The sequence below is a fragment of the Enterococcus termitis genome (assembly GCF_001730305.1).
GTDB lineage: Bacteria > Bacillota > Bacilli > Lactobacillales > Enterococcaceae > Enterococcus_L > Enterococcus_L termitis.
Map to the genome: position 1 here is coordinate 1 of NZ_MIJY01000043.1, position 57,671 is coordinate 57,671.

General features: G+C 35.0%; 62 protein-coding genes, 1 tRNA gene and 3 pseudogenes (1 of these 66 running past the window's edge). 50 read left to right on the plus strand and 16 right to left on the minus strand.

What is annotated here, in order from left to right; genetic code table 11:
* Positions 1–269: 269 nt before the first annotated feature.
* The 10 genes from BCR25_RS14125 (at position 270) to BCR25_RS14165 (ending at position 7,074) form a co-directional block, all read left to right on the plus strand.
* Positions 270–2,429, plus strand: coding sequence for an RHS repeat domain-containing protein (locus tag BCR25_RS14125; RefSeq protein WP_069664241.1), 2,160 nt, complete (start codon positions 270–272; stop codon positions 2,427–2,429).
* A 39-nt stretch (positions 2,430–2,468) separates the two neighbouring features.
* On the plus strand, positions 2,469–3,161 hold the full coding sequence (locus BCR25_RS14130; protein WP_069664242.1) for a hypothetical protein: 693 nt from the start codon (positions 2,469–2,471) through the stop codon (positions 3,159–3,161).
* Between the two features lie 220 nt (positions 3,162–3,381).
* Positions 3,382–3,816 (plus strand): ribonuclease domain-containing protein, encoded by a 435-nt coding sequence (locus BCR25_RS14135; RefSeq protein WP_069664243.1) that lies wholly within the window; start codon positions 3,382–3,384, stop codon positions 3,814–3,816.
* A gap of 9 nt (positions 3,817–3,825) precedes the next feature.
* A complete protein-coding gene (locus BCR25_RS14140) occupies positions 3,826–4,359 on the plus strand; it encodes a DUF2716 domain-containing protein (protein ID WP_069664479.1) in 534 nt (177 codons plus the stop codon).
* A 196-nt stretch (positions 4,360–4,555) separates the two neighbouring features.
* On the plus strand, positions 4,556–4,936 hold the full coding sequence (locus BCR25_RS14145; protein WP_069664244.1) for a DUF805 domain-containing protein: 381 nt from the start codon (positions 4,556–4,558) through the stop codon (positions 4,934–4,936).
* A 21-nt stretch (positions 4,937–4,957) separates the two neighbouring features.
* Positions 4,958–5,362, plus strand: coding sequence for a hypothetical protein (locus BCR25_RS14150; protein WP_069664245.1), 405 nt, complete (start codon positions 4,958–4,960; stop codon positions 5,360–5,362).
* Between the two features lie 55 nt (positions 5,363–5,417).
* A complete protein-coding gene (locus tag BCR25_RS14155; protein WP_069664246.1) occupies positions 5,418–5,729 on the plus strand; it encodes a hypothetical protein in 312 nt (103 codons plus the stop codon).
* Entirely contained in the window at positions 5,726–5,896 is a 171-nt protein-coding gene (locus BCR25_RS20995; RefSeq protein ID WP_379974965.1) for a ribonuclease domain-containing protein, read from the plus strand. The genes BCR25_RS14155 and BCR25_RS20995 overlap by 4 nt, the downstream gene beginning before the upstream one ends.
* Positions 5,897–5,906: 10 nt before the next feature.
* Positions 5,907–6,347, plus strand: coding sequence for a barstar family protein (locus BCR25_RS14160; RefSeq protein ID WP_069664247.1), 441 nt, complete (start codon positions 5,907–5,909; stop codon positions 6,345–6,347).
* A 331-nt stretch (positions 6,348–6,678) separates the two neighbouring features.
* Complete coding sequence (locus BCR25_RS14165; RefSeq protein ID WP_069664248.1) at positions 6,679–7,074, plus strand: hypothetical protein; 396 nt, start codon at positions 6,679–6,681, stop codon at positions 7,072–7,074.
* A 333-nt stretch (positions 7,075–7,407) separates the two neighbouring features.
* Here BCR25_RS14165 and BCR25_RS14170 read toward each other — a convergent pair whose 3' ends face one another.
* Positions 7,408–7,938 carry a DUF4411 family protein gene (locus BCR25_RS14170; RefSeq protein ID WP_069664249.1) on the minus strand — a complete coding sequence of 177 codons (531 nt, stop codon included), beginning with the start codon at positions 7,936–7,938 and terminating at the stop codon, positions 7,408–7,410.
* 9 nt (positions 7,939–7,947) lie between these two features.
* The gene (locus BCR25_RS14175; RefSeq protein WP_069664250.1) at positions 7,948–9,123 is read right to left on the minus strand and encodes an ImmA/IrrE family metallo-endopeptidase; all 1,176 of its coding nucleotides are present in this window, start codon (positions 9,121–9,123) and stop codon (positions 7,948–7,950) included.
* A 562-nt stretch (positions 9,124–9,685) separates the two neighbouring features.
* On the opposite strand from BCR25_RS14175, the gene BCR25_RS14180 reads away from it, so the two are divergent.
* Entirely contained in the window at positions 9,686–10,141 is a 456-nt protein-coding gene (locus BCR25_RS14180; RefSeq protein ID WP_069664251.1) for a hypothetical protein, read from the plus strand.
* A 220-nt stretch (positions 10,142–10,361) separates the two neighbouring features.
* A complete protein-coding gene (locus BCR25_RS14185) occupies positions 10,362–10,640 on the plus strand; it encodes a hypothetical protein (RefSeq protein ID WP_069664252.1) in 279 nt (92 codons plus the stop codon).
* A 352-nt stretch (positions 10,641–10,992) separates the two neighbouring features.
* Here the strand turns inward: BCR25_RS14185 and BCR25_RS14190 are convergent, their stop codons facing one another.
* Together BCR25_RS14190 and BCR25_RS14195 are read right to left on the minus strand one after the other, a co-directional pair.
* Positions 10,993–11,562, minus strand: coding sequence for a hypothetical protein (locus tag BCR25_RS14190; RefSeq protein ID WP_069664253.1), 570 nt, complete (start codon positions 11,560–11,562; stop codon positions 10,993–10,995).
* 20 nt (positions 11,563–11,582) lie between these two features.
* Positions 11,583–12,023: a zinc metalloprotease gene (locus BCR25_RS14195; RefSeq protein ID WP_069664254.1), complete on the minus strand. Its 441-nt coding sequence runs from the start codon at positions 12,021–12,023 to the stop codon at positions 11,583–11,585.
* Positions 12,024–12,400: 377 nt separating this feature from the next.
* On the opposite strand from BCR25_RS14195, the pseudogene BCR25_RS19980 reads away from it, so the two are divergent.
* The 5 genes and pseudogenes from BCR25_RS19980 to yedF (BCR25_RS14215) all read left to right on the plus strand — a co-directional run.
* Positions 12,401–12,627, plus strand: a pseudogene (locus tag BCR25_RS19980) (hypothetical protein); the annotation flags it as partial.
* A 264-nt stretch (positions 12,628–12,891) separates the two neighbouring features.
* Positions 12,892–13,227 carry a DUF3139 domain-containing protein gene (locus BCR25_RS14200; RefSeq protein WP_069664255.1) on the plus strand — a complete coding sequence of 112 codons (336 nt, stop codon included), beginning with the start codon at positions 12,892–12,894 and terminating at the stop codon, positions 13,225–13,227.
* Between the two features lie 266 nt (positions 13,228–13,493).
* Positions 13,494–13,892 (plus strand): DUF4064 domain-containing protein, encoded by a 399-nt coding sequence (locus BCR25_RS14205; RefSeq protein WP_069664256.1) that lies wholly within the window; start codon positions 13,494–13,496, stop codon positions 13,890–13,892.
* Between the two features lie 780 nt (positions 13,893–14,672).
* A complete protein-coding gene (yedE, locus tag BCR25_RS14210; RefSeq protein ID WP_069664257.1) occupies positions 14,673–15,848 on the plus strand; it encodes a selenium metabolism membrane protein YedE/FdhT in 1,176 nt (391 codons plus the stop codon).
* A 4-nt stretch (positions 15,849–15,852) separates the two neighbouring features.
* Positions 15,853–16,098: a sulfurtransferase-like selenium metabolism protein YedF gene (yedF, locus tag BCR25_RS14215; protein WP_069664258.1), complete on the plus strand. Its 246-nt coding sequence runs from the start codon at positions 15,853–15,855 to the stop codon at positions 16,096–16,098.
* A 972-nt stretch (positions 16,099–17,070) separates the two neighbouring features.
* Here yedF (BCR25_RS14215) and BCR25_RS20445 read toward each other — a convergent pair.
* Positions 17,071–17,167, minus strand: a tRNA-Sec gene (locus BCR25_RS20445).
* Between the two features lie 1,051 nt (positions 17,168–18,218).
* Between BCR25_RS20445 and prdC the strand changes: the two genes are divergently transcribed.
* From prdC to BCR25_RS21005, 27 genes and pseudogenes are all read left to right on the plus strand, one after another.
* Positions 18,219–19,505, plus strand: coding sequence for a proline reductase-associated electron transfer protein PrdC (gene prdC / locus BCR25_RS14225; RefSeq protein ID WP_379974964.1), 1,287 nt, complete (start codon positions 18,219–18,221; stop codon positions 19,503–19,505).
* Between the two features lie 20 nt (positions 19,506–19,525).
* Positions 19,526–21,415, plus strand: coding sequence for a D-proline reductase (dithiol) proprotein PrdA (prdA, locus tag BCR25_RS14230; protein WP_069664261.1), 1,890 nt, complete (start codon positions 19,526–19,528; stop codon positions 21,413–21,415).
* Positions 21,416–21,450: 35 nt separating this feature from the next.
* Positions 21,451–21,753 (plus strand): CBO2463/CBO2479 domain-containing protein, encoded by a 303-nt coding sequence (locus BCR25_RS14235; RefSeq protein ID WP_069664262.1) that lies wholly within the window; start codon positions 21,451–21,453, stop codon positions 21,751–21,753.
* Between the two features lie 19 nt (positions 21,754–21,772).
* On the plus strand, positions 21,773–22,225 hold the full coding sequence (locus BCR25_RS21030; RefSeq protein WP_069664263.1) for a glycine/sarcosine/betaine reductase selenoprotein B family protein: 453 nt from the start codon (positions 21,773–21,775) through the stop codon (positions 22,223–22,225).
* A gap of 27 nt (positions 22,226–22,252) precedes the next feature.
* Positions 22,253–22,498, plus strand: a complete 246-nt coding sequence (locus BCR25_RS21035; protein ID WP_200830385.1) for a hypothetical protein — start codon at positions 22,253–22,255, stop codon at positions 22,496–22,498.
* A 61-nt stretch (positions 22,499–22,559) separates the two neighbouring features.
* Positions 22,560–23,099 (plus strand): proline reductase cluster protein PrdD, encoded by a 540-nt coding sequence (locus BCR25_RS14250; RefSeq protein ID WP_245792219.1) that lies wholly within the window; start codon positions 22,560–22,562, stop codon positions 23,097–23,099.
* Between the two features lie 33 nt (positions 23,100–23,132).
* Positions 23,133–23,297, plus strand: a complete 165-nt coding sequence (locus BCR25_RS20750; RefSeq protein ID WP_245792221.1) for a hypothetical protein — start codon at positions 23,133–23,135, stop codon at positions 23,295–23,297.
* Between the two features lie 30 nt (positions 23,298–23,327).
* A complete protein-coding gene (locus tag BCR25_RS14255; protein WP_069664265.1) occupies positions 23,328–23,798 on the plus strand; it encodes a glycine/sarcosine/betaine reductase component B subunit in 471 nt (156 codons plus the stop codon).
* Between the two features lie 16 nt (positions 23,799–23,814).
* Complete coding sequence (locus BCR25_RS14260; RefSeq protein ID WP_069664266.1) at positions 23,815–24,831, plus strand: proline racemase family protein; 1,017 nt, start codon at positions 23,815–23,817, stop codon at positions 24,829–24,831.
* 15 nt (positions 24,832–24,846) lie between these two features.
* Complete coding sequence (locus tag BCR25_RS14265) at positions 24,847–25,734, plus strand: sulfite exporter TauE/SafE family protein (protein ID WP_069664267.1); 888 nt, start codon at positions 24,847–24,849, stop codon at positions 25,732–25,734.
* A 64-nt stretch (positions 25,735–25,798) separates the two neighbouring features.
* A complete protein-coding gene (selD, locus tag BCR25_RS14270) occupies positions 25,799–26,842 on the plus strand; it encodes a selenide, water dikinase SelD (RefSeq protein WP_069664268.1) in 1,044 nt (347 codons plus the stop codon).
* Between the two features lie 12 nt (positions 26,843–26,854).
* Positions 26,855–27,451: a sulfurtransferase-like selenium metabolism protein YedF gene (yedF, locus tag BCR25_RS14275; RefSeq protein WP_069664269.1), complete on the plus strand. Its 597-nt coding sequence runs from the start codon at positions 26,855–26,857 to the stop codon at positions 27,449–27,451.
* 17 nt (positions 27,452–27,468) lie between these two features.
* Positions 27,469–27,735, plus strand: a complete 267-nt coding sequence (locus tag BCR25_RS14280; RefSeq protein WP_069664270.1) for a putative Se/S carrier protein — start codon at positions 27,469–27,471, stop codon at positions 27,733–27,735.
* Positions 27,736–27,745: 10 nt separating this feature from the next.
* On the plus strand, positions 27,746–29,629 hold the full coding sequence (selB, locus tag BCR25_RS14285; RefSeq protein WP_069664271.1) for a selenocysteine-specific translation elongation factor: 1,884 nt from the start codon (positions 27,746–27,748) through the stop codon (positions 29,627–29,629).
* A 15-nt stretch (positions 29,630–29,644) separates the two neighbouring features.
* Positions 29,645–30,781 carry an aminotransferase class V-fold PLP-dependent enzyme gene (locus BCR25_RS20215; RefSeq protein ID WP_069664272.1) on the plus strand — a complete coding sequence of 379 codons (1,137 nt, stop codon included), beginning with the start codon at positions 29,645–29,647 and terminating at the stop codon, positions 30,779–30,781.
* A 15-nt stretch (positions 30,782–30,796) separates the two neighbouring features.
* On the plus strand, positions 30,797–32,170 hold the full coding sequence (gene selA / locus BCR25_RS20220; protein ID WP_069664273.1) for an L-seryl-tRNA(Sec) selenium transferase: 1,374 nt from the start codon (positions 30,797–30,799) through the stop codon (positions 32,168–32,170).
* A 110-nt stretch (positions 32,171–32,280) separates the two neighbouring features.
* Entirely contained in the window at positions 32,281–32,418 is a 138-nt protein-coding gene (locus tag BCR25_RS20450; protein WP_169819025.1) for a hypothetical protein, read from the plus strand.
* An 11-nt stretch (positions 32,419–32,429) separates the two neighbouring features.
* Positions 32,430–32,516, plus strand: a pseudogene (locus tag BCR25_RS21000) (hypothetical protein); the annotation flags it as partial.
* A 674-nt stretch (positions 32,517–33,190) separates the two neighbouring features.
* Positions 33,191–33,616 (plus strand): DUF2712 domain-containing protein, encoded by a 426-nt coding sequence (locus tag BCR25_RS14300; protein WP_069664274.1) that lies wholly within the window; start codon positions 33,191–33,193, stop codon positions 33,614–33,616.
* 57 nt (positions 33,617–33,673) lie between these two features.
* Complete coding sequence (locus tag BCR25_RS14305; protein WP_069664275.1) at positions 33,674–34,438, plus strand: hypothetical protein; 765 nt, start codon at positions 33,674–33,676, stop codon at positions 34,436–34,438.
* A complete protein-coding gene (locus BCR25_RS14310) occupies positions 34,428–35,135 on the plus strand; it encodes a hypothetical protein (RefSeq protein ID WP_069664276.1) in 708 nt (235 codons plus the stop codon). Before BCR25_RS14305 ends, BCR25_RS14310 begins: the two co-directional genes overlap by 11 nt.
* A complete protein-coding gene (locus BCR25_RS14315) occupies positions 35,132–35,797 on the plus strand; it encodes a DUF2705 family protein (RefSeq protein ID WP_069664277.1) in 666 nt (221 codons plus the stop codon). The genes BCR25_RS14310 and BCR25_RS14315 overlap by 4 nt, the downstream gene beginning before the upstream one ends.
* 10 nt (positions 35,798–35,807) lie before the next feature.
* Positions 35,808–36,437 (plus strand): ABC transporter ATP-binding protein, encoded by a 630-nt coding sequence (locus BCR25_RS14320; protein ID WP_069664278.1) that lies wholly within the window; start codon positions 35,808–35,810, stop codon positions 36,435–36,437.
* Positions 36,430–37,068, plus strand: coding sequence for a hypothetical protein (locus BCR25_RS14325; RefSeq protein ID WP_069664279.1), 639 nt, complete (start codon positions 36,430–36,432; stop codon positions 37,066–37,068). The genes BCR25_RS14320 and BCR25_RS14325 overlap by 8 nt, the downstream gene beginning before the upstream one ends.
* 546 nt (positions 37,069–37,614) lie before the next feature.
* Complete coding sequence (locus BCR25_RS14330) at positions 37,615–38,181, plus strand: YdeI/OmpD-associated family protein (RefSeq protein WP_069664280.1); 567 nt, start codon at positions 37,615–37,617, stop codon at positions 38,179–38,181.
* 128 nt (positions 38,182–38,309) lie between these two features.
* Positions 38,310–39,188 (plus strand): aldo/keto reductase, encoded by an 879-nt coding sequence (locus BCR25_RS14335; protein ID WP_069664281.1) that lies wholly within the window; start codon positions 38,310–38,312, stop codon positions 39,186–39,188.
* A gap of 48 nt (positions 39,189–39,236) precedes the next feature.
* Positions 39,237–39,434, plus strand: a complete 198-nt coding sequence (locus BCR25_RS21005) for a hypothetical protein (protein ID WP_425429364.1) — start codon at positions 39,237–39,239, stop codon at positions 39,432–39,434.
* A 381-nt stretch (positions 39,435–39,815) separates the two neighbouring features.
* Here the strand turns inward: BCR25_RS21005 and BCR25_RS20455 are convergent, their stop codons facing one another.
* The gene (locus tag BCR25_RS20455; RefSeq protein ID WP_169819026.1) at positions 39,816–39,980 is read right to left on the minus strand and encodes a hypothetical protein; all 165 of its coding nucleotides are present in this window, start codon (positions 39,978–39,980) and stop codon (positions 39,816–39,818) included.
* A 500-nt stretch (positions 39,981–40,480) separates the two neighbouring features.
* On the opposite strand from BCR25_RS20455, the gene BCR25_RS14340 reads away from it, so the two are divergent.
* The 5 genes and pseudogenes from BCR25_RS14340 to BCR25_RS14355 all read left to right on the plus strand — a co-directional run bounded on the left by BCR25_RS14340 (position 40,481) and on the right by BCR25_RS14355 (position 44,800).
* Positions 40,481–43,063 carry a BspA family leucine-rich repeat surface protein gene (locus tag BCR25_RS14340; RefSeq protein WP_083242702.1) on the plus strand — a complete coding sequence of 861 codons (2,583 nt, stop codon included), beginning with the start codon at positions 40,481–40,483 and terminating at the stop codon, positions 43,061–43,063.
* A 149-nt stretch (positions 43,064–43,212) separates the two neighbouring features.
* Positions 43,213–43,378 (plus strand): annotated as a pseudogene (locus tag BCR25_RS20000) (tyrosine-type recombinase/integrase); the annotation flags it as partial.
* A gap of 306 nt (positions 43,379–43,684) precedes the next feature.
* Complete coding sequence (locus BCR25_RS14345) at positions 43,685–43,894, plus strand: hypothetical protein (protein WP_069664283.1); 210 nt, start codon at positions 43,685–43,687, stop codon at positions 43,892–43,894.
* A gap of 25 nt (positions 43,895–43,919) precedes the next feature.
* Positions 43,920–44,075, plus strand: a complete 156-nt coding sequence (locus BCR25_RS20595; RefSeq protein ID WP_211272514.1) for a hypothetical protein — start codon at positions 43,920–43,922, stop codon at positions 44,073–44,075.
* 386 nt (positions 44,076–44,461) lie between these two features.
* Positions 44,462–44,800, plus strand: coding sequence for an arsenic metallochaperone ArsD family protein (locus tag BCR25_RS14355; RefSeq protein ID WP_069664284.1), 339 nt, complete (start codon positions 44,462–44,464; stop codon positions 44,798–44,800).
* A gap of 440 nt (positions 44,801–45,240) precedes the next feature.
* On the opposite strand, the gene BCR25_RS14360 is transcribed toward BCR25_RS14355, so the two are convergent.
* From BCR25_RS14360 to BCR25_RS14370, 3 genes are read right to left on the minus strand one after another with little or no spacing between them, the layout of a single operon-like run.
* Complete coding sequence (locus tag BCR25_RS14360; RefSeq protein WP_069664285.1) at positions 45,241–46,260, minus strand: lysozyme family protein; 1,020 nt, start codon at positions 46,258–46,260, stop codon at positions 45,241–45,243.
* Positions 46,247–48,034: a CD3337/EF1877 family mobilome membrane protein gene (locus BCR25_RS14365; protein ID WP_069664286.1), complete on the minus strand. Its 1,788-nt coding sequence runs from the start codon at positions 48,032–48,034 to the stop codon at positions 46,247–46,249. The genes BCR25_RS14360 and BCR25_RS14365 overlap by 14 nt, the downstream gene beginning before the upstream one ends.
* Before the next feature lie 18 nt (positions 48,035–48,052).
* Positions 48,053–50,575, minus strand: coding sequence for an ATP-binding protein (locus tag BCR25_RS14370; protein ID WP_069664287.1), 2,523 nt, complete (start codon positions 50,573–50,575; stop codon positions 48,053–48,055).
* A gap of 286 nt (positions 50,576–50,861) precedes the next feature.
* On the opposite strand from BCR25_RS14370, the gene BCR25_RS14375 reads away from it, so the two are divergent.
* Positions 50,862–52,058 carry an IS110 family RNA-guided transposase gene (locus tag BCR25_RS14375; protein ID WP_069664288.1) on the plus strand — a complete coding sequence of 399 codons (1,197 nt, stop codon included), beginning with the start codon at positions 50,862–50,864 and terminating at the stop codon, positions 52,056–52,058.
* Positions 52,059–52,232: 174 nt separating this feature from the next.
* Here the strand turns inward: BCR25_RS14375 and BCR25_RS14380 are convergent, their stop codons facing one another.
* The 7 genes from BCR25_RS14380 to BCR25_RS14410 all read right to left on the minus strand — a co-directional run.
* Positions 52,233–52,649 (minus strand): TcpE family conjugal transfer membrane protein, encoded by a 417-nt coding sequence (locus tag BCR25_RS14380; protein ID WP_069664289.1) that lies wholly within the window; start codon positions 52,647–52,649, stop codon positions 52,233–52,235.
* A gap of 11 nt (positions 52,650–52,660) precedes the next feature.
* Positions 52,661–53,014 (minus strand): TcpD family membrane protein, encoded by a 354-nt coding sequence (locus BCR25_RS20755; RefSeq protein ID WP_245792225.1) that lies wholly within the window; start codon positions 53,012–53,014, stop codon positions 52,661–52,663.
* On the minus strand, positions 53,011–54,039 hold the full coding sequence (locus BCR25_RS14390) for a conjugal transfer protein (protein ID WP_069664290.1): 1,029 nt from the start codon (positions 54,037–54,039) through the stop codon (positions 53,011–53,013). The genes BCR25_RS20755 and BCR25_RS14390 overlap by 4 nt, the downstream gene beginning before the upstream one ends.
* Positions 54,040–54,054: 15 nt before the next feature.
* A complete protein-coding gene (locus BCR25_RS14395; protein ID WP_245792227.1) occupies positions 54,055–54,426 on the minus strand; it encodes a hypothetical protein in 372 nt (123 codons plus the stop codon).
* Positions 54,426–54,911 carry an antirestriction protein ArdA gene (locus tag BCR25_RS14400; protein ID WP_069664291.1) on the minus strand — a complete coding sequence of 162 codons (486 nt, stop codon included), beginning with the start codon at positions 54,909–54,911 and terminating at the stop codon, positions 54,426–54,428. The genes BCR25_RS14395 and BCR25_RS14400 overlap by 1 nt, the downstream gene beginning before the upstream one ends.
* Positions 54,912–54,988: 77 nt before the next feature.
* Positions 54,989–56,293, minus strand: a complete 1,305-nt coding sequence (locus BCR25_RS14405; protein ID WP_069664292.1) for an XRE family transcriptional regulator — start codon at positions 56,291–56,293, stop codon at positions 54,989–54,991.
* A gap of 359 nt (positions 56,294–56,652) precedes the next feature.
* Positions 56,653–57,671, minus strand: partial view of an FtsK/SpoIIIE domain-containing protein gene (locus BCR25_RS14410; protein WP_069664293.1) — the 3' portion only. The gene runs 430 nt beyond the window's last position; 1,019 of the gene's 1,449 nt are visible here — the last part of the coding sequence; its start codon lies off the right edge, out of view; it ends in the stop codon at positions 56,653–56,655.

The window sequence follows — 57,671 nt, forward strand, 5'->3', positions numbered from 1 at the left end:
GTGATGAGCAAGTGAGCTTAGTTGTACCAGGGAACCAAAACTGGCAAAATACGGGAACACAATCAGAGTATCAAGCGGAGTTAACCTATACGTTCTCAGTGATACCATAAAGAGAGATAGATAAGTAAGGCTGATCAACTAAGTTCTTTGAGAGAGGAGTTTGGTTGGTCAGCTTTACTTTAAATTAATTTGATAAAATTTAAATATCTGAAAATTCGCGCAGTTATAGTCCTGAATATGTCGTTGAAAAAGAGAAGAATACCTCTCGTGTGACTACTTATCTTTATGATAATGTGGGCAATCGAATTGCCAGTGAGTTGAAAGTTAACGGAAAATCTAAGGGATATACGGAATGGAAGCAAAACGCAGATAATGAGCTGTTGTCTATTACTGGGGAACTTGGGGCAACCTATGAGTATGATGCGAATGGGCACGTCAGCAAGAAAATACGTGTCACAGGGGAAGTCATTACCTATATCTATGATGCCGAAGGTCGTGTGATTCAGGAAAGTTCTAATTTTGGAACGCAGATTGGGTATTATTATGATGCGTTAGGTAATCGTGTGACAAAAGCAATCGGAAAAGAAACAAATCGTAAACTAAAGACAGATTTAATGGAATGGATGAAGGGAACGGCTCGTGAAGCACAATTGCGTTTAGCACCAGAGGATATTATACTGGAAGAGGCACTGAATGCAAAAAAAGATTTGAAATGTTTGCCTCTTAAAAATCGGACCTGGATTATTGACCATACGAAAAACCGTCGAAAAGAAGTGGAAGAAAAACAAAAGAAATCTCTTCCAGCAGATACGGCATTGGAAATGATTCACTATGTGAATGATTATACGCAGGAATATGTGAGTCCATTACAGCAAACCATGTCTACCTATCAAGGGTATAAGAAGAAAACTACAGAAGCAACGCTGTTTTATGATCAACGAGAAACAGCTATTGGAGATGATTTGGATACCTATCATCAAGATGGGTTAGGTAGTCTGATTACACAAACCAGTAATGAAGAAGGCACACTATATTCTAGTAATCTTTATCAAGAGTATGGGCGAAGTGAACGACCGATTGGTGAACAGGTCGGTTATCGCAGTCAGTATCATGAAAATTGGAAACAACAGCATTTACGTGCCAGAGAATATGATACAACGACTGGACGTTTCCAACAATTAGATACAGTGGTAGGTGAAACAGGAAATACAGTAACCCAGCATAAATATATTTATGCGAACAACAATCCATTGAAATATCGAGATGATGCAGGACGTGCGGGCTGGTTATCCAATTTATGGAACGGGATCAAGAACACCGGAAAAAAAGTAGTAAATGCGGTGAATAAGTATATTGTTAAGCCTATCGTAAACACAGTGAAAAAAGTAGTGAATACTGTAGCGAAAGTAGTAAAACCAATCATTAACGCAGTGGCTAGTTGGTTTACTGGTTCAAGTGGAGGGGGCAACCGAGCAGTTTATCCAAGTAACTTTATTGGGCCGCTTCCAGTAGGTGCTGTACGAGCCAGCAGTTCCGGTGGAAGTAGCTATTATGGCAGTTCGGGGAGTTCTTACAGTACGTCTTCTTCTACTTCGATGGCAAGTACAAGAATTGTATGGTATGGCAATCAAGCTTATAATTTAAATGATTCTACCCAATATGCGCAATATGTGAAAAAGGTTAACATAGATTATACGAAAAAACGTGCGGCTGCTAGAATAAAAAAACAATGTGAATCTGCAACTAAATTGTCAACGAGTGAAAAACAGCAACGAAAGAATTTAGAAAAGGCTTTTGGTAAGCCAAATAGTAGAGGACAATATTATATACCATCACTGACTGGAACAGGTGGTGGAATGTGGATCAGTCTAGAGGAAGCAAAAGCGAAAGCTAATACGCAGATAGACTGGAAAAATATTGTGGGTGTGGTCGGGTTAGCAGGCTTAACAATATTAGCACCTGAGATTACTATTCCATCGTTTGCGCTCGCGGCGACACCTGGTGGAGCGACGGCATGGGTAGTGGCTGGAACCTCAACTGTTTCGTTGGCACCAGCCACGTCGATTGCAGGAACGATTAGTATTGCAGGCATAGTTGGTAATGGTGAATCTAATAACGATTCTGACTCTGATCTTGATGATTGGGGTGGAAATAACAAACAATCGGATGCTGAATATCATTATAAACAACACGGGGATGAAGTAGGGGCTAAAGATTTTAATGATTATTTAAGAAAAGCAAATGCTTTCAAAGATACAGTTCTTAGTAAAGGAAAAGCACCAATTAAAGAAGTCTTTGGTAAAACTCCTAATGTGTTTAGATATAATTTTAATGGGAAGTATATTGACTTACAGCATATTATGGGTACAGATTCATTTGGATTACCTAAAATTATTGACTATAAAGTTATTTCGTATGGAACAATATAGATATAGCAAATATTATTAAAAGATGTGAGGTGATAATGAGTGTTAAATCATAAATTTTATTTTTATGACGAGTCGTTTAATATCCAGACAATTAAAGAAGATGGTTACGTTAGGATATCCAACAAGCTAATCAGTAGTATAAGTCCTTATTTAGATGAACACACCTTTACTGATTATTATTCAGATAATAAAATTTTGGGGCTTAGTAAAGATGGAACTATTCTAAAATTGGATGATATTAGCTTTTTGAAAGAATGTTTAATTTTGCATGCTAATACAGAAAAAGAATACAGTAAATTTGTGAACTTTCTTGATAAATCATTAATCAATGGTCACAAGATACTTCATGTTGATGGTAGTCCTGTCACAGGAGGTTTAATCCACAATTTTGTTTTGACAAGTGAAGTTCCTTCAAAAATTTTTCATGAGGATTTCGAAAAAGACGATGCAAAATTGCAGGATCAATTCATTAATGAATACTACAATGTTTTTAAAGATGTAAAAATGTATTGGAATGAAGTAGGAAATCTTGAAGACGGATTTAATTATTACGGCATAACAATTTTAACTCCTGAAATGGCACAACAGTTACTTATTAGAATGGCAGAATATCTAGACGGCAATGATAGTGAGGCAGCTGAGTATTTCATTGGTGATGATTATAATATGTTAAAAGTACTGTTAAATAGATGTATAGAGGAAAAAAAATACCTTATTCATTTTGGAATTTAATTTGTATTAGAGTAGATGAATATATCGACTATGCTCAAGAAATATATAACAAAAAAGTTCAGTATCTACAGAAATGAATATATATGATACGTTATATGAATATGAAGTTGGTCTAGGAGGATGATAGAAAGTAATAAAAGAATGTACGTGGCAAGTGAAATTTTTATTTTATTGAACTCACACAAATAGACATTGTATCCAAACAGGTAATTGGAAGGAAGTGGGAGCATCTGGTCTAGGCTTTATCCCAATTGTTGGTGGCGTAGCAAAAAAATCAGTGCAAGCAGGGATTAAAGAAACTGCACAGAGTTCCGCTAAAGAAGTAACCCAAACAATCGCTAAAAAATCTATAAATGATTTGCCAGATAATGTTCAAGATATCTATAAAAAATATGAAAAAAATGGATGGCAAGGAAATGTTTCAGGGCAAACTCAAGGTACAAAAGCTGGAGCAGCATGGAAAAATGATGGAAGTGATGGGGCGGTTGTGCTTCCTAAAAAAGATGCCAGTGGAAAAGGTATTTCATATAAAGAGTTTGATATAAATAATAAGATAGCAGGGCAATCCCGTGATGCTGAGAGATTTCTAAAAGGAAGTGATGGAACCATTTATTACACCAATGATCATTATAGAACGGTTACGAAAGTGGAATAGGTGATAGTCGTGAAAAATAAAAAATGGAAAATTCTTTCTAAAATAGAGTCACAAAATATTTGGAGTAAGGTATATAAAGAATTTGATTTTCAACCCCGTTTTGAAACAGAAGGGGATGTATATTTTATAAATCAATCATACGATTTATATGATTGTAGCGAAGCTGCTTACATTGCAGATACAAATATAAACTGGTCAGTTACTATACAGAATATTTTTTTAAAATCTTTAAATAAGGGACAAAAAAAAATTTATGCACTGACTTGGAAACATAATGATTTTATTTATGATCCTAGCATAAAGATAGAGTCACAGAATCCTTTGAGCGAAGATAATACAGTTCTAAAAAATAATGGAGATATTTACTATCTTCCAAGATTTTATCCAGATGGAGAATATTATATTTTTATAGCTAAAGATTTTAGTTGGGGATATTTAACTGATCCATGGAGAAAACATATTTTTGTTTTTGGAGATCCGTTGAAGAGAATTTTTCGAAAAGAATCTTCAATTTTAAAATTTAACCTTATTTCATCGAATTAGCTGAGTAGTAAAGATGATGAGAAGAGTATTATAGTGAAACTGGACTGGTGACTATTATTCAATCTTTAAATAATGGTCACCAGCTTCTTAATGGAAATCATAGTAGGCAGTATCCCATCAATATCAAATGATGTGCCTTAGATTATAGGTGTAATAAGGAGATTTTTAGATTACAGAAGATTGAGAGGAGATTTTTATGGAAGAAATGAGTGAGAAACAAGAGAAAGTATCTTTTCTTCAAGCAATAAAAAACTTTTGGGTTGGCTATATTGATTTTAAAGGTCGAACCACTCGTACAGAATTTTGGGTGAATATGTTACTGTTTCTTGTTGCGATAATAGGATTTTTCATTATAGTATGGATGAAAATAGAAAAAGCAGGTTATTTAACATTTGAAGATTATTATTCCTCCATGGGAACCTTTTTCTTTTTGGGGATATTCTTAGTCATTCCATATTTAGCGATGTTTGCTAGAAGAATGAGAGATGCTGGATTTAATGGTAAAGGAACTAAAATAACAGTTCGAGGAAATATTGTGGAGGGGAAAGTAAAAATTGGAACGGCATTTATTCCTTGATTTTAGAGAAGGAGGATAAGTTTGAAAACAAAAGAAGAACTAGTAAAATCAGCAATAGCAAAGTTGTTAACTGGAGATAATAAAAAGTTACAATTGCTTAAAAAACAGTGGGAAAAAGCAGAGTTTATTATTGAAGACGAAACAGATGTTGTTTTTTTTGCTAATATTCACTTAGGAAATGGCTCTGCTATAGCAATTGAAGGGAATATGAATTTTGAATTAGGAGATGTATATGGAAGAACTAAGGAAAGCCTCTTTGCAGTTGGATTTATATTGTATGTAAGAAATGGAAGGATATCTTTTTTTGAAACGTATACTTTTGGTGATGATAAGTATCCTGAATTGGATGAACTAAATTTAGTTTATTCTACTGGCAAAAAAGAAATTAGAGATTTAAAAAAATTAGATAAAATTCTATGTTGTTAAATAAGAGTCTATGTTGGCGGCATTCCAATTGTGGGAGATATTGGAGATTTTCGTGATGCAGTTCATCATGGTATCCAAACAGGTAATTGGAAGGAAGTGGGGGGCATCTGATCTAGGGTTTATCCCAATTGTTGGTGGCGTAGCAAAAGAATCAGTGCAAGCAGGGATTAAAGAAACTGTACAGAATTCCGCTAAAGAAGCAACTCAAACAATCGCTAAAAAATCTATAAATGATTTGCCTAGTAATGTACAAGATATCTATAAAAAATATGAAAAAATGGATGGAGGGGAAAAGTTTCAGGACAACATCCGAAAAGTAGTGCGGGTAAAGGGTATGATAATTTGCCTCAAAATTCAGGGGATATGAAACTACCTGAAAAAAGTTCATCTGGAGCTAAAATTGAGTATAAAGAATTCGATGTAAGTTATGACCTTGCGGCTGGCAATAGAGGTACAGAAAGGTTTGTACATGGAAGTGACGGTTCTGTATACTACACTAATGATCGCTATAAAACTTTTGTGAAAGTTAAGTAGAGGTGAGGAAATGAAAAATCAACTTTTTAGGATAGCAAAATCTGAAAAAGAGGTAATAAAGAATGATATGTATAATCGAGGATATTTTGTTGTAGAAATTGATAGTGTAATTCTAAAAAACTATAAGATACTTATGAAAACGATGGCTGGAAAATTTAAATTTCCACATGTTGTTACTAATTTTAATTCACTAAATGATTATATGACAGATTTAGACTGGCTAGATAATAAGGTTGGATATACTATATTTATTAACAAATTCCATGAAATTTCATGTGTTTCTTATGATGAAAGTATTAGGATTGCAGAGTCAAGTTTTTGTGGAATGATGAGGTGGTTATATTATTGGGAGGAAGAGATAACAAAAGTTACTGGATATTGGGATGAAGAAAGTCGAACTTTCAGTGGCGGATTATCTCCCAAAAGATTCAATATTTATTTAGTCGATTAACGATGCTGAATTGAATAGTAATTAACAAGGATCAAATTAAATGTGGAAAATTCTTTCTAAAATAGAGTCACAAAATATTTGGAGTAAGATATATTGAGAATTTGATTTTCAGCCCCGTTTTGAAAAAGAGGGGAATGTGTATTCTATAAATCCTTTGAGCGAAGATAATACACTTCTAAAAAAAATGGAAATATTTATTATCTTCCAAGATGTTATCCAGGTAGAGGTTCTCGAGATGCAGAGCGCTTTGTTAGAGGGTCAGATGGCTCTCTATACTAAGGATCATTATAAGAGTGTTGTTAAAGTAGAGTGAAGATTAGTGAGGTGTATAATGAAAAATCAAATTTTTCGGATTTCGAAAGAAGAAAAAAAAGAAATAGCTTCTGAATTGCAGTCAAAAGGATATTTTACTACAGAAATAGATGCTAGCTCATTATTAACTAGTAAGAAATTTTTGGCTGAAATGGGGAAAATCTTTGAGTATAGCGAAGAGATAGAGAACTATAATTGGTTGGATGATGTTATGAGGGATTTAGAATGGTTGAATAACGATTTAGGATACGTACTATTTATAAATAATTCTTTTACAATTATTTATCCGTATCCCGAGGAAGCACCATATAATTTTGCGAGATTCCTATTTTGGATGGAATTTTGGGAAGATGAAGTAGAAAGAGTTGTAGTTGGTGGAAAGAAAAAGAAGTTTGATGTTTATTTAGTCGATTAATATAAATAATCCTATTTTAAACAAGCTTCTTGTAGTTGATCTAGGGATGGTTATAGAAAGGGATAGAAGAAGTCATTTAGCAAGTGAAATTTTTAAATTACTGAAATCACACAAATAGATATTAAGTGAGAGGTAAAATTTTAAAATCTATTTTTGTATCACATTAATATAACTAGGGCATATCATCAGTATCAATGATGTGCCCTAGATTATAGATATATTGAGAGAATTTTTAGATTACAGAAGATTAAGAGGAGATTTTTATGAAAGAAATGACTGAGAAACAAGAAAAGATGTCTTTTTTTCAAGCAATAAAGAACTTGTCTACGCTTATTAAAATCTAAATTGAAAAGTTTTTTGAAAATCAAATAGAGAAATTGTATGAACACCAAATTCTTTTGCTACATCTGGAATTTTTACAGCTCCGGTAGGGCTTCCAGCATGTAATTTACCATTTGCGACCTCATTTGTTACAATAACAATCCCTTCACAACAGGCAGTCGCGATTAACCAAGGATCAGCTATGTTAGGATTTGACCAGTTCCTCAAAGCTTTTTCATTGTAGAAGGGTGAACTTGCAACATACTGAATAATTTCGGCATATTTTTGTAAAATATCTTGACGTTGACTCTCTTTGAGATGGTTCCCTAAATACTCATCTCGTAACCAAAAATCTAAATCATCCATTTCATCTTCTTTTTTTCTCGATTGGCTCAATTCACTAAAAATGCAATCTAATAAAATAACTGAATTTTTGGTGACTTGTGACAGCTTTTTCCAATAGCTAGGAAACGTTTCGAATTGATAAAATTGTTTATAAGAGGCAATAAACGTATTGCTGTCTAAAATGTATTTGTTATCCATAATATACGATTATCCCTCCAGAATTTTCTTTTCGATTTTATCATATGTTTTTCGATTTGTATTTAATAATCGAAATGCTTCGGTGTACTGGGTATGACCATGTTTAATATCATTGGAAAGAAAATGGAAAAAACGTTTATCGATTTTAGAAATTGCTGTATTTAATCCGTTACCTCCGCCAATACTACGATTTGTTTTGTCTTTTTCCTGCTTGTAATATTTTAAGCATTCTTTTCGGATTTCGTAATACATAGACTCATCGATATAATTATTTTTCAATGCTTTCACAGCGATAACCAGTATACTCACACGACATTTTTGTGCTATTTCTTGCATTTTTTCAGAATGATTAAGTGTATTTATGTTACTCCACATTGTTTTAAAATTTTTAGTTGAAATACAAAGTTCAGAAGCAACTGCATTACAGAATATTTCTGTTTCATTTCTGTACATAGGAGATGGTATATGGTTATCATTAAATAAGTCATTTTCGCCTAAAAAAATATGAACAACTTCATGGAAAAGAGAAAAAATTTTTCCATTAAAGCTATCTGTACTATTAATGAAAATTAATGGGGCATACGCATTAACTAGAGCAAACGCTCTAAACTCATCTATATTCAGAGGACGATGTGTATTGGCTTTGACAACACCATTTTGCATGACAAGAATACCCATCTTTTCAAATTTTTTTCGCAGATAATTAAATGCAGTTCCAAAAGAACAGTGTAAGTACCATGTTTCTTCTATATCTAATGTTTTTCGAATAGTTGCCGCAACTTTTTCTACGTCTTGATTCGCAGAAGTTGAGCCTATAAAAGAAAGCTCTTGATACCCATTTCTTATTAAGTAATCAACCATCCAATTTTGCTTTTCTTCCATATCACTAATGGTATCGAGTAAATCTCTGCTGGGTTTAGAGACATCATTATTTAAGATAGTGCGGTAATTGATGAGTTTATTATCTTCCGACTGGACTTCATTAAGTAGTAAATATCCAAACGGAACTTTTATTTTTTTGCTTAGTTGATTCAATTGATTAAAAGTAGGCTTAATAGTCAGATTCAACCACTCTGTAATATTCTTCAGTTGGTTATCTTGTACAAGATCGTCAATAAGGATATCACTAGTTTGAATATAGTAACTGACAACATCTGGATTGATTGCTATTCGTGCAACAGCCATTTTAATCACCGCCTTTGTTATTATTATAACATGATTATTACTGGACTCGTCAATTGTTAACTAAATAGCATACTAAATGACTTCTGATCATAGAATCCATAGCCATATAATGTAAAGAATTAAAATGAATACACAGGCAAACAGTGAATTACTTTTAAGAAGAAAATACAGATAAAATGCCTGTTTTTTGCAGAAAACGATTCTTTAGATTTCGATAATGTAGATTAATAATTCACACTTCTAATCTTTTTTAGTATAGATTGTACCATATTCATTATGTTAGAATGAGTTGAATATTATTTTATTGGGAGATTGTATATGTGTATGGATTTCTTAAATCAATTGAATAAATCGATGAAAAAAATTCAAATCTGCTATTGCAATATCTAACATTTTGTCATTTAACAATACTGTGCAATATTAAGCAAACTTCCAATGTAAAACTATAAAATGAATAAGGATAATTGAATGTCGATTCTATTTTAATTATTATATATTCTCAATAAAATAGAACTGTTTATTTCGAAGTAACAATAATATAATAAAAAATGGAGGGCGTATAATGAGTGAATACATTTACATCGCTGGAGATAGTCCATTGCAAACGGGGGCAGTAGGTGAGAAGCCCCGATTAACTAAAGATAGTATAGTTGTCTATAATACTGTGACAGATATGGAATCATTTTATTTTGAAGAAAATCATGACGAGGAAGGAGAGCATTTTTCTTTTAGCCCTCATTTCTCTTTAAAGAAACATCAAGTTTCTTCACTAGATATGAATTTACCACGGGTTGGAGACAAAATGATAACAGATTCACAAAAAAAAGCTGTTGACCAGTTATATTTCTACATAAAAGATTATTTCAAACGTTCTGTTGCTACTAAATTAGAAATTCTATTTTGTTTGAATGGAGATGAAGAAAATACAATATCTTTTCGGAAAGATGTTGCTTTTTCGAAATTAAAGTTAACGGATTTATATTATTTAGAGAGAAAATTGTTGACTATTAAAAAATAAAAGGCTAGGTATTTCTAAGAACTGACTCAAATTCACGATTAAGAGTCAAATTAGTTACTTGCAGTAATGTTTTGGGAGCTATTGGACTTTTTCATACAGGTTCTTATTCAGCCGCTGCTTATCTTTTAGGAATCACAGATCCAGCGAGCATTTTAAATCCGGGTATTGTTTCTACCGCATATTATTTAGGAAGGTTACAGTGTTAACAGGAGGCATTAAAATGGCGAATAAACTAGCACGACATTTTTTTATTGTTTTCTCTATTTTAAGTTTTATGTTTGTTTTTACGGTATTTAGAGACAGTCAAACTATGTTAATTCCCTTTGTGTTTTTACTGATTGTTGTTTGTACGATATCTGTTAATTTATTTTTTGCTGTTTCGGCTTTAAGGAAAGGTTTTTTTCAGCATGAGAACAAGGTGTTTAGTCTGCTATCTTTGTTACAAGTTGCTTTCATATTAGCATTATATGCAGTTTTTGTAGGTCTGGGTTTAGCATAAATTTTTTCTCTATAATTATTGCATAACAAAAAGGGGCAGGGGATTTTCGGAACTGACCCACGAGAGTGGAACAGATGATCCTTATTAAAGAATTGCACCCAAAATAAACAAAAAAAATGACTTTGCGACATCTTTGGAAGCCATATCTTATTGTTTTTATCACGGAAAATAGATTTGCCTGTACTTCTTGGATATTCTAATCATGTGTTGAGATTACAGTTTTAATTTTTTGCGATACGTCAAGTAGCATGGGATTATAATGGGTTTTGGATAAATATGCGTACTTATACATGGCTTGTTTTTTTGGGGAAATGTTTTAATGTTGAGAAAAAGACTATAAAAAAGCCTTTTTTTATTCTGAAAACTCTTGCTGCGTTTCATTAATAACTTCATTTACTTGTTCATTTACGTCTGATTCTTCCAACTCAGTTTTATCACCATTGATAGGTATTTTCCCAAAAGTAACGCCTGCAGTAGTATATAGGCCTTCATCTGCCTGTTTCAAATATAGTACATAATCCTTACCCTGTTTCATATTTTCATAATCATTTATTGTATAAGTAGTTTTACTATTTTTATCATAAAATTCAGCTTCCGAAATATTAATAGTATTACCAACTGAAATAGCTCCATCATCTTCACTATTTTTTATCACTTCAGATATTTTAAAAGAAGATTTGGTATAACCTCCAGCAGGATCATTAGTTACTTCTGAATCGAAAACGATAGTCTCATCTTCACTTAATTTTTCTCCTTTTACAATAATATTAACATTTTTCTCCATCTCATCTGCAGATTCATATCCGTCTGTTTTGCCCTCCCAGCTAACTTTTTTATCCTCTGCAAACGGATTTCCAAATATTAAAAATAGCGCAAATACAACTACTCCTAGTAAAGCTAACCCAATAATTCCTTTTTTCATTCTGTCATCTCCCATTATTTTCAATGTTTTTTAGCTATTTCTGCTTTGTCATCACTTAGAGCCCAATCCTTATTATTAAAACCAAATTGCCTCATTAAAGAATTTTGATTGTTTTTTGATTGTGTATGCTTGAGTCCTAAAGCATGACCTACTACATGAGCAGAAGTTTCTTTTTGTTGCATATTCGTCAGCTCAACTCTCCATTTTTTGTAAAACGTTATATTTCCGTTACCTTTATGTATTGCATAAGTATCACCACTATATTTATCAATATATTCCATTTTTACATCTGCTCCACCAATAACTGAAACTTCTTTAGTAAATTGAATTTCGGATGTGGGATTCCAAGTTAACGAGCCACGTAAAATATGTGAACTAGAATTAGCATATTTTTTGAAATTTGGGTCAACCCAATAATGTACCTTTTTGGGATGGCTTAATTTTATTACTCGATAATACATAAGCTTGTACACCTGTCGTGCTTATGAGAAATATTGAGCGAATTAGTAAGAAAACGGTAAATATTTTTAATCTTTGCATATTCCCCCTTCTTTCTCTAAAATTCGTAGTGGCATAGAATATATCACAAAATATCCAGAAATACTATCATGAAAATATAATTGTGAACAAAGATTCACAATATATAAATTGACTGAAATATGCTATAAATGTTAATATTATTTTGTGAACAGTAGTTTGTTCAGCATCCCAAATGTTCTCTTTTTTGTATTATTTTGAAAGGTTTCTCCTAATTTACCTTTCATCCCCGCAAACCCCCTAAACATTTTTTGTTTAGGGGGGTTTTTAATATTAATTTGATAAAACTATTGACTAATATGACGATCTTGCAGGATTTAAACATTTGTTAGATACGCATAAACGCTCATTTCCTGCACAAGAATTTGAGTTGTATTGCTTAATCAAACAGTTTGAGTCCGCTAATATAGAAGTACTTCCGTTTACATTCAACAGATTTGAAAATGAAGCGCATATAGATATAGAAAAAGATGCTCAAAACCACTAGAAAATGCTATTACAGTGCTGAAAGAAAAACGAATTAATTTAACAAGTACGCTAAGCTTATGTTTAGTGAGTTTTTTCAAAAAAAAACTCACGCAAAACGCGAGGGCAATTGTTCTATTTAAGATATATTCCCTAAATATGGATTGACAGAAAGTAAATCAGTGGGACAAGTATTTTCATCATTAGTTACCGTGTATGATTTGCCTAATTATTTTTCCAAAGCCTATAAGCTGCAACAAGTAAAATATTTTCAATAAATCTAACTTAGTGGGAAGTGTTCGGGATGAAAAAATATAAAAATGGTGGATAACGTTAGGTGTGTTGTTGCTTCTTTGTTTAAGCGGATATCTATTTTTATCTGTGATCCCTAGACATAGGGCGAATGAAGCTGTCGATGATTATTTAGCAGCGCAGAAAGTGGAATCCAATCAAATTAAGACGAGGATTAGCCAGAAGGATTGGACGCAGGGAGGATACTATATTACGATAGAATTCAAAGATGATACTGATTTAGTGTATGAGTATAATTATCTGAACAAAAGAGATACCCCTTACCATATCTATCTAACGGCATTTAAGGATGGTTCGAGCCAAGGGGATAACATGGAGCATCCCACATTACCAGGACAATATGAAGAATAAAAGAGGGTTTTTAATCAGGTAAAGTTGTCATTAGATAGTTAAAAATGACCAATGAGATGGATATTTTAGGACACATCCTTTAGTTACTAGAGGGTGTGTTTTTGTGATATAGGGAATATCCAGAGTCTTATGTTAACTTTAGTTAGGAAGTTAACATTATTAAAAGGATAATACTTGTAATGTAGTACACAAAATTGGCACATTTTATTGAAAAAAAGTATGTTATATTGATGTTTGAAGAATATGTAGAAAGGAGGTTCTATAAAATGAATCAAAGAAAAACAGAATTTATTTTAACCTTAATTGCTGGAATTACTGGTGTTATTGCAGGTATTACAGGGATCGCTAGTGGAGGTATTCTTGCAGCTTTTTCTGGAAGCGAAGAACTATCCAACACAACTTCAATGACTACTGCTGATTCTGAAGCACTTGTTTTTGCAGGTGGTTTCATATTGATTTTATCTATCGTTACTTTAGTACTTGGTATTGCTTTGATTGTTTTCGCTGTATTAATCAAACGTAATGCAAAACTATTTGGTATTTTAACGCTGGTAGCAGGTGCAGTAGGTTTCTTCTTAGTAGGATTACTTTTTTGGATTGTTCCAGGAGTACTGGCGATTATTGCTGGTATTATGTGTTTAGCGAGAAAAGCAGAAACAGCCTAAGTGCTGCGTCATTTGTGGGCGTCAATAGAAGAACAACAGAAGAGAGTGAGACTGATTTTTGGCTCATTAAACTTTTTTGAACAAATGAAAAGGAGGAGGTATATTATTGCGGAAAAAGGGGGCTTTGTATCTTTAGTGATTAAAAAATAAGGTAAAAGGCTTATTTTTGGTACCCGATTTATGAAATTACAACAAATTTAGTTATCTGAATTCATCTAGACATACCACCGATAAGCCTTTACTTTTATAATCTAATGGGATATCTAGTGTTCTCCTTATATATCAACCCTAAAGATAAAGTGCTAGATTTAATATTGATATAAATACCAATTTATAGAATGTGTGGGAAGGGCAATGATACTAATACTATTTATTAGTGAGCAAAGAAATAAGTAAATTTACATATAATCCTACTGCTTTCACAGGAAAGAAAGGGTTAAAAAATGTTTGGCAAATCGACTTTGTTCAAAATAGAAGAAACACTTAATAGTCAGAAAAAAAGATAGTTAATTTATTGTATAGTTTAAGAAAGATCTGCAATTTGAATTGAAGGTGTTTTCTATATATTTATTTAACTTTACCATCCAAAAAATGTCGAGTCTTAGCTGCTTCCCCTAAAAATATTTGACTGTTTTTCAATACTGTACTTTTTTGTTTCTATGTTTAATGTACCCCGTTTTAAATCAACTAGCACTACGAGTATACAAAATACCATTAGTGAGATATTGAGCAATCAATGTCAGAATGTCGATATGAATTTTTTGAAGGGAGATTTTTATTATGGAGAAATTAATGAGAAAACTTAAGGTTTCATGGAATCCTTTTATAGTAGTGTCGCTTTTGGGTATTTTCTCTACCTATTACTTTGGCTTTACAGGAACTTTTTGGGCGGTTACCGGAGAGTTTACCAGATGGGGGGGGCATATCATGCAATTTATTGGTATGGACACTTCGCATTATTCCTATTTAAAGATGATTCATTTCGAGGGTACTCCCTTAGAGCGAATTGATGGAATAATGATTATTGGTATGTTTTTGGGCGCCATTATTGCTGCTTTGCTTTCTAATAATGTAAAGTTTAGGCTTCCTACATCGAAAGCTCGAGTATTTCAAGCACTTCTGGGGGGCATTATGGCAGGATTTGGTGCGAGATTAGCAATGGGGTGTAACTTAGCTGCTTTTTTCACTGGGATTCCGCAGTTTACTTTGCATGCTTGGTTCTTTACGATCTTCACAATTATCGGCACTTATGTTGGAACTAAAATTATAAAACTATCATTTTTTAGTACGAAAATAAAAATGGAACGAAAGACAAGCAATAAACTATTTGTTTTAAACAAACAGGATAACACAAAGAAAAATAGAATCGGAATTTTTCTTTGTGTGTTGGTAATTATATCGCTTCTTATGTATGTTTATAATAAACAACACGATTTTCCGTTAGTAATGGTATTTGGACTAACATTTGGATTTTTACTAGAAAAAGGTCAAGTGTGTTTTACATCTGCATTTCGTGACCTTTGGATAGCAGGACGTACGAATATGCTTTTTGCAATTGTTTTAGGATTGATGATTAGTACGATTGGAACATATATTTTTATAAAAACAGGACTTCCACCAAAAACTTTTTGGGCTGGTCCCAATGCAATGATTGGTGGCTTTGTTTTTGGCCTTGGAATCGTAATTGCTGGAGGATGTGAGACTGGCTGGATGTATCGCGCGGTAGAAGGTCAAGTTCACTATATTTTAGTTGGGATTGGTAATATTATTGGCTCTATCTTATTGGTATTAAGTTGGGATTCACTAGCTCCAAAAATAGCTTTAAGTTTTCCTAAAGTAAGTTTAATAAGCTATTTTGGAGATTATGGTGGTCTGATACTTACCTATAGCTTATTGCTTATATCGATGCTGTTAATAATGTTTTATGAGAAAAGATACTTTAAAGAGAGAAGGTGAGACTATGAAAAATATTGAACGAATTGATTATTTATTAAATTTAGAAGGAGAACCTTGTCCGTTTCCGGCAACAGCAAGTATTGATGCCTACAATAATATGGCTAACGGTGAAGTGATAGAAATAATAAGTGATTGTCCGCAGTCTGTAAATAATATTCCGGTAGATGCCGAAAATAGAGGACATGAGGTGCTGTTAATAGAGCAAGAAGGGCCTGCTTTTCGGTACGTTATCAAGGTTATTAAGAATTAATAATTTTAGTATCTATGTAGTTATAAATAGATTATATTATTGGTTTTTATTAAGAAAATACTAGTAATTAATTTGTAGTGAAAATCAAAAGGTTAGACCTAATACCGATCAGAATTATCTGATCGGTATTTTTTATACAGCCCTTCTTTTGCGATAGTAAGAATTGTATCTACGAAAATTCCGAATAAACTTGGAATCATTTACTCCAAGTTTACACATAATTCGCCGTATTTTTTTCTGAGTTACTTTTATTCCTTGTTCCTTGAATGCCAGTTGAATTTGATGATATCAAGAGTTTGCAGTACATATATGTTGCTTTAGGAAACTTGGGCACTTGAAGAAAAATCTTTAATTGAAATTCGCTTCGGAGTTCATGAATGATTCTGGCATCCAGTTCTTGAGTCGATGTGGGTAGCCATTCCTAAAGCTGCTCAGATAATAATTCATTCTCATGTCCAAGGTTTCTTGGAATAGATTCTGTTCTTTTCCTTAGATGTAGGAGGTCTTCCTCTTTGTTTTGGTGATAGAAGGCAATCCATACTGTAAAGTAACATGAAGGTAAGGAGCAAAGTTGTCTAAGTATTAGTGGATACCATCTTGTTTGAAGTAGGAAGAGTAGTGTTGTTTTTTCGCCAATGTAAGGTGCTCAAACCACATTTTTCTGCTATTATTCTCCATTTTCTAACTATTGAAAAACCAGGTTTCTTAAATCAGTGAGCAAGTGTGTTATAACCGCCTTCGCATTTTTGATACGCTCTCAGCACTTGTTTTTTTATTCATCATCTCTTTTTTTGCGGATTAAAATCTACCTCTAGAGTTAGAATATTTGTCTGGCTCTAGAGGTGGACTATGAAGCTGGTCTCTTTTAATATAAAAAGCCGAAGAGAAAGTATCTCATCGGCGATGTCATAATCGAATAAAATCAATAAGACTATTCGATTTATATTTAGAAGGGATGAATTTAAAATATATTGGCGGGAATGTGTGGGAATCGAACCCACCTAAGAAGCTCTTAACTCCTCATGCTGGTTTTGAAGACCAGAGGGAACACCAGAACCCAGCCACTCCCAATAACTACAAAAACAACTTTAACATTGAACGAGATAAAAATCAATTGTTAAATTTTATAGAACTTCAATTTTCGGGTACTAAAATATTCGGTTTTTATCAAAAATGACATACTTTCCTAGTTTTAAAGGCGATTACTTCTTTATATTTTAATTTTTCAAGAAATTTTATTCTATTAATATGATATATCTAAAGATTATGAATCATCTATTACGCTTTCCAATACCTTTTTACCCGTCAAGACAAATGGAACAGTAGGTTAAAGAATAGTTTCAAATGTATTAAAACTGGCACTAAATGTACTGGGAATAAGAAGGGACATGAAATAATTAAGTGCTAACTATTTGAAAAGATAGCTTTGGGCTCACACTTGGATTAATCTAACACTTGATCTTTATCCCTAAATTATTCGTATTTTAGAATAATAATGAAATATATTAATTTGCTTCTTGATTCTTTCTTAGCTAATGCTAACAATAATATTTTTTGTGAAAAGACGAACAAGGACATAAAAAGGGCTGTGATTTTCTTAACGAACTTATAAATAGTATTAATGCACAGGATGTTGAATTTGTTCAGGGGCTATTAGCAAAAAATACTACATTTATTTTCATTGATAAAAATTTGTGCAACTACGGAAAGGATTAGTACAGGTTTTAACTCCATTTGGAAAGATTTTTGTATTGGTAATACGAATTGTTTTTTCAACATTAATTCTTTTTTTATCAATTAAAGTAACTTCGCTATTCCGTTTACCAACATCAATACCAATAAAGAACATTAAATCAAATTCTTTTGAGAATTTGTCAGATAGTGGTTATCATCCTCTCTACTCTTGAATGATGTAGCCTTGTTAGATATTCAAAAATATGATTTTATCTAGCTCATTCATACTACTAGCTTCAAGAGAAAAAATATCAGTCTTTCGAAGGAAGACTAAGGTGATGTATGACCTTTGCCTGCTTACTACAATTCTAAACCACATAGTGGTTTGAATATATAGAATCATTTTAATAAATGTTCTAAATACTAATATACGAGGAGGTGATAAAATGACAAATTTTCAAATACCATTAAAACAACATGTTGGTGCGCCGTGCAACCCAGTTATTGCCATTGGTGATTATGTGGAAAAAGGGCAGTTGATTGCTAATCCGGCAGGGCTTGGAGCTAATATTCATGCAAGCGTTTCTGGTGAAATCATTGCCATTACAGAAACGGCAATCGAAATTCAATTAGCTGAAGTTCAACCTGATACTTTTGTACCGATTGCCGAGCAAACTGATCATTTAGCCATGATTGAGGAAGCGGGGGTTGTTGGTGCTGGTGGAGCAGGTTTTCCTACCTATGTGAAATTATCAACAAAAATTATTGGTGGCTATCTAATTGCTAATGCAGCTGAGTGTGAACCGTTACTAGCACACAATATTAAGCAAATTGAAGAAAATGCTGAGCAACTTGTTCGGGGACTTAAGTATATGATTGAGCTTACTGAAGCCAAGAAAGCTTATTTTGCGATTAAGACTAAATATCGAACAGCAATGTTTGCTTTAGGGAAAGCTGTGAAAAATGAACCGTTGATTGAAGTTAAATACTTACCAGATATGTACCCAGCAGGAGACGAGCGTGTGATTATTCGAGAACTTTTGGGGATTACACTTAAGCCAGGTCAATTACCGATTGAAGCGAATGCAATTGTCTCCAACGTTGAGACAATTAAGCATGTAGCAGAAGCAATTGAGTTGCGTAAGCCGTGTATTGAAAAGGATGTAACTGTTTCAGGTCGGGTACAGCAAGGCTCGCACGTTTTTGAAAATGTTCCAATCGGTACACCAGTAAAACTATTGATTGATGCAGCAGGAGGCTATGTTGAGCCACATGGGGAAATAGTGATTGGCGGACCATTTACTGGTTCTAGTGGTGAAGAGGCGACACCAGTTAACAAAACAACTGGCGGCGTTTTAGTCTCTATGCCTTTTCCTCAAGAAAATCGGAAAATCGGTATCTTAATTTGCGAATGCGGCGGAGGAAAAGCACGTTTAGAAGAAATTGCACACAACATGGGAGCAGAAGTTGTTTCAGAACAACAATGCAAACGAATGGTAGAAGTAAATGGAAGATATAGATGTGACTTGCCGGGCGTTTGCCCAGGTCAAGCAGAAAAAGTAATGCAAATGAAAAAAGACGGTGCAGAAGTTGTTTTAACAGGCACCTGTCAAGATTGAACAAACACCGTTATGGGTGTAGCTCCTAGGTTAGGAGTTCCGGTTTATCATCATACAGATCATGTGCTACGGGCGGCAAGTCATAAACTATACAGACGATTGCCTACCAATTAAAATTTAGGAGGTTTTGATTTATGTCAATTACAGTTGAAACTGCTAAAGAGCACGCAAATGATCCAGCAGTATTATGTTGCCGTGCGGAAGCGGGTATTACAATTGAACCATCAAACTTAGAAGATCCAGCAATTTTTGCAGATTTAGAAGATTCAGGCTTACTAACGATACCAGACAATAGCTTGAAAATCGGTCAGGTTTTAGGGGCTAAATTATTAAAAACAACGGATGCTTTAGTACCTTTGACGGTTGATTTAGTAGAAGGTGTTCTGGAATCAGAAGAAGTAAGCGAATCCGTTAAGCAAACAATAGTGGCAGAATCCAGTACGATGCAACCTGCTGCAACTGTACAAGAAGGACAAGTGTTTTCCGGGCAAACGATTAAAATTCACATTGAAGAAGGGAAAGGAATCAATTTAGAAGTCCCGATTCCAGCGATAGCAGCAGCTATGCAACCCACGATGGTATCGCAAGTACAAGCGACCGAAACCACAACTTCTGTGACCGATAATCTTGTGGGAGAACCTGCGCAGGAACAAAAAATTCGTGGTTTTAAGCGTAAACACTTTAAAATTGAACAAGTAGTTTTTGCAGAAGAAACGAAAATTGAAGGTACGACTTTATATCTACGAGCGGCAGAAGCACTTTGTCAAGAAGCTGCAGCTACAGAAAAACTCGTAGAAGGAATGAAACTTGAAATTATCACACCTGATGCTTATGGTACGTACAGTGAGACAATTATGGATGTTCAACCGATTGCAACAAAAGAAGAAGGTGAAATCGGTGAAGGTGTCACACGTATTTTAGATGGCGTTGTTATGATTCTTACAGGGACCGATGCTAATGGTGTACAAATTGGGGAATTCGGTTCATCAGAAGGTGAATTAGATCGTAACATCATGTGGGGACGACCGGGTGCTCCAGATAAAGGGGAAATCTTTATTAAAGCACAGGTCACGATTAAAGCTGGTACTAATATGGAGCGAAGTGGTCCATTAGCAGCTCACCAAGCCGCAGATTATGTGACAGAAGAAATTCGCAAAGCGCTTAAACAAGTTGAAGAAACGCTGGTCGTTGATACAGAAGAGATTACGCAATATCGTCGTCCAAGTAAGAAAAAAGTGCTGGTGATTAAAGAAATCATGGGCCAAGGTGCGATGCATGATAACTTGATTATGCCAATCGAACCAGTTGGGACACTTGGGGCAAAACCGAATGTTGATTTAGGAAACTTACCTGTTATTTTAGCGCCTACCGAAGTGTTAGATGGGGGAATCCACGCGTTGACATGTATTGGACCAGCATCTAAAGAAACATCGCGACATTATTTTCGCGAACCACTCGTGACGGAAGCGATGAAGGATGAAGAAATTGACTTAGTAGGGATTGCATTTGTCGGTTCTCCACAAGCAAATTCTGAAAAATTCTATGTTTCCAAACGGCTAGGCATGATGGTGGAAGCAATGGGGATTGACGGCGCGATTATTACTACAGAAGGCTTTGGGAATAACCACATCGATTTTGCATCGCACATTGAAGAACTTGGTAAACGTGGTGTGAAAGTGGTAGGAGAGAGTTTTTCCGCTATGCAAGGTGCTCTAGTTGTTGGTAATAAATACATGGAAGCCATGATTGATAATAACAAATCAAAACAAGGCATCGAAAACGAGGTGTTATCAAACAACACATTGTGTAAAGAGGATGCAATTAGAGCGTTGGCAATGTTAAAAACATTGCTAGGTGGCGGACAAATTGATAAGCCAGAACGTAAGTGGAATCCTAATGTTAAACAAAATAACATTGAGGTTATCGAAAAACAATTAGGAACAAAAATTGATTTGGTTGAAAACGAGCAAGTTCTCCCTAAAAGTGAAAAACGTCGAAAAATCTATGAAAAAGACGAAGCATAAGCAAACAAGAATTGAGATATGTTTGAGGTGTGTTTATGGAAGATAGAACAAATCAGTTGAAATATATGTCAACTGAACGGATGTACGAAGGTATTTTAGTTGAGATTACAGATGCGAGTGTGACTATTGATATTAAAGGACGCTTGGGGCAATTTATGATTCCCAGGAGAATGATTATTTCAGCAGATCCTCTCCAATTAGGTCAAGAAGTAGGGTTTTTGCTATCCTATCCAGAAGTTTTGGAAGCAGAGCCAAACCAAAAGTATGTAGAGGCTATTCAGTCATATAAAGCAAAACAAGCAGAAATCAAAGCAGAATATAATCCGGAAAATAATTAATTGAAAGGAGTTTTACCAAATGTCATTAACAGTATTTGAAGGTTTACAATCAGAAATTTTTGTACCAATTACACCAAAATCAATCTTTACACCTGTAAAAAAGGAATTAAAAGAAATGCGTGTTGCTCTAGCTACAGCGGCTGGCGTACATTTGAAAAGCGATCAACGTTTTAATTTAGCTGGAGATACTAGCTATCGTGAGGTACCGGGAGATGCGCCGACTAGTGAGTTAATGGTATCACACGGTGGCTATGATAATGGAGATGTAAACAAAGATGTTAACTGTATGTTCCCGATTGACCGGTTACGTGAATTAGCGGAGCAAGGTTTTATTAAAGAAGTAGCACCTATTCATTACGGTTTTATGGGTGGTGGCGGTGACCAAGATGCATTTAGTCAAGTAACTGGTCCAGAAATTGCACAGAAATTAGTAGAGGAAAATGTCGATGCAGTTGTAATGACAGCCGGTTGAGGGACTTGTCATAGAACTGCCGTGATCGTGCAGAGAGCAATTGAGGAAGCAGGAATTCCTACTATTTTAATCGCAGCATTACCACCTGTAGTACGCCAAAATGGCTCGCCAAGAGCAGTGGCGCCACTTGTTCCAATGGGAGCAAATGCTGGTGAACCAAACAATATTGATATGCAGACTCATATCTTAAAAGATACTTTAACAGAATTAATTGCAATTGAAACACCAGGGAAAATTGTACCATTACCTTATGAATACATTGCACATATTTAATAATGCGATAAAACTATGGGGAATTTTTCCCCATGGTTTATACGCTGTTTAGGTGAAAAAAATGAAAAAAAGTGAATTGGAAATTCGTACATTCCCAATAGATACAATAAAAATAGCTGAACTACCAATGCTAACGCCAGGATGCCTAACCATTACACAAGTGCCACCTGCTGAGGTTGACTGGTTGGAAAAATTTACGGTGAAAATCATTTCACCAACCGAGCGTCATCAACAAATCAATACAATTATGGATGTTTTACCAATTTCAACTAAGTCTTTAGGTGAGGTTGGTTATGGGATTACACATACGTTAACTGGTGTAAAAGTAGTACTTACTGGTGCCATCGAAAATGGTGAACAGCTTCATGAATTTGGTTCATCCGCAGGATTTTTAGATGAACAAATGGTGTTTGGAAAAGCAGGGACACCGAATAATATGGAGCAGATTCTTTTGCTAGATATTTTAGTGAAAGAAGGAACAGTCTTTGATCGCAAACTATGCTTAAATGTATTTTCTTATGCGGATCAGTGGTTACAACCAATCCGAGAGCAATTGAAAAAGCTTGAAATGAAACAAGCAAAAGAACGGTGTTTTTTTTAAGCGAGCGATGCAAGTGGAAAACCAAAAGTTATTTTGGTAAAGCAAGTTGCTGGGCAAGGCGCGATGTATGATAACTTGCTTTTTCCGAAAGAACCAGGTGGTTTTGCAAACGGAGTGTCTATTATTGACATTGGTAATATGCCGATTTTACTTACCCCCAATGAATATCGTGATGGAGCTATTCGAGCGATGGTTTAAGTGAAAATATGAACAAGTGAAGGTGATCATGTGGGCATCGGACCATCTACAAAAGAAACAACGTTACACCACTTTCAAGATCCCATTGTTGCTATATTAGGTGAAGATACTGATATTGATTTTCAAGGCATCTTAGTAGTTGGAACACCGCAAGATAATTATCTAAAATATTTGGTTGGTAAAAGAACGGCGGTTTGGTTACAACGCATGCAAACTGATGGTGTCATAGTGTCAACTGATGGATGGGGTAATTCAGATATTGATTTTGCCAATACGTTAGCCCAAATTGCTCAAAATGATATTTCAATCGTTGGTTTAAAGTTTATTGGTACACAAGCAGGTTTTGTTGTTGAAAACGAATATACAAAGATGGTTTTAGATACAAATAAATCGGAATCAGGGACAGAAACACAAGTAGTTGGCGAAAATGCAGTTGATAAAATTGACGCGAAGAAGGCATTAGCTTTTATTAAACTAAAAATGCGCCAAAGTAAAAGTTGAAGGAGAGTGTAATAGAATGAAAGCGGCAAAAATGTTTTCGGCAATTGACACGCATACAGCAGGAGAAGCAGCACGCCTTATTACAGGGGGAATTCCCAAAATCCCTGGAAAAACAATGGCTGAAAAAAAACAATATTTAATGGAGCATAAGGATACATTAAGGCAAACTTTAATGTTTGAGCCACGTGGACATAATGATATGTTTGGAGCGTTTATTTTGGAACCGACGACTGCAGAAGCAGACTTAGGTATTATTTTTATGGATACTGGTGGTTATCTTAATATGTGTGGGCACAATACGATTGCAGCTGTAACTGCAGCTGTAGAAACAGGGATGGTTGAAGTCAACGAATTGGATCGGAAAGTGTCTGTCACATTAGATACACCTGCAGGGTTAGTTCGGGCAACTGCATACTTAGATGAGCCGTTTCATGTTAAAGAAGTTTCTTTTGAGAATGTAGAGTCATTTCTTTATAAGCGTGATCAAGAAGTGGATGTTCCTGGCCTTGGAACAATAAAAGTTGATATTTCTTTTGGAGGTAGCTTTTTTGCAATCTTGTCTTCTAGTGTAGTTGGTTTAAAAGTAGAACCTAGTAATGTTGCGGAATTTGCTGCGTTTGGTGTTAAGATTCGTCAAGCAATTAATGAACAAATTATCATTCAACATCCTACGCTAACACATATTCAAACGGTTGATTTAGTTGAATTTTATGATGCGCCGACTAATCCTAGGGCAACCTATAAAAATGTTGTTGTCTTTGGCAATGGACAGATTGATCGTTCTCCGTGTGGGACTGGAACAAGTGCTAAAATCGCAACGTTATTTGCTAAAAATGAATTGAAAGTAGACGAACCATTTGTTTATGAGAGTATTTTGGGGACCCTGTTTATAGGACGTGTCAAAAGCGAAAGCAAAGTAGCAGATATTCCAGCAGTTATCCCTGAAATTACAGGGTCAGCTTATATTACTGGATTTAATAGCATTCTGGTTGATGATAAAGATCCACTTAAGAACGGCTTTGTGCTGAAATAGAAAGGAAGTATATAAATGGCGACAATATTATTAGTAGTTTTAGGGGCTCTTACAATCTATTTTTTAAGTTACTTTATTAAAGATATCTATCGAAATAGGAATAATTTGGGCAAAGGAAATTATGTTATTTCAATGATTATCGGTTTTATTACGGACTTTTTGGATACCTTAGGGATCGGTTGCTTTGCACCGACCACATTAGCGTTTAAGCTTACCAAATATTTGAAATCGGATGCACTTTTACCAGGAACATTAAATATTGCGCATTCGATTCCCGTGATATTAGAAGCATTTATTTTCATTCGCGTTGTAGAAGTTTCGCCAGTTACATTAATATCGCTAGTAATTGCAGCGATTATCGGATCTTTTGTAGGCTCTAGAACTGTAGTGAAATTGCCAGAGAAAAAAGTTCAAATGATAATGGGAATTGCTTTGATTATAACCGCAGTCCTCATGATATTGAAGCAGCAAGGATTACTTGATGCTCTAGGCAAAGACAATACTGCACTAGGATTGACTGGTATTCGCTTAGTAATAGGTATTGTCGGGAATTTTATTTTTGGAGCTTTGATGTCAGCAGGTGTGGGACTTTATGCACCTTGTATGGCAATGGTAGCTTTGTTAGGATTAAATCCCCTTGTTGCTTTCCCAATCATGATGGGATCTTGCGCAGGATTGATGCCGGTTGCTAGTGTAGAATATATCAAAGTGGGTGAATATTCAAGGAAAGCTGCTATCGGAATTACTCTTGGGGGGATTGTAGGTGTTGTGATCGCAGCAACGCTTGTCAAAAGTATGAACCTTGAGATATTAATGTGGGTTATTATAGTGGTAATTATTTATACAGGTATTTCCATGTTGATTCAATCATTAAAAGGTAAGGAAGAAGTAATGGAGGTTTAAACCCAAGCTTTTCCTTGGATTTAAACAGGCGGTTTTGACTCTAGTCTAAGGAGCGGAAATATAAATGATAGATAAGCGTAAAGCAGTCGCGCCAAAAAAAGAATTAATTATCTGTGGTGGATGTAATGCGAAAATTGGGCCAGGACATTTAGATGAGATTTTGCAAGATATACCTAAGACGGAAAGTGATTCTTTGCTTGTCGGTTTTGATACAGCTGATGATGCAGCCGTGATTAAACTTTCTGAAGAGCAGGCGCTTATTCAAACGCTAGATTTCTTTCCTACGATGGTAAGTGATCCCTATTTATTTGGTAAAATTGCAGCTGCGAATGCACTAAGTGATGTATATGCAATGGGAGGTAAAGTGTTATCAGCAATGAATATTGTTTGTTTCCCAGAAGACAAAAACTTAGCAATTTTGAAAGAAATTATCCGTGGTGGAGCTGAAAAAGTAAAAGAAGCAGGCGGCATTTTAGTAGGTGGACATTCTATTCATGATGCTTCGGTTAAATATGGTCTTTCAGTTACCGGTACAATTCATCCTAACAAGTTGCTAAGAAATAACAATTGCCAGTTAGGCGATCATTTGATATTAACTAAACCTTTAGGTGTTGGGATTATTATAACAGCATATAATGTAGGGGAGATGGATCAAAAATCATTTGATGAGGCAGTAGGTTATATGCAAACCCTTAATAAAGATGCCAGCGAAATTATAGGTGACTTTCAAGTATCAAGTTGTACAGATATAACTGGTTTTGGTTTGCTGGGGCATTTACACGAATTGCTGCATGGCGCTTTTTCAGCGTGTTTGTTTAGTAGTACAATTCCGATTTTAGCAGCTGCGAAACAAGCTGCTAATGAGTTTCTGTTGACTGCTGGTGGACAACGAAACCGTAATTATTTGGAGTCTTTTGTTCATTTTGAGCAAAATGATTTCGGGCTAGAAGAAATACTTTTTGATCCCCAGACTTCAGGCGGATTGTTAGTTAGTATTCCAGAAACGGAAGCAGATCAATTGGTTGCCGCGCTTCAAGAAGCTAAGATACCTGCAGCAGATTTTGGTAAAATAACAACGAAAGATAGTTGGGAAATCCGTGTGAAATAAGGAGGAATTGCTATGAGAATTGATGCACGAACGATGGCCTGTCCACTTCCAGTAATTAAAACAAAACAAGCACTACAAACGCATACGAAGGTAACAACGGTTGTAGATAATAAAATTGCTGTTCAAAATTTACAAAAAATGGCAGCGAAGTTAAATCTTCATTGTAAACTAGTAGAAGAAGCTGATTCGACTTATTTGGTGACTATTCGACAATTTGACTCGGAAATAGCTACTAGTGAGGTTGAAAAAGTAGATTTAAAGCAACCAACTATAAGTAGTTATAGCGTGGTAATTGATACAGATACCATGGGGCAAGGAAATAAACCGCTAGGGCAAGCATTGTTAAAAGGTTTTGTTTACGCCTTAACAGAACAGAGTGAGCTGCCAGAACATATTATTTTTTATAATGCTGGAGCCCATTTTGTGACGGCTGATTCGATGTTATTAACGGACTTAAAAGCATTAAAAACAGCGGGAGTATTGATTTATGTGTGCGGTGCGTGTGTTGATTTCTATGGCTTGCAAAATCAAATAGCAGTTGGTGAAATAACGAATATGTATCATATTGTTGAGTTACTTCGCTTAAGTAGCAAAGTAATTAAACCTTAAAAATAGGAGCGATAGCAATGAAACAATTTTACTTATTTGTTTTTACTTCCACACATGCTGCTATGGAAAGCGAGCGTTTATTGCAAGCTGCGCAGATTCAAGCAAGATTAATTCCAACACCAGAAAAAATAATAGCGGATTGCGGTTTGTCATTGCAGTTCCATATTCAAGCTCTTGAGACAGTATCGCAGTTGCTAAACCAACAACAAATAACGACACAAGGTCTGTACCAAGGAAAACAAACAGGTTTGCATACAACCTTTGAAAAAGTACTAGTAGATTGAGGTGGAGCAAATGTCAACAATTGTAGTAGGGACAGCAGGTCATATTGATCATGGTAAAACAACGTTGATAAAGGCGCTGACCGGGATTGAAACAGATACTACTAAAGAAGAAAAAGATCGCGGCATGTCGATCAATTTAGGGTTTGCTTACTTAGATTTACCGAATGGTGAACAAGTGGGGATTGTAGATGTTCCGGGCCATGAGAAATTTATTAAAAATATGGTTGCAGGTCTTCCGGGAATTGATATAGCATTGCTGATTATTGATGCGGGTGAAGGTATTATGCCGCAAACAAAAGAACATATTGACATCTTAACATTGCTTGGAATTCAGCATTTCATTATTGTTTTGACAAAAGTTGGAACAATTGACGAGGAATTACGAGAACTTGTCATGGAAGATATACATTCTTATATCCAAGGGACGATTTTGGAACATGCAACTATAATTGAAACCGACGCAGTAGAGCAAATTGGTTTAGAAGTGTTGAAAAAAACGATTACAAAAATCAGTAGTGCAATTGAAAACAAACGCAATGTCAATGCAAGTCCGCGTTTGAATATTGATCGTGTATTTTCAGTAAAAGGCTTTGGAACAGTTGTAACAGGAACGTTGATAGAAGGTGTTTGTTGTGTAGGTGATGAATTAATAATCTATCCCTCTGAGCGAAGAACACGGATTCGGGGTATTCAAATACATGAAAAGGCAGTGAAACAAGCGGTTGCTGGTCAGCGAACAGCTTTGAATATTGCCAATTTGTCTACTCATGAAGTAGCTAGAGGGGAAGTTATAGCAGAAGCAAAACAACTTGCTGTTACATGGATGCTAGATGTGAAGCTGACGTGTTTACCAAGTTTTTCTAAAGGCTTGCAATTATGGGAACGAGTTCGTGTGTTGATTGGAACAAAAGAAGTGATGGCACGTGTTGTACCGATTGGAATAGAAAAACTGGAAGCAGGAGATGCTGGCTTTTTGCAATTACGATTAGAAGAACAAGTTGCGGTCAAAGCAGGTGATAAATTTATTTTACGTTCTTATTCCCCAATGAGAACGATTGGTGGAGGTGTTGTTTTAGATGCTAATCCAAGCAAACATCGACGCTTCCATACAGAAATTATAGAGAGTTTACAAGTGAAAGAAAAAGGGAGTTTAGAAGATGTATTAGCAGACTTTCTGAAAAATAAAAATGAAATTTTCACCCCTGTTTCACAAATGATTACCTATACGAGTGAGTCACAAGCAAATATTGAAAAAATTTTAGCGGAGTGGGAAAATACTGGACGCATGTTTCATTATCAAAAAGGTTGGATTTATTACGAAAAATATCAAATAGTGAGAGATAAGATTTTAGACCAACTTAATGCTTATCATAAGAAATATCGTTTGCGAGTGGGAATGCCTAAAGAAGAAATATATACACTTTGGCAACAAGAGATGAGTTTAAAAGAATTACAATTTTTATTAACAAAATTTGTAAAAGAAAAAAAACTTAAAGAATGCAACCAACTTTATGCGAATATGACTTTTAACGTAAAGTTAAATAGTTATCAAGAAAAAGAAAAAGCGCGCATCTTAATGAGTCTCGAAAAAAGTCGCTTCACACCAATCAAAGTAGAAGAATTACTTGCAAATAATCCAACTGCAACAGAGGTCTTGGAGAGCATGGCAGATAAAGAAGTAGTTTATCTGACGCATGAATATGTTCTTTTGCAAAGCATGTACCAGCAAGCAATCGAGCAGGTACAAGTATATATTCATAAAAACGGGGCAATGACACTAGCTGATTTTAGAGATTTAACAAGGTCATCACGTAAATCGTCGATGCTGATTTTGGAAGCATTAGATAAAGCGAATATCACAAGACGTGTTGAAAATAAACGCAAACTGGTTTAAGAAAAGAGGTTTTGTATGTATTATTTTGACCATGCTGCTACAACCAATAAGAAACCAGATAGTGTTGCCCAAGCAGTTTATGCAATGCTTGCTTCAGCTGAATATGGGAATCCTAACCGTGGGGCAAATTGCTATTCTTTAAACAGCTACAAAAAAATTGAAGAAACTCGAAAAAAATTAAAAAGATTATTTGTGGCGGATGATGATTACGAAGTGATTTTTCAACAAAATGCCACAATGGCACTTAATACGATTATCAAGGGATTACTAACAGAAAAAGATCATGTCATCACGACTGTCACAGAGCATAATTCCGTTTTACGACCACTCTATCAATTAGGATTAGCGATTTCATTTTTACCGCTTACTACAAGCTATGAAGTAGATCTAACCATGCTAGAAAAGTTAAAACAAATAAATACAAAAGCAGTGATTGTTTCACATGTGTCTAATGTTACGGGATCGGCACTTAATTTAGAAAAAATCAGTCATTTTTGTCGAACAAATAAGTTATTGTTACTCGTTGATGTTGCCCAATCAGCAGGCGTCTTACCGATTAATTGTACCAAATATGCATTAGATGCAATTTGTTTTACTGGACACAAGTCTCTGTTTGGTCCCCAAGGAATTGGCGGGATTTGTTTAAAAAAAACATTAGTTGTGGAACCGTTGTTTTCAGGTGGAAGCGGAATACTATCAATGGCTAAATACATGCCAATCGATTATCCAGAACATTTAGAAGCAGGAACATTGAATACCCCAGGAATTATGGGATTATCAGCGGGAATTGATTATTTATGCCAACAAGGTGAAGCGGCACTTGAAAAGGAACAACGAACATTGGCTAATCTTTTTTATAATGGGATTAAAGATTTAGCTCAGTTAACTTGTTACGCAAATCCAGTACTAGCAAAGCAGAATAATATCATATCATTCACGTTAAAAGGAATCGACTCCGCAACAATTGCAACATATTTAGAAGAACAGGAAAATATTATTGTTCGTTCCGGAATGCACTGTGCGCCGCTTATTCACCAGGAGCTTGGCACGAAAGCAACTGGAGTTGTACGTTTTTCGTTTTCAAGTATGAATACTGAATTAGAAGTAAGGCACGCTATTGAGGCTGTAAAAAAACTAGTGAAAATTATGTGAAAGGAGGTAAATTCGGTGCAATCATTACTAGCTAATATCCCTGCTGTAGATCAGATTTTAAAGACAAAACCGATTGATAAATTACTAGCTATTCATTCTTCTGCATTAGTAAAAAAAATTGTTCAGACAGAAACTAGTGTATTACGTCAAGCCATTCTTGCTGGAACTTGTCAATCCATTTCGCAGGAAGCGCTAATTACCACAATTTGCGAAAAAATCCAGAAGCAGAGTGCTTGCTCGTTTAAAACTGTTATTAACGCAACAGGAACTGTTTTACATACCAATCTGGGCCGTGCTAATCTAAGTCGGTACATTGCTAATGAAGTTTTTAACATTGCTCAACATGCCTCAACATTAGAATATAATCTTGAAACAGGTCAACGAGGCTCACGCTATGAACATGTTGAAGATTTATTATGTCAACTTACTAACGCAGAAGCAGCGTTAGTTGTTAATAATAATGCTGCAGCTGTGCTTTTAGCGCTTTCGACAATCGGACAAGGCAAAGAGTTTGTGATTTCGCGAGGAGAGTTAGTGGAAATTGGAGGGTCATTTCGAATTCCAGATATTATTGAACTTAGTGGTGGTAGGCTTAAAGAAGTAGGAACGACCAATAAGACCCATGCTGCTGATTATGAAAAAGGAATCAGTGAACAGACTAGGGCAATTTTAAAGGTGCATACGAGTAATTATAAAGTTGTTGGCTTTACTGAAACGGTGGATTATAAAACACTAGCAAAGATTGCTCGAAAATATGATTTACCACTTGTAAATGATTTAGGTAGTGGCTTGCTACTTAACATGGAGAAATATGGATTTCCACCTGAACCAACTGTTCAAGAAATAGTACAGTATTGTGATGTTGTAACGTTTAGTGGCGATAAATTGTTAGGTGGTCCACAAGCGGGTATCATTGTAGGTAAAAAAGAAGCAATTCAAGCAATGAAAAACCATCCGTTAACTAGGGCGCTGCGAGTCGATAAAATGACAATAATGGCATTAACAGGTACATTAAAGTGTTATTTAGACGAAGGAACTGTTTTAGAAAGAATTCCGACCTTACAAAAGCTTACTTGCTCAAAAGAAACTCTCCACCAAAAAGCAGAATGTTTATTGCAAGAGCTAGCAACATTATCATTACCAATGGAATTTACGAAAACAGAAGAATCAGCAAAAGTTGGCGGTGGAGCATATCCAGAAGTGGAACTTCCGAGTGTTCAAATCTGTGTGAAAAGTAAAGTGCTATCAGCCAGTGAACTTGAGCAACGGTTAAGAGTAGCGACAACTCCGATTATTGTAAGGGTTAAGAACGATGCAATTTATCTAGATTTGCGTACAATTGAAGATGAAGAATTAGCTCTGATTACAGAACAGTTTAGAGAATTATAAAAATGCTAAAAATCAGTTGTTATTTATAAATTGCAAATGCTTTTATAGGCTATAAATAGGATTGGATACTCCTATAGTTATTAACCTGTTAAACGGATGGCGAAAGATAAGTGGGCATTGGAACATCTGTGCGGAAATTAGTGGTAGGAAATCGAATGATTAAAGGAGAGCCAGTCATGCCAAATGTTGTCACACCGATTATACCAGGAGTAGATCCAGTAACTCCAAGTAACCATCAACTACACTAGGAGAAAATAATTCGCTGCTTCTTCAAGGATTTGGAGTATTGATGGTACTCAGTGGTGTAGCTTTCTTCTTGTTGAAGAGAAGGAAAATACATTTGTAATAAGCGAAAACGAACTCATAAATGAAACCATACTTCCTACTTAATTTTTTAAAGTAGGAGGTATGGTTATTTTAAGTAACTAAGGCGTTTTTTGCTATAAGACATCAATTAGGTGCATGCCGATTAAGGGATAGTTCATAACGCATTAAAACCAGCATGAAATGCAATCTAAATAAGAATTAATAAGATACAATATTAAATGTTAACTACTTAAAAAGCCTTGAACTTGCAGAATCGAACAGAAAAATTGACAGCCTTGATTTAGGAGCTAGTCATTTTAATAATCGTTGGACGCTCAAAAGAGCTACTTTAAAGTGGAACGTGTAGGTGTGGACTAGGGAATCTATATTTGTAAATCTGTATCCGAATCGTTGATAAGCGCGTAAAAACCTCTAAAATCACTTTTGAGCACTTTTATTTTTTGGGGGAAACTATCATGATTTTGTGTTTTTTACTCTTTCATGAAAATTATTAGATTGTGAATAAAGTACATGTAAAGCGAGTGATTTTGAAAAATTTGTCGAATTACTCCTTCTAATTAATCTTAATATTGTACCGCCAGAACAATAAATGGCGTATCTCGATGTATTGGTTACATTGTTAGTCTAATTTCTTTGTGATATTATGAGCTTAATAACAATAAATGGCATATTTTTTAGATGAAGGAGGATAATATGAAAAGAAAAAAAGTAAAGCTAATACTAATTTTAGGGTTACTCTTATCCGTAAGTGGTGTCTTTTCGAGTATTCCTGCAAGCGCTTCAAATGATGATTGGGGATTTGGATTTACAATTCAAGCGAATCAAGCTAATTCTAGGTCTAGTGCGAGATATAGAGAAACAACTAAGACCAATAATCAATGGAAAGTAAATATGCAGAAGTCTGGTGAAGGTGGAGGAACAATTACTAGATATTGGTTAGAAGTTCCTAATGGTACTAATGTGTCAACAAGCAAAAACGTAAAACAAGGAGGAGGGGCATATTATACAAATGCATATAGTGATGCCTCTAAAAAGAATGTACATTTAACTGCTGAAAATAATAATTATAATAGAGCAACGTATAGAGTTAGTGGCTATTGGGATGAAGAAACTAATTAAATAATGGATAAAAATGGTCATTTATTGTTATTTCGTAGTAAGAAAGGGGGGAGTCAGATGACATACTATGTGTCACGGCTGAGAAGCGACAAACTTTTTTTAATTTCAGTATTGCTATTAGTTGTTTTTATCAATATAGATTTATACGTTTTAATCGTTCAGAAAAGTAATTATTCGGCAATGCTAAGCACGTTTTTAACAGGGAATTCATTAGGTCATTACGCACAAATGTTAGTATTATGGATCGCTCCAGTATATGTTTTGTTAGGTCCTGCTAGTTGGTACAGTAATGATTGCAAATGCGGAAATGATAAAGTATTGATAACTAGATATGGAAAGAAAAAATATTTACAATCCAATTTATTGATGACATTTATTAGCTCAGCTGTAACAATGGTTTTATTGTTAACAAGTAACTTAGTAAGTTCTATGATTTTATTTTCTCAAAATAAATTGACTCCTTTTGGGAGCAATCCAGCAGAATTTATGGAGTATGGTATTGATGATTTAACCTTACAACTTAATCATCAAGTAGTAACTAATATCGTTTACATAGTAGTTTTCTCTTTTATTTATGGACTGCTTAATGTATTGTTCCTATCAATGAGCTTTATTTTTATAAAAAAGAGCATTACTTTTTTTGGAGCAATGGCTGTATGGTTTTTGTGTACTACCGGAGACTATGCGATAACTTTTGCTATTCAGCCTTTTACAGAATATTCAATGGGATTTCAAGTCTATATTGTAGGAGTTTTTTTTACCATTGTTAGCTGTATTTGTGGTTGCTTGTATTTGTATAAGGTAAAGTCAGATGAATTATAAATTAGTGAAGAAAAGTCTGATTTGCGGACTAATATTAGCGCTGTTGATTGTACTGTATTATCTGCAGCATGGAAAAGATTTAAATTATCCGTACAATGAATTTACTGATATGTTAGGACATGCAAGCTATACCTTCTATGATAATTTGCTCTTTCAATATTTTTTTATTCCTGTATATATAGTTTTTCTACTTGTTCAAAAGGAAGCAAATCCCCAATATGTTATTCGTAGAAAATCAAAAGAAATAAAAGTGTTGTTAGACTATGTAGACTTAGGGTATAACACTATTTTATTTACATTGATTTTAAGCATTCCCTTTTTATTAATTCCTTGTATGTATTATTTTTCTAATCAATTAGAGGAATTTATCCAGTTAGGAATGATTCAGCTATTTTTATATAGTTTAATCTTTTATATAGTGGGGTTATTATTTCATTGGTTAGACAGCTATTTACATAAAAGTTGGATTTCAGGATCAATTATAATCGGGATTTTTTATATGTATTCTTTTTTTAATGAGAAGAGATTTATAATCTATGTGTTTGAGTATAACAATCTCATTCCGTATCACTATACAACGAATGAGATATTAACAAGTGTTTCCCCGAAATCCCTAGTTGTATTATATGTCGGTTTGATTAGTGTCATAGGTATTTCTAGATTATTGATGTGTGAAAAAGAGGAGTATTTTAAATGAAAAAAATCCTTTTGCTTATTATTGGAATAGTGCTTAACTTTTATTGGATTTTTCAACTAGCAATGAAAAATCCAGCTCGAGGAGCGGACTTTTATTACAGTTTAGGGATTTATCCGGAAGAGAACCGTGAGTTATTGCTGTACTGGTGTATTCCACTAATGTTAATGTTTGCTTATCAAGGGAACTATTTTAGTTTTCATACTAAAGGATTTCACCAAAATAAGCTGGTTCGATATTCTTCTAAGCGTGGGTATGTCTTTCTTTTGCTAGTGAAGCATTGCCTATTTGTGACAGGCAGCTTCATTATTTTTAATGCCATATCACTTTATTTTACTGGTATTTTAGGAGTAATGAAATATCAAATCGAGGGAGTGCTATTGTCGTACCTTACGTTACTAACACTAGCAATCATCCACTTTTATTTGAGCATGATATTACCATATATATTCTCTTACTTGATGATAATAGGGATGCTTATTTTGTCATTAGCTGCTACGGAACATGTGACTGGAGAGCTACGGAGATATTTAGTTTTTAATTCATTAATGAGTGTAAGGATAACAGCAGAAGAATGGAGCTATAGCTTAGGTATTCAATCTGCTATTTTATGCGTATGTTTAGTATTGATTTTTATTAAATCAAAAAATTTAGATTTTTTATAGGGAGGATTGTATGATTGAATTAGTCAATGTATCGAAAGAGTTGCAAAAAAAGTGGGTATTGAAAGATATTTCAATAACATTTGAACCAGGTAAGATATATGGTATAAAGGGGAAAAATGGAGCAGGAAAAACGATGCTTCTACGAGCAATTAGCGGATTGATAAACCTTAGTTCAGGAGAGATTATTATCTCAGGAGAAAAATTGCATGAAGATATAGATTTTCCTCGGAGTGTGGGAATTCTTATTGAAAATAATAATCTACTCCCAGAATATACAGGGATTAAAAATCTACAGATGTTGTCAAAAATAAAAAAGGTAGCGACCGAGGAAAAAATTATTCAAACTCTCGAATCAGTGGGATTAGACCCATATGATAAACGAACAGTGAAAAAATATTCTTTAGGAATGAAACAACGTCTTTCCATTGCGCAAGCTATTTTTGAAGAACCCGATATTATCCTGTTAGATGAACCCACTAACGCTATTGATACAGAAGGTGTTTTAGATATACGAAAACTATTAATAAATGAAAAACAAAGAGGAGCAACTATTGTGATAGCTAGTCACTCGGTAGAAGATTTATCTGAACTTTCTGATGAAATTTTACAAATGGAGAGTGGGCGAATCAAAGATGACTAAAAAAAGAATGGCGATGATCAGCTTCTTTTTTGTGTTACTGATTGCCGTAGGATATAGGGTATATATGTCTTATTTTTTTGATCCGTATGTTCATTATCGAAATTCAAATATAAGTGGAAAAACATACAGTTTTGAAAGTCCTTTTATTTTAAAATCAAATGAAGTTGAGACAGGTTTTTATGATGTTCATGTAACGGAAGGAAGGATAAGTAGTATTTACGGCACTTTAAATGTGAATCAGGTGTTTTATAATTATTTCTTTGATAAAAATACAGAAAACAGGCTTGAAGAAAAAGGGGGAATCAAGTTGATTCCTTCAGAGTTCAAGCCACTAAAAACTACAAATCAAGGGATTTTATTAGAAAATAAATATGGTGTATTTCAAGTTGAATCTGAAATACCGGAAGGTAAGTATGAGCTGTCAGTGAATAGTGACTCAGGAGACAGTAGATTTTTCATACAAATTTTATTTGATCCGTCTAATGTAAAAGAATCATATAGTGTTAATGAAAAAGCCAACAAGAAAATAACAATAGAATTAAGAAAAGGCGAGCTTCTAGAGATCACACCAGATAATCAATCTAATTCAGATTTCATTATTAATTTAGGCTATGTAAATAAAGCTAAGTAAAGCCTTATACCGTACGAATGAAAAAACAAGGACGATGTTGGAAAGTAGAAGGCGCATACGCAGTGACAATCATTATAGATAATATAAAAATTGACTATTTACTTACCATTTATCTGCTTAATACAACTATAAAAATATAGGTGGGAATGTAAGTGGATTCAATAAAAATAGGCAACTAAGCGCTAGCCAATTTTTAAAGAAGATTCCACATCAAACACATAATGGAGCAATAGCAGCAATCTTTCCAGCCATAAATAGATCGACAACGCCGTTGTCGGCTACATTACGAGCAATTAGACAATAGGTATTTTTATGTGTTATAACCAATGTTTTTAACTAACAACTAATGTTTGTAATTTAGGTGAGTTAATATAAATATGTATATTAACAAACGTTTATTCCTACGTTCCTTTCAATGAACATTTGTTTTAAGCAATGGAATAACATGGTTATTCTTTGTTTATGTTATGACTGTTCTTGTAAATCAAATATGAACGGCTTAGGAGACTATAATAGTAAAAATAAGAAAAGCTAAAAGGAGAAAAAATGGAGATAGATAATCTACTGCTTATAACAACCAGACAAGAATTACGTGACTGGCTAAACGTAAATAGCACCACAGAAAAATGCTGCTGGATCATCGTCAGTATCAAACCAGAGCCAAATAAAATCCAATATCTAGATGCTGTAGAAGAAGCATTGTGTTTCGGCTGGATCGATGGTATCAAAAAGAAAATATCAGAAACTCAGACTGCTCAACGACTGTCACCAAGAGCGAAAAAAAGTCCATGGACAGAATTGAACAAAGAACGTGTCCGTCGACTTGGAAAATTAGGATTGATGACTGAGCAAGGGAGAAAAGTCCTGCCTGATATGACAGAGGATTCATTTCAAATGGATGAAATCATTGCAGAAAGGCTAAAAGAAGATGCAGCAGTATATGAAATCTTTCTGAATTTCCCAGAGTTATATCGCCGAATCCGTATCGATACGATCCAAACCTATAAACACCAACCAGAATTATTTGAAAAACGTTTGAATAAGCTGATTGAGAATACAAAATCAAAAAAAATGTATGGTGCCTGGCATGATGAAGAGCGTTTACTTGAATAAGCAACAAATATTTGTAATTTAGATGAGTTAATATTAATAATAACAAATGTTGTTGTGTTTTTATAATTAAACTGTATCGTTTTTCAATTTTATTTCTTTAACATCACACAAGAAAATGGAGGGGAATTATGAAGAGAACCATTACATTAGCAAATGGTGTCGAAATGCCACGTGTTGGCTTGGGTGTCTTTCAGATGACACCTGATCAAGCTGAAAATGCCACGAAATGGGCTTTGGAAGCTGGATATCGTTCCATCGATACAGCTCAGGGCTATAATAATGAAGAGGCTGTTGGCAAGGGGCTGATTGCAAGCGGTGTACCACGAGAAGAAGTCTTTATTACGACAAAAGTTCGGGCGAGTCAGCTTGGCTATGAGGCAACAAAAGCAGCTTTCTATGCGTCTCTTGAAAAACTGCAATTAAACTATATTGATTTGTTTCTCATCCATTGGCCTAAAACTGGTTTGTACAATGATGCTTGGCGTGTCATGGAAGAGCTTTATGAATCTGGCAAGATTAGAGCCATTGGTGTTAGCAATTTCCTACCTGAACATCTTGACCAATTATTGATAACAGCTAAAATCACACCCATGATTAATCAAATTGAAGTTCATCCGATGCTCACTCAAGTTGCAGAACGGCAATACAACGATTCTTTGGGTATCATAACGGAAGCTTACTGTCCGCTTGGTAGTGGTCGTCTACTTCGCCATCCAGCTCTCCTTAAATTAGCTAAAAAATATGGTAAAGCAACTGCCCAACTCATGATTCGTTGGGAAATTCAAAATGATATTGTAACTATTCCAAAATCTGTCAACCAAGATAGAATCAGAGCTAATTTGGATGTTTGGGATTTTGAGATTTCAGAGGACGATATCCAACTTATCAATGATTTGAATGAGAATAAACGTGTCGGCACGGATCCGCATCATTTCATGGGAATTTTCTATGGTGATAGGAAGCAGCCTAACTACGTCCTGAGTGATTGGGAAAAAGCATTAGAATAATAATACAGAACCGCTGAGTTTGAAATAAAACTCAGCGGTTTTTCACGTATGGATACTATACTCAAATATCTAAAAAATAAAACACTTTTGGCTGAGTTTGGGAGGACGCCTTCAGATGGTGTGGTAAAGAATTTGACAGATTTTACTGCATCAACTTATATATCTGGAATTTATTTTCTGCAAATTTCGACCGGTTTGAAGGCGCAGGTTAATTTTTCTATCAGTCAGTGGGACAACGGGTGTTGATACTGACTATGCTAAAAATATGTTTGGTATCTCTACGTAGCCAAACGGTGTTTTAGTTGAAACTAGTTTTTGGTTTAAAATATACCTCTTTTTTTTATGTAGGATAGTTTTTATGAAATAGATAGTATGCTATTTATTGTTGAAATGCCAGTTAAGTTTACCTTATTAAAATCACAGCTCGTAATGTACTAACAATAGCGTTAAACATAAAGGGAAAGAGGGTTAATACATTATAATGTATCTTGTTAATTGTTTGAAAATAAGTTTGAGTTAACCTAACAAATAGTTTTACTATTTGATAAAAAGTTGGTCAGGATATTACAGTCGAAACAACGTATGATAAATAAATGGAATAAAATTAGAATTGAGGATTATCTTTGGTTACCCATTGTTTATTTGTTTTAAATTGATTGATACTTGTTGGGCAATAAGCGAACTTATCCATCGGTAGTTTGGCGCGGCTGGTGCAGCAAGAGACAAATAGCGCACACTATTCTGCATGTCCACTAAAACCACACTACTGCCAATTCTTGTTTCCACCTTCATGAGGACTTTCTGATAATTCTTATAAGGCAGCTGCAACAAGAGAGGAATTGTTTTTGTTAGAAGAGAGAGCTGATTGCCTTCATATCAGCAGAAGGACTGTAAATAATGATCTTTTATCTGTCTACGATAAATTAGATGTGAATTTAACTGTTTCTACTATTATCCAAGCTATTGAATTAGGAATTACCAGGGTGGAAGGATAGTAAATTCAAATTTTGATAAATTATAAATTAGGATTGAGAGATGGAGTTGACCTGATGCAATAGTTAAATAGTGTTAAAAAAAGAATAGCTCCTAACGGACTGAAAGCAGCATAAAACGCACTAAAAATAAGGCTCAATAAGAGATGATATTGGTTGTTAACTGCTTAAAAAGCTATGAGTTTACTGAAATGATTAGACAAGTATTTGTTACTAACTAGAAAAAATTGTCAGGATGTTATAGTTGGCGTTAGGTAAAATAAGTATATGTAAACGAATGGAGAGGAAACGTGATTTCAAATGAAGAGACGTAAAAAGAGGCTGAGACAATTAGTTATAGCATTCTTGTTATTGAATACGATAGTTCTACCTATACAAAATATCGTACTGGCAGATGAATTTTCAACTGCAGAAGAAGTTGTTACAGAGGAAACAAAAATAAACGAATTTGCAACAGTAGAGACGAAAAAAACTAATTCAGAGAATATGGAGAGTGAAGCTGCACTAGAAAAAAGTAAAGTTTTAAAGGATACGCCAGATGTTAATTCCTCAGAAAAACAGGAATCTAGTGGAAACTCAGTTCATCAACAGAACGAAGTACATCCTTCAACAAAAGCTGTGACATCAGGTTCGTTTCCTAATGGCTCCACAGCGACATGGAACTTTGACGATGTTACAGGGACATTATCTATTTCAGGGGGGACCTTGGTCAATCCAAATGGCTCATCAATCGACGCCCTTACAGGGAAGAAGATAACTAATATAGTTTTAGAGGATAAGGTGCTTGCATCTGGAAACTGTAACTATCTGTTTTATAGAAGTGCTGCAACAAGTCTGGATTTGAGTAAATTTGATACAAGCAATGTAACGAGTATGTACGGCCTGTTTTATAGAAGTGCTGCAACAAGCCTAGATTTGAGTAATTTCGATACAAGTAAAGTGACGGATATGTCGTCTATGTTTAGGGAAAGTGCTGTAACAAGTCTAGATTTAAGTAATTTCGATACAAGTAAAGTGACGGATATGTCGTCTATGTTTTTTGGGAGTGTCGTAACAAGTCTGGATTTAAGCAATTTTGATACAAGTAAAGTGACGACTATGGCGAGTATGTTTGTGAATAGTGACGCAACAAGTATAGATGTGAGTAAATTTGATACAAGCCAAGTAATAAATATGTCGTCTATGTTTTATGGAAGTGACGCAACAAGTATAGATGTGAGTAAATTTGATACAAGCCAAGTAATAAATATGTCGTCTATGTTTGGTGAAAGTACGGCAACAAGTCTAGATTTGAGTAGTTTCAATACAAGTAAAGTAGTGACTATGACGAACATGTTTGGTAGAAGTGCCGCAACAAGTCTAGATTTGAGTAGTTTCGATACAAGCCAAGTAGCGTATATGTCGTCTATGTTTTCTGAAAGTGCTGTAACAAGTATAGATGTGAGTAAATTTGATACAAGCCAAGTAACGGATATGTCGTTTATGTTTTATAGAAGTGCCGCAACAAGTCTAGATTTGAGTAGTTTCGATACAAGCAAAGTGATGACTATGATGAATATGTTTTCTGGGCTCACCCAACTACAGAATATTACTTTAGGGAGCCAGTTCCAATTTAAGAGTACTGATGCAAATTTGCCTGATCCACCTACAACCGCTGATTATTCTGGGAAATGGCAAAATGTTGGTAATGGAACAGTGAATAATCCGAAAGGCACGTTCGTAGGAACAGCAACTGAGTTAATGTCTACGTATGATGGTTCTACCATGGAAGATACGTATGTGTGGCAACCAATATTACCAGAAGTGAATGTGCAAGATAGTATTTTAATGGTAGGAGAGACTTGGAATCCAGAAAAAAATTTCTTGGGTGCAACAGATAATGCTGGAAATCCGGTAGGTTTTAAAGATATCACTGTAACAGGTTCTGTAGATACAACACAATCAGGAGTGTATTCAGTAGATTACAGTTACAGAGGAAGTACTAGTACAGCGACCGTTACCGTATTAGAAACGATACCTGTATCATGGATTAACTTTTTTGTAGATGGAACAAATGTTAGATCGATTCCTGGTTCGGCGTTAAGCACACCAGAATGGGATCTTACGACAGGTTTATGGGATAAATGGAATCCAGGGACAGTAAAAGTACCTACAGACAAACTTCCTTCGGAACCAACCAAACAGGGATATGAATTTAAAGGGTGGGAAGATACTGCAGGAACGATAGTTGATTTTAATACGTTAGATTTAGATTTAAATAGTCAAAATGAATTTGATTTTTACGCAGCATTCGAAAAAAAGGAATACACAGTAACCTTTGATGTAGACGGCAAAAAAGAACAGGAAGCTGTCCTATTTGAAGAATTAATTGCAGAACCTACGGTGCCAAATAAAGCAGGATATGCTTTTACGGGATGGTATGATGCTCCAACTGGTGGTAATAAATGGGACTTTTCAACCGATACAATGCCATCAAGGAACATAACATTGTATGCACGATTCAACAAGTTAGGGTTTGTGACGCCAGAAATAAAACCAGTCATGCCAAATGTTGTCATACCGATTATGCCAGGAGTAGATCCAATAACTCCAAGTGTTAAACCACCAACTACACCAGGAGAAGGACCAAAGGTTGTAGCACGACCAACTCCAGGGGTTGGTGGGAATAAAACACCTTCGAGTGGTTCTGGCTCAAATACAGGAAATGCGACGATGACTAGTCAAGGGAATACCGCGATAGCTTCTCCAGCAACGTCGTCGCAAGGAGGAAAATTAGCGAAGCTAGGAGAAAACAGTTCCCTGCTTCTCCAAGGATTTGGATTGCTGTTGGTACTCAGTGGCATGATTTTCTTCTGGAAGAAGAGAAAGAGAACACATTCTTAATAAGCAAAAACGAATATATAAATGAAACCACGCCTCCTACTTTAGAAAAAATTAAGTAGGAGGCGTGGTTATTTTGAGCATGGCGGTGCTACGCTAGAACGATAAAGATGTCGGGAGTTATTAAAGCGTTGGTGTGAAGAAAAGCTGAATTAGAACATTTAGGCACACACTCGATGCGAAAAACATTTGGCTATCACCTCTGTAAAAATGGTGTGGGATTAGAATTAATTCAAGTCTTATTAAACCACTACTCTTCGATACATCGGTATCGAGCAGGAAAACAAAGATCAAGCGATTAGTAGCCTGGGATTATAATGGGTTTTGGATAAATATACGTTTTATACACGGCTTGTTTTTTGAAAAAATGTTTTAATGTTGCGAATAGGACTATGAAAACAACTTTTTTTGTGACGTGTTATTTTTAAATGTATAGAATAGTGTATATAAACACATAATGTGAATTTTTGAGCATTGATAAATATGTTTCACTCAGATTATGGTGACAAAAAATGCTTTTTTAGGCAAAAATAGGTCGTTCATGACAAGAATCGGACATTTCATTACATTTTTGGTTATACATTCTTTTTCTGTGCTATACTTTTTAGCAAAGGCGGTGAACATATGAAAGCGTTAAAATGGGGAGTGGCAGTAGGCTTAGGGGTGCTTTCTGTTACATTAATGGGTAGTTCTAGTGAGGCTAGTATAGTTACTAAAAACAGTGAGCCTACTAAATTTCAAGATTGTGATAAAGAAACACAAGCTATTATTAAGTCTCTAGGATTCTCAGAAGAAAATGATTACTATCAGTCTACATATGTAGATAAGGAGTAAATACATAAAAAGGGAGAGTAACATAATGAAATTACTATCAAAATTATTTTTAGGTTTTATGTTGATTAGCGTAAGTATTAGTATTCCGTACGGAGTAAATGCGGAAGAAACTATAGTAAAAGCAGATGATACTAGTGAAAAAGTGGAGTTTAATTCACTGTCTGATGAAGAAAGAGCTTAGTTATCTAGTCAAGGATTTTCTGAGAAATAAGAATATCAACAAACAACAATTATTGAAATGCCATTAAAAGCAGGAGTTAGGGCGTTAAATGTTATTAATTATACTGCTGGAACAAAAAAAGTAAATGCAACAACAGGCTATACAATTTATGTTATTACGGCTTCAAAAGCTGGTTTTTTGGAATTAAATACATAACTAACCTATGGAACAAGCAAAAAACGTTCCACAGTTGTTCCATATGGTGCGCCTAAGAGCTATGGCGGAGGGATTTATTTTAGTTATACAGGAAAGAAAAAATATTTCGCTTGTAGCACGATTACTCAACTTTGGACAAGGATGGGTACTGGAACAGCTTCTGCAAAAGCTGGAGGTGTAACTTTAGGTAAATGATAGAATTGAAGTGTTATTGTTTAAGTGAGCGTAAAGAAGATGAAATAGATCTTGAGGTGTTTAAAAGCATTTCGACGCAACAGTTCAAAGATAATTATGCCTTCTTGAAAGAAAAAAAAGTGGATATCAACGTATACTTCTATGATGAAGATACAAAACCTTTTATAGAGAATGACTTAGTACAAGGTATTCTTGCAAAAGAAGGGACCATTCATTTTCCCCTGGTTATAATGAATGGGAAATTAGTGAAATCAGGACAACTATTATCTGTCAAAGAAATAGAGGATATTTTGGATATAGGGATAAGTTTGCAAGTAGCTGACTACGAAGAATAAAAGAAAATTTTTTACCAGGTAAAGTTTTCATTCGATCGTTGGGAAGAAACCTTTGTAATAGATGAAATGAAACGTAGATAGAGAGCCTCCACTATCAGCCGTGATATGATACCTGTGTGAGCAATCAATAGGGCAATTGTATTAATAATAGAAGCTTTATTTTTGGGAATACTATTAGCAGGAATATTTTGGTTGGACAAAGAGATAAGCTTTTATTCTAAGTTTGTTAAGGAGAAGTAGAATAAATATTTCAGTGAAAAGTGAACGTCGCTAACTTACTAAGACTAATAGTCTTGATACTATGGGTGCTATTTCTTTTTATGTTTACTGGATACACATTTCTCATACTATTGAAAAATACCTTCATTCATTTTGTCTAGATGAATGAAGGTATTTTTTATTTTGGACAGAAGTGGCAATGGATATAGGTTATGTCCAAATTATAAAGAACCATAGCCCAAGATATAATCACTTTTTTTTTCATAGATACGTTTAGCTATACGATTTTCTGAATTACCTTCAATAGTATGCACAGAATTATTTTCCACTTTTTCTACAATCCCAACATGATCACTAACCGTATCACCATCCCAATCAAAGAAAATAATCATACCTGATTGAGGATTATCTTTAGTTACCCATTGATTATTTGCTTTAAATTGATTGATACCTGTTGGACAATAAGCGAATTTTTCCATCGGTAGTTTAGCTTGACTGGTGCAGTAAGAGACAAATATCGCACACCATTCTACACGTCCAGTAAAGCCATACCACAGCCAATACTTGTTCCCACCTTCATGAGGACCTTCTGATAATTCTTTTAAGGCAGCTGTTACAAGAGCGGAATTGTTTTTTCCAGAAGAGGGAATGGATATATATTGTTTAATGAGTTGGCTATAAAACATATTCCCATATGCATATCTGTAGTCATAATTTAGTGCAAGTGCGACAGGATTTTGATAGGATATTGTTTTTCCGTTGGATTGCTTTTTAGAAAAAGCTATTGCGAGTTCTAGTGAATATGTTCTTTCACAAAAGGATAAGTAGCCGCTGCCATAATTATATGCCTGACAAATAGTGAGAAGATCATAATCAGGATATTTTTTCCACATGTCTGCGAAATACTTTACCCCGATTTCGATGGATTGTTGAGTATCAGTAATGGTATTAGGTGCCCATCCTTGAGATTCACTACATTGAAAAATATCAGGTGTTTTCTCGGCATTGCCACCAGATTCCACCATAATTATTCCTAATAAATACGGAACTGCTTCTGATATCTCATTCTTTTGGGCTTCTTTTTGAACAGCGTCTTTCCAGCGTAAGACAGCTGCTGGTAATGAGGCGGATATATCTGAACCTGATGCAGGTATACTATCGCTAGACCCTCCGATAATTAAAAACAACAAAAGAAAGCAGAAAAGTAGTGCACCTCCAATACTAATTTTAGTTAGTTTCATTGGAACCTCCTTCATAGCTTTCGTGTCTTAGTGAAGAAAGTTCATCCATTAATTGTGTTGCTTCCTCCGCTGTAAGTTCGCTTTTGATAGCTGTTGGAAGCTCTTGAAAAGATTGATTAGGGTCATTTTGTACAGTAGTAATGGAGTTATCATCCCTTTCATCAGAAGACGTAGCATAATAATGATTGGTTGGATCAATATGTGTTGCTTCTGATTCTATTTCTAAATAATCGTCTATATCTTCGGTTGAGATTGTTGGAGGAATAGTTTCATTCGGTTGAATCTCTTTATCGGTTTCCATAGAAGTAGCAGAGTCCGTGATAGTCTTTGATAGATGCTCTTCTTCATTTTTCGAAGAAGGAAAATCAGACGTAGTAGGTTCTTCTCGTAAGAGGGACTCATTTTCTTCTTGATTGGAAGAGGTAGATGTTTTTGGCTGATTTGCCTGCAATAGAAGGTTATCTTCAATTTCATTCGTACGATAAGCTCTTTCTAATTCTATTCCTGAACGAAGATAATCATTTTCGGCATGACCTGTTCTATATCCTTGTTCATCATGTTGATTTTGTTGATGTTTCCATTCGGCTTTTTGTTGCTGTCGTTTCTGCCAAGCTGTTTTTGGATTTAGCTCCATTCCTTGCAAAGAGACTTTACCTTGAGTTAGTGCGCGGATAATTCGACCTTTATTTTTCCAAACAAATAGACCGAGAACAACTTTTACTGCTAGTCCAACGAGCATAGTAATAATATTCGTTACCACAAAGAATGAATCTAATAAATTAAGAATGGAGAATAATAACCCAAAGGCAAATCCCAGTCCCACTTTTCCAGCAAATAATGTGCCTAGTAAGAGGAAGCCATTTTTTAATAGGTGATGATAGTTAGGCAGCAAGGATAAAAAGAGTAGTGACGGAAATAAAAAAATCAGCCCGTATAGTAAGAGCTGAATTAAGACATTAGCGATACCTATGAGTAATATAACTATCCCAATGACCACTAACATAATTAATGTATTAATAAGCACCACAATTTTTTCCGTCATACGATTGGACGTGAGGTAAGAGTTGTCCCTGGATTCTTTCTTGATTTTATCCTGAATTATCTTAACTGCAGCATCATTATAAGCAGTATCTTTTTTTACAAGATAACGCTCAAACTGTTCTTTGGTAAGATTAGTTTTCCCAAAGTTAAGGAGCGCATAAGGTTTCAAAATAAATTCATCGAAAATGACATTCTGAATATTTTCTGTTCCATTTAAATGGCTAGTGGTTCCAATTAAGGTTTTAGCAGTGCTGCTTTTGGCATTAGAGGTACTATTATTTGTAAGGTCAATAAGTTGTCCTTGGACGTTTTGAGAGAGTGAATTTACTTCTTGAATTTTTCCAGCACCATCTTGAAAAAAGACTAGGCTACCAAAATAAATTAATAGGAAGACACATAATCTGGTAAGTGCTTTTGCAAACCCTTTACTCATAAAATCATGAACCATTAATACGATTACAGCTGTGAAAATTAAAATACCTAAGATCTCAAAAAGACGACTATAAATGGAAGAGGCTGTTGTAAAGAGGCTAGGCAATACAGGTGATAATAAATTGAGATTGAATAATTGGTCAACAACATAATCCAATGCAAGAACAAGGTATTTAATTAGCCCGAAAAGGAGATTAATCAACGCATTTAGAACACCTTGTAAGTTTTCATTCATATCCCACCATCCACCTTTTTCAAAAAAAGATTGATAGCTATCGATATTGAAGATATCTTTTAACATAGGAAGAAACCTCCTTTCTCATTGGCTAAAAGCCATTTCTGCTGTTGCGGAATGGGATCTTTTTACAGTTTGGAACATCTGGTGTAATTCTTCATAAGGGCAATACACCAACATTTTCCCGACACGTCCTCGAAGGTCTAGGTAAAGGCAATGATATTTGGGAAGATTTTTTAACCAATCTATATTTTCTTCACTGAGTTCGAGACCCAAATGCTTCAAGATTTCTTTTCGTTCGTCTTTGTCATCAAAAGCGAAAATACGTCCAAAATTTCCTGTATCATCTTCTTCGGCGGTATCTTTTACAGATTGGGTTACAATGATAAGGGTATTATTAAAACTTCTTCCAACACGGCGCATGGCTTTAATAATAGCGCGTCCATTTCTTGAACTATTAAAAATCCAAGACTCATCAAATAATACAACGGTTGTTTCATCACGATTGCGCAATCCAAACAACTCACAGAACTTGCCAATACACATCATTAGCATGACCGATTTTCGCTGTGTGGCACTGTAATCATGGCTAGGTGTTTCAGCTCGAGGCATATCTAAACCTAATACTTCTAGAATAGTGATTTTTTTGTCTAAATTTAATCCCTCATTTTCTCCATAAGAAAATGCAAGTTCCAATATAGACCCTTGCACAGATTTTTTGATTAAATTTGCGGTATCTCGCACTTCTTCTTGTTCATTCTCCAGCATAGCATCAAGGACATGAAGCAAACCTACGCACTTGCCCTTTTCACGTTCTTTTAATACTGCATCTATACCATCTAATAGTGCTAATCGTGATTTTTTCTCACGAGCATTGCTGAAATCATAAATTTCTTCAAATAAATCTTGTGCCATATCTTTGGCAGCTACTTGATTTTGGATAAAACAAAATGGGTCTAGAACCCCTTTATTCTCTACAAGGTCAGGATCAAGCCTAACTTGATGGAAATGTGTACGTATAAATTCGCAAGTAGCTGGGAATTGTTTTTGGTTTAGTGGATTATTTATGACCTGCATTATCCAATCAAAGAATTCACTTTTTGGGTCAACATAGAGTCCTTTTCCTTTCATTAGTGAATAGATAAAGAAGATGAATTTTGCAAGATAGCTTTTGCCATTCCCAGTGGGTCCTGTGATAGCGATATGTGGACTATTTGCTTTTTTGTCTGCAATGTCATTTTGATTACCAATGGTTGGATTTAAGAAGACTGGTTTTCGGCTAGTATAAGCAATTTCTTTCGGTGATAAATTTCGGGTATTTTTCAGTTCTGAAATCATACCAATAGGAATACCGATATTATCACCAATACGGTTATCTACTGCTAGCATCATCTCCGTTATCCCCTGAACAGTCGTATAATGTAACCAATTTTTCTGTCGTTTTAATGGATTGCCAGGTAATAATTGATGAAATAGAGGAACTTGATCTGCCAAACCTTTAACTAAGGTGACATTTCTTGATTCTGCCATAGAGATAACAGAGCGAACACGACTACGACATTCTTCGGCATCTTGCCCAAAGACATAAAATACACCCAACCAACGTATAACAGGTATTTTTAAATCAATTTTATTGTTTAAGTCAGTTAATGCATATCGATTGAATTTACTAGATTTCATTTCAGCATCTCCAAATGAATTCATTTCTTTTACACTATTTTTCAATCGTTTTCCTGCGCGAGAAGATTTGCCCTTTAACCCTCTAGTCCCTTTTAAAGGTTCAAAGCATCCTTTTATATGGAATCCAACTGGAAAAGGCAAACTTTGTAGTAATTCAACCACATGATTGTAGGCTAAATTTGGTGCAAACTGGTGAATAGGTAAAGTCTCGATATAACTTGTTCCCTCAAAGTTACGAAGTTCAAGTAACCCTTGCTCCTTTATAGGATCAATTAATGTATCAGTGAGAGAATAAGTATCTTTTTCAGTAACATCCGTTGAAAAAGAAGTGGGCATACCACGGACATAGGGATAACGACAGACTTGGATTAGTTCTTGTTCTGTCAAACGTCGTGCATTTACTGTGCCAACTAACTGAAAGATTTCTGCTTCTAAAAGGCGATAGCGCATTAAAAAATCAGCATCAACTGTTAATTGATACTGATTGAGAGCAAGAATTTTTCCAACGCAAAAATCAAGTAGTTCTTGGAATTTTCCTCTCATCGAAGAGGCAGAAGAGACACTAGATAGTTTAATACCTACATATAATCTTTCTGTAGTCATTATGCGCAACTGAGTTTCAAAGTTCTCTAACGTACGTTCAATAATATTTTTTGTGACATCATCAGCAATAGGGTCACCATCTTCTGAAAAGGCTCGGAGGCGTTCTTCTAAATTATAGGCATGGGGATTTAGAAAAAGCTCGAAGTCTTCGAACTTTCGTAAACTTTGTAGAAATTGGTTCCATTTCTGTTTTTGCTTTTCTTGTGCTTCTTGATTTTGTCCAATAACATAATCACTAGGGCAGCTAAAATAAGCCCATACGTCATTAGTCGTTGTAATTAATAGGTTTTTATAGATGTGTCCTAAAGGCTGTTTTAATTTCATGTGTTTCTTCCTTGTATATTTAGATTACTCAATCATTTCAACTATTCCGTTTTATGTAGTCGTTATTTTATAATTGAGTTAGGCGCTGTGGATTAGTTTATCTTCCACCGGATTCCTTCGGAATACTGTTTCAGAAAGGCTCTAACCACAGCTCTTTGTCACATTGTTAATAAGTTCGTTAGCACATGGCGTTTGATTATGATGCTTGATTTCTTACAAGGTTACATAGGCAAAGAGTACGTGGATCATAGCGCAATAAATTTAACTAGTTTAGGAGTTGATCAATATGCTTTATGTGGGTATCGACATAGCGAAATACAAACATGATATTGCCGTCATTGATAGTGAGGGAACAATTTTTGTTCGGCACCTTCAGATACAAAATACTCGGGAAGGGTTTACCCAACTCCAAGCGACTTTAACCAATCTTCAAAAATCGACTGGGGAAGATATACAACTTGCTTTAGAAGATACAGGCCATTATTGCTTTAATATCCTTCGTTTTCTTCGTACACAAGGATACCCTACTTATAGTTATAATCCATTACTCATTAAAGAATTTGCCAAACACCATTCGTTAAGAAAAACAAAAACCGACAAGAAAGACGCCATGACGATTGCTCGTAAATTACGAGCTGATATTGATAAACAACTTTTTGAAGCTCAAACAATTATGATCGAGTTAAAATACGCCACTCGTCATGCGAAACGAGTCAAAGAAAATTGTATTCGTCAAAAAGTTAGTTATACCCGTTTATTAGATATTTTATTCCCTGAATTAGCTTCGTTTCTAAGTTCGCCGACGGCGAAACATGACGCATATGTTTATGAGCTATTAAAAGAATTTCCTTCTGCTTCTAAATTGGCGACTGCTCATTTAACGAAACTAACCAATCTTATCTCTACTCATTCACGTGGCCGTTTTGGTAAAGAACACGCCATTCAATTAAAACGGCTAGCTTATGATTCCATTGGAACGATCTCTCCAGCTTTAGAATTTGAACTCCTCCAAACGATTAATGCCATCGAGTATTTTTCAGCTATGCGTAAAGCAGCTGACAATGAAATTCAAAAACTAATGAAAGAAATTGATTCTCCCTTACTTTCGATCCCTGGAATTGGAAATAATCTGGGCAGTATTTTATTAGCTGAGATTCGGGATATTCGAAACTTTAAATCTCCTAGCCAGTTGCTTGCCTATGCCGGAGCTGAACCATCAATTAGCACATCTGGGACACATCAGACAGAAACTGGTCATATGGTCAAACGTGGCTCCTCTCAGCTTCGTTGGGCGCTCCATGAAGCCGCAAGGCTTTGCGCTATTTGGTCTCCTTCTATGAGGCAATATCTTGATAAAAAACTTTCCGAAGGGAAACATTTCAATGTCGCACTTAGCCATGTCGTAAAAAAATTAGTTCGTATCATTTTTAGAGTATTAAAAACTGGAGAACCTTTTGAAGAAGATAAAATGATTGTCAATTAGCTGAATTTATTTCTAACATATTTATCAGCTTATTTGTGTTGCCTTCAATAATTATCCGCTTCGTTATTTATTTCTTTTCATTTTTCACTTGACTTAATATAGTTCGTCTTTCTTTAAGTGATAGTTTGTTAATGATTAAATAAAATTAAAGGCATAACGGGTTAGCTGCCATTTTCATTTAGGATTATTTGGGAGAACTCGGATGGAATTGATGGTTTGTTTTTCATATACGACTTTCCTTGGTTTTATAGATTCTAATCTTCCATGATAAACATTTTTTTTGGGGAGTACATAAAACCATAGGTACGTAAGGTAATCTTTAGTAAATAAGTCTAATCGTTTGCCGTCAGGTTCAATTCGATTGAATACCTGTACAATGCCATAAGGAATACCTACAGAAAGAATGGCGGTTATTTGATTGAAGCCAATCGTGATAAATAGTAAAAGGAAAACAATAAAGAAACTAAGAATCGCTATAGTAAAATCTTGTGCATAGACAATGAAAGGAAGTCTTACATTTTTGGCGATTTCTCGAATCATATATGGGGCATTAAAAGGTTCTCTATAATCTAAAACTTGTTTATCTTTCATATGACCACTCCTTATAAACCGAAGTAAGATTTTAAGTTGGAAAGAGTCTCTAATATACCGGTCGGATTTTTGATGAAAGCATAGATAATACCACCAAAAAAGAGAAGAGCAATTCCCTGAATCCATTTTGAATCCATAAATTCTTTTATAACCCGATATACAACGATGACACCGAAAATAGGTGCGACCCAGTCTTGTAGAACATAATTACTCGCTTCTTTTGCGTTAGTATCTGCGAATACGGTGATACTAGGTTGCGATAAAAGAAATAAGAAGAGAAGGAGAATGGAGATACGAGGAGAAGTAGGTCTAGTCAAAACACTGTGTTGGACATAGTGAATAAATCTTTTCATTTTTTGTTTCATTTAATGGTGCCTCCTTGAAAGTGAGTTAATTTTTCAATATAAAAGGTATTATCACGCTCTTTTACATAAAGGATCATATCTTCTTTATGGGATGATGATGTTTCCTTATCAAATAAGGAAAATGAAATAACAACTAATAGCTGCTTATCCTTGGTATAACCTTTAGATTGAATGTGCTCAATTTGATAATCACCTGTCAGTGTTTCTGGTTCTTTCATGAGATACGCCATATCTTCTAGAGAAGCGGACACATATTTTTGAAGAAAAGTTTGGGTAAAGGTATGAAGTTCTTTTTCTTGTTTAGCAGAGACTGGTGTATAAGTAGACCAATCATGGGGAGTTGGTAATCCTTTTGTGCCAGTTAATTTAGGCTCAACAGAGAAATATGGATAGGCAGTGACGGTAAAAGTGTTATTTGGTAATGCTTGAAAAGGAATATTAACAAGAATTTGCTTTTTTTGTGAAACAAAATCTGTATATTTTTCTTTTGTAGTCAATTCTTTTCCATTGTCCATTTTCTTTACTATGCGTTCTTTAACAACTGGTGAAATCAAATCATAGTGTATCCGATAAGTACCAACTTGTTGACCATCGATGACAGAAATTTGATAGAGTTCGCTAGATAATAAAGTACGCTCTAGTCCAGTATTTTTTTCTTCCATCCAATCAAAGCTAGTATATTGTTCCTGTAATTGTTTTCCTCGTTCTTCAAAAGCTTTTTGGTCACGTGGAAGTGTGATGTAGGTACGAAGAAATTGTGTGAGGAACTGTTGAGACAATCCTGAATCAATCGGAGGAGTAGGTTGAGACTGTGTTAATTGCTTTTTAATTTCTCGGGTCAAAATGGTTTGTGCTTGATTGATTTGTTGTTGGGAGTGCATAGATTTATAGAAAGCAATGGGTCCGCTTACCATCAAAAAAAGGCTAAACCCAATAAATAAACTACGAACGAATCGAATAGATAATTTTTTTGATTCTTTGATCTCTTGCGGCACAGGATCTTTTTTATTTTTTACAAAAGTCATTGGTGACATCCTTTCTTAATGTATTAAAAAAGAAAACCCCTTTACAATTGAAAGGAGTTTCTTTTGGGATAGATGAGTGCCATATACTTTGACTCGTGCAGGTTGAGAGCCAAACAAATACGTGGCTTTATAAAAATCATAGAAATAGCCTAGTGATTGTCCTGTGGAGGAAAAGCGCTCATAGCCTTCAATATATAAGCTAGTATGTTGAGAGAGTGGTCGTTCACAACAAAGCTCCCTAAGTGGTTGGAAGACAAGGTCAGTTCGTTGAAGCATTTTTTGTGCCATTAGAAAACGTTCAGCTTGTATAGCTGGAATAGTACCTTCCATACAAAAGAAACCATACTCTTTTAGGGTACATATTAATTTCGCTTGTGGTTGCATCATTAATAGGAAACCTCAATAATAATCTGATCATCAGCTTGATATAAATTGCCATCGTGACTTAAATCAAGTCCAATTCCTTTATAATCAACATGCCATTTGATGATATCTGGAACACCCGATAAATAACCACATTCTTCAATAAAATACTCAGCATAATCTTCATAGGAAAAACAGTCCGTATAGACATGTATTTCATCTATTTTTTCAAAAGCATCTAATAAATCACTAAAAAAACCATTATCAACTAATTCACCTAGATAGTTAATAGCAGGGTCATGCGTGTGTTCATCTAATCGTTCAGCGACTTCATTCATATAAGAAAATGATTCATAATTGGAAATAGTGAAGGGTGCCATGTAGTCGGAAATCAGATATTCTTGTCCATCTTTTAACGCTAATGTTTCTTCAATTTCTTCAAAGCGAATAGGCAGTTCAAACCATTTTCCATGTCGAGCATGTAAATTCTCTACAAAAATTTCAATCATAAAAAATTCCTCCTAGTTAAAATTAAAAAGGGCAATCCTATGAGACGGGCTGCCCTTTTTGATAAAAAGAGATGTTGCTATATAAAAAGATAGCTTGCAAGTAGTTGTTCAATTTCTTCTTTTGTCACACTGATACGCTCGGGGGTAGTATCGGTAGCGGCTGTTTCTTGAATAATCAGTTCGCGAAGGGAGGTAGTGATAGTTAGAATAGCTTCTTCATCAATTTCTTTCAATTTAGCTCGTTGAATACGGTCCATTAGTTCATTTTTTCCTAGTGTTTGATCAATCAGCCATATCTTTTTCAGAGTAGGCGCAAGATAATTCGATAGCCAACGTAAGGATTTTTCATAATTTGGTTTTTCACCTTTGATGGTTAAGCGTAGCTCTTGCATGCTTTCAATAACTTGCCGCCAATTTTTACTATAGCTGATACGATTACCCTCTTCATCGCAATCGTAGACTTTTAAGGATGTATCAATGAGCTCTTTGACTACCCATTCTAATGTTTCGCCGGTTGATAAAAGATATTCTACAAATAAATAAGCTTTTTCATCAGCTAAGCGCACTTCATAACGATTTTTTATACCATATTTCTCTTGTGCTTGCTCGACAGAAATTTCTTCCTTTTTTGCTAATTCATAATCTTTTTGATAAAAATTCAAATACATGGGAGATTGTCTAGAACCAAAATAAAGAGAGAGTCCTTTATTGACTGTTTTACCATTTTTTTGAACAAAACCACCACGAAAATCAAAATTTCGGAAGGTGGTATTTACGAGCCCTTGTTCATATTTTTCTTTTAATTCATATAGGTCATAGTTAGAAGAAAAAGGGGACAACTTTTCATCTAAGGCAATATCTATTCGAGTAATTTTAGTATCTACAATGAGCCCATTCTCAAATAAATTATCTTGATAAAGTCGCCAAAAGAAATGAGACCAAGACTCTTTATATTCTTCTAAGATTAATTCATATTCTCTGCAACCTTGTCCTCTAAGCTCGATCATTACACCCATATGAATATCATTGGGATTAAAGAAAACAAATATCTCGCTGAAACAGTAAGTCTCTGTGTAATGGTAGAAGCCATAATCTTTATACATAAAAGCATTACTATCCATTCGAAGAACTTTTTCAATAACTAAATCGGGAGAATTGATTTGAAAACGAACACGTAAAAAATCAATTTTTGCTTCCATAGTGAGAAGTCCACCATCTAGATGAAAGTTCTTCTTTAATTTTGCAAGTAATGTTGAACTAACAGGACGATGGTTATTCTCAATTTTTGAGACGACAGTTCGAGGGATAGATATTTTTTCAGCGAAAGTTTGTTGGGTTAACCCTAATTGTGTACGTAATTTCTTTACTTCTTTTCCGTGCATGATTTACTCCTTTAGATAATATTGTGACATGTTCAGTTGAAAAATGTGACAGGTCATGATTCCTTAGAAACTCTATGAAATCAATTGTTTCAGCCATGTTATAGGTTAAAGTATTAAAAAGTTACCCCCATGTTATATACTGGGGGTTGCTGGACAAAGGAGGGCATACGCCCTCCTTTGTCCGAACGACCACTCACAGGGAGGAGACCTCCCTGTTCCTTTGTGTCCAACCGCTGGGTGTTAGAACACCCAGCTTTCACAAGGAGACCTTGTGAATCGAACAAATCGTAGATACCAGCTTGCTTCAACTAGTGAAAATGGGTTATCATATCTGCCGGAAATTTTCGGATTTTCACCGTTCATGAGTCACGTGAAGATTTCGTTACTCTTTCTTCTCCGACACCAAAATCCTTTTGAGCTTCATCTATTTCTTTCAATGTCGGTGCTACTTCTTTAGTATCAAGCATTTTCATAGAAGGGATTTTTGCTAATTCTGTCAGAAAATCATAGCCTTTAGGAACCAATGGAGCATAAAATTCACGTGGAACCGCAGAACCATCATCTACGTAACCTCTTCCTTTGATAGGTTTGTTGATGAAGGCTTTTCCTTTATGTTCATCAGAGAAAGTCATGCGATATCCTTGCTCCTGAAGTTTCCCTACACTGATACGGCATAAAATATTATCTCGTACACCGCCGCCAAAATTATCGGCATCTGGTCGTTGTGTAGCTAAAATTAAGAAAACACCAGCTTGGCGTGCTTTTAATACTAATTCTTTTACATAGCGTAGAATTTCTTCTTGCTCCTTGTAAGATAGTAGCCCGAAAAAGGCTGCCCATTCATCGATGATGATAAAATAAGGTGGAATATTGTAATAGGCGAAGTTTTCCCCTGTTTTATATGTGGGAAGGAGCTTCATGTATACGTATCGACAATTCATTTCTTTAACAGCATCTTTTAGGCAGCGAGTAATTCGATTAGTTCCATAAAAGACATGCCCTCTGAATAAAGGGAGATCTTGTAAATCTTTTAAATCAGCTTCCTTTGGATCACAAATATCTACAGTTCCAACTTTGACTAGAGCTTGAATCAATGTAAGGAGCAAATAGGTTTTTCCTCCGCCTGTTCCTCCTGTAATTAACATATGAGGAACTTCTGCGTAATCCCAATACACACCTTCCATGAGTTTGATTTTCCCATTAGAGGCTGAACAGTCCTGTATCATGATTCGTTTACTTCTTACATCGGTCATGAAGGTATAAGTCGTTGCTCCCATCACACGTTGTTCATCGATAAAATCAGCTAAATACATTTCTTCAAAGGTTTTTGCGACTTTAATGAAACGATCGTGCCATTTCATCCCATCTGTTGGAACGG

What these genes read in the sequence shown, in the direction of transcription:
- BCR25_RS14185 (WP_069664252.1), top strand. Translation starts at nt 10,362, where the DNA reads ATGGCGAATAAACTAGCACGACATTTTTTTATTGTTTTCTCTATTTTA.
- BCR25_RS14170 (WP_069664249.1), bottom strand. Translation starts at nt 7,938, where the DNA reads ATGGATAACAAATACATTTTAGACAGCAATACGTTTATTGCCTCTTAT.
- BCR25_RS14305 (WP_069664275.1), top strand. Translation starts at nt 33,674, where the DNA reads ATGACATACTATGTGTCACGGCTGAGAAGCGACAAACTTTTTTTAATT.
- BCR25_RS14355 (WP_069664284.1), top strand. Translation starts at nt 44,462, where the DNA reads ATGATAGAATTGAAGTGTTATTGTTTAAGTGAGCGTAAAGAAGATGAA.
- BCR25_RS20455 (WP_169819026.1), bottom strand. Translation starts at nt 39,980, where the DNA reads ATGAAGGTGGAAACAAGAATTGGCAGTAGTGTGGTTTTAGTGGACATG.
- yedF (WP_069664258.1), top strand. Translation starts at nt 15,853, where the DNA reads ATGAAAAATATTGAACGAATTGATTATTTATTAAATTTAGAAGGAGAA.
- selB (WP_069664271.1), top strand. Translation starts at nt 27,746, where the DNA reads ATGTCAACAATTGTAGTAGGGACAGCAGGTCATATTGATCATGGTAAA.
- BCR25_RS14205 (WP_069664256.1), top strand. Translation starts at nt 13,494, where the DNA reads ATGAATCAAAGAAAAACAGAATTTATTTTAACCTTAATTGCTGGAATT.
- BCR25_RS14165 (WP_069664248.1), top strand. Translation starts at nt 6,679, where the DNA reads ATGAAAAATCAAATTTTTCGGATTTCGAAAGAAGAAAAAAAAGAAATA.
- BCR25_RS20595 (WP_211272514.1), top strand. Translation starts at nt 43,920, where the DNA reads ATGAAATTACTATCAAAATTATTTTTAGGTTTTATGTTGATTAGCGTA.
- BCR25_RS14300 (WP_069664274.1), top strand. Translation starts at nt 33,191, where the DNA reads ATGAAAAGAAAAAAAGTAAAGCTAATACTAATTTTAGGGTTACTCTTA.
- BCR25_RS14405 (WP_069664292.1), bottom strand. Translation starts at nt 56,293, where the DNA reads ATGCACGGAAAAGAAGTAAAGAAATTACGTACACAATTAGGGTTAACC.
- BCR25_RS14280 (WP_069664270.1), top strand. Translation starts at nt 27,469, where the DNA reads ATGAAACAATTTTACTTATTTGTTTTTACTTCCACACATGCTGCTATG.
- BCR25_RS20995 (WP_379974965.1), top strand. Translation starts at nt 5,726, where the DNA reads ATGAAACTACCTGAAAAAAGTTCATCTGGAGCTAAAATTGAGTATAAA.
- selD (WP_069664268.1), top strand. Translation starts at nt 25,799, where the DNA reads ATGATAGATAAGCGTAAAGCAGTCGCGCCAAAAAAAGAATTAATTATC.
- BCR25_RS14160 (WP_069664247.1), top strand. Translation starts at nt 5,907, where the DNA reads ATGAAAAATCAACTTTTTAGGATAGCAAAATCTGAAAAAGAGGTAATA.
- BCR25_RS14360 (WP_069664285.1), bottom strand. Translation starts at nt 46,260, where the DNA reads ATGAAACTAACTAAAATTAGTATTGGAGGTGCACTACTTTTCTGCTTT.
- BCR25_RS14195 (WP_069664254.1), bottom strand. Translation starts at nt 12,023, where the DNA reads ATGTATTATCGAGTAATAAAATTAAGCCATCCCAAAAAGGTACATTAT.
- BCR25_RS14375 (WP_069664288.1), top strand. Translation starts at nt 50,862, where the DNA reads ATGCTTTATGTGGGTATCGACATAGCGAAATACAAACATGATATTGCC.
- BCR25_RS14370 (WP_069664287.1), bottom strand. Translation starts at nt 50,575, where the DNA reads ATGAAATTAAAACAGCCTTTAGGACACATCTATAAAAACCTATTAATT.
- BCR25_RS14335 (WP_069664281.1), top strand. Translation starts at nt 38,310, where the DNA reads ATGAAGAGAACCATTACATTAGCAAATGGTGTCGAAATGCCACGTGTT.
- yedE (WP_069664257.1), top strand. Translation starts at nt 14,673, where the DNA reads ATGGAGAAATTAATGAGAAAACTTAAGGTTTCATGGAATCCTTTTATA.
- BCR25_RS14310 (WP_069664276.1), top strand. Translation starts at nt 34,428, where the DNA reads ATGAATTATAAATTAGTGAAGAAAAGTCTGATTTGCGGACTAATATTA.
- BCR25_RS14315 (WP_069664277.1), top strand. Translation starts at nt 35,132, where the DNA reads ATGAAAAAAATCCTTTTGCTTATTATTGGAATAGTGCTTAACTTTTAT.
- BCR25_RS14365 (WP_069664286.1), bottom strand. Translation starts at nt 48,034, where the DNA reads ATGTTAAAAGATATCTTCAATATCGATAGCTATCAATCTTTTTTTGAA.
- BCR25_RS14400 (WP_069664291.1), bottom strand. Translation starts at nt 54,911, where the DNA reads ATGATTGAAATTTTTGTAGAGAATTTACATGCTCGACATGGAAAATGG.
- BCR25_RS14325 (WP_069664279.1), top strand. Translation starts at nt 36,430, where the DNA reads ATGACTAAAAAAAGAATGGCGATGATCAGCTTCTTTTTTGTGTTACTG.
- BCR25_RS20755 (WP_245792225.1), bottom strand. Translation starts at nt 53,014, where the DNA reads ATGAAACAAAAAATGAAAAGATTTATTCACTATGTCCAACACAGTGTT.
- BCR25_RS14395 (WP_245792227.1), bottom strand. Translation starts at nt 54,426, where the DNA reads ATGATGCAACCACAAGCGAAATTAATATGTACCCTAAAAGAGTATGGT.
- BCR25_RS14265 (WP_069664267.1), top strand. Translation starts at nt 24,847, where the DNA reads ATGGCGACAATATTATTAGTAGTTTTAGGGGCTCTTACAATCTATTTT.
- BCR25_RS14235 (WP_069664262.1), top strand. Translation starts at nt 21,451, where the DNA reads ATGGAAGATAGAACAAATCAGTTGAAATATATGTCAACTGAACGGATG.
- BCR25_RS14340 (WP_083242702.1), top strand. Translation starts at nt 40,481, where the DNA reads ATGAAGAGACGTAAAAAGAGGCTGAGACAATTAGTTATAGCATTCTTG.
- BCR25_RS14190 (WP_069664253.1), bottom strand. Translation starts at nt 11,562, where the DNA reads ATGAAAAAAGGAATTATTGGGTTAGCTTTACTAGGAGTAGTTGTATTT.
- BCR25_RS20215 (WP_069664272.1), top strand. Translation starts at nt 29,645, where the DNA reads ATGTATTATTTTGACCATGCTGCTACAACCAATAAGAAACCAGATAGT.
- BCR25_RS14175 (WP_069664250.1), bottom strand. Translation starts at nt 9,123, where the DNA reads ATGGCTGTTGCACGAATAGCAATCAATCCAGATGTTGTCAGTTACTAT.
- BCR25_RS14330 (WP_069664280.1), top strand. Translation starts at nt 37,615, where the DNA reads ATGGAGATAGATAATCTACTGCTTATAACAACCAGACAAGAATTACGT.
- BCR25_RS14320 (WP_069664278.1), top strand. Translation starts at nt 35,808, where the DNA reads ATGATTGAATTAGTCAATGTATCGAAAGAGTTGCAAAAAAAGTGGGTA.
- BCR25_RS14260 (WP_069664266.1), top strand. Translation starts at nt 23,815, where the DNA reads ATGAAAGCGGCAAAAATGTTTTCGGCAATTGACACGCATACAGCAGGA.
- BCR25_RS14180 (WP_069664251.1), top strand. Translation starts at nt 9,686, where the DNA reads ATGAGTGAATACATTTACATCGCTGGAGATAGTCCATTGCAAACGGGG.
- yedF (WP_069664269.1), top strand. Translation starts at nt 26,855, where the DNA reads ATGAGAATTGATGCACGAACGATGGCCTGTCCACTTCCAGTAATTAAA.
- BCR25_RS14145 (WP_069664244.1), top strand. Translation starts at nt 4,556, where the DNA reads ATGGAAGAAATGAGTGAGAAACAAGAGAAAGTATCTTTTCTTCAAGCA.
- BCR25_RS21005 (WP_425429364.1), top strand. Translation starts at nt 39,237, where the DNA reads ATGGATACTATACTCAAATATCTAAAAAATAAAACACTTTTGGCTGAG.
- BCR25_RS14345 (WP_069664283.1), top strand. Translation starts at nt 43,685, where the DNA reads ATGAAAGCGTTAAAATGGGGAGTGGCAGTAGGCTTAGGGGTGCTTTCT.
- BCR25_RS14380 (WP_069664289.1), bottom strand. Translation starts at nt 52,649, where the DNA reads ATGAAAGATAAACAAGTTTTAGATTATAGAGAACCTTTTAATGCCCCA.
- BCR25_RS21030 (WP_069664263.1), top strand. Translation starts at nt 21,773, where the DNA reads ATGTCATTAACAGTATTTGAAGGTTTACAATCAGAAATTTTTGTACCA.
- prdA (WP_069664261.1), top strand. Translation starts at nt 19,526, where the DNA reads ATGTCAATTACAGTTGAAACTGCTAAAGAGCACGCAAATGATCCAGCA.
- BCR25_RS14155 (WP_069664246.1), top strand. Translation starts at nt 5,418, where the DNA reads ATGCAGTTCATCATGGTATCCAAACAGGTAATTGGAAGGAAGTGGGGG.
- BCR25_RS14250 (WP_245792219.1), top strand. Translation starts at nt 22,560, where the DNA reads ATGAAAAAAAGTGAATTGGAAATTCGTACATTCCCAATAGATACAATA.
- BCR25_RS14390 (WP_069664290.1), bottom strand. Translation starts at nt 54,039, where the DNA reads ATGACTTTTGTAAAAAATAAAAAAGATCCTGTGCCGCAAGAGATCAAA.